Genomic DNA, 55256 nt, shown 5'->3' on the forward strand with positions numbered 1-55256 from the left:
GTCCCCTCTTCAGTCGCTTGTTTTCTTCCTCAAGCGCGACGAGGTCCTTCAGATCGTCACCAACCGGCGCAGGCGGCGAAGCTTTCTTCCATTGATAGTAGGTCTGTTCCGAGATGCCGGCCTGCTTTACGGCGCTCTTGTGGGTGTCGCCGCCACTGATAGACTTTTGGATCAGGGCGAGCATCTGGGCGCGCTCCTTTTCAGAGTAGGTCTTACGTCCGGCCCGGACGGTCGCTGCTGGTGCTTCCTTCGCCTCGGACGCCGCGCTAGGGGCATTCTTCCGAGCAGCCGGCCTGGGCTCAGCCTTCGCCTTCGGCGACCGTTTGGCCTTCTTCTTTTCAAGCGTCTCCAATTTGGCTGCCGGTTGCGTTGCAGTTGTTACTGGTTCTGCGTCCAGGGGATTTGCCATGAGATGCTCCGCTCGCGGTTTGTGCATGTGTTCAGCATCAAGCGCTACGACGCTTGAGTCAACAAGGCGACGATTTGGCAACTCCATCTCCTCGAGTTCCCTTCTTGTTTCGGCCGTTGCTGCGGTGAGATCGACATCGCCCCAGATCGAACGACTCCGTTTTTGAGAACTGCGCTTCTGTCTGATCTCCACCGTGAATGCCCGGGGCTGCCGCCTCATAGGTAGTTCCTTGTTGAACACGAAATTGCGAAGGAAGTCGCGGCAGACGACGATTGAAGGTCCGGCCGCTTCTTCTGTGGTCGAGCTATATGCATCCGACCGCCCGAGCAAGCCCTGCTGGCGGCGCACACCCCCGAACAGACCGGGTGTGAGCCCCTAAGAGCAAGTGGCTATGCCATCTCTCGGGATCGACGAGGTGGTGGATTTCCCGCAGCATGCAAAAAACCATCTCCCGCATCTTCGATGGTACATCGATGGCAGGCATACGAACTGAAAGAAGCCGCTCAAGAGCGCGACCCAATCTGCACTGGCAGTGCTGCGGGTCGCGCCCTGGGACGGGGTGTAGCTCGACGGTGGAGAAGCCGCTCGCGAGCGCGCCCTCAACAGCGCGGTAGCGAGCGAGCGGCGTAGCGGGGGTTATCGATGTTTTTCGGTAGGGTTGGGTTGCTGACAACCTGATTCGAAGGAAGCACCGATGACCAACATGATGGACCTGCGCGGGCTCGTGAAGAAGATCCCGACGCCGATCAATGCGCGAGATGATCGGCTTTGCCGCCGAGCGGCTGATGGAGATGGAAGTGGGCGCGGCGGGATGACTTACAAATGAGAGACGCGAACCCCCAGCTCGGTGCCGAACTCCTGCGCGAACAGCTTCTGTACCATCAATTTTAGCATCCTAAAGGATGGAAGCGTCCGGCTGGAAACAAGCATCTTCTCGAGGGCGGCGTTACAATAGCTTCGGCAGCGTAGAAGGCTACCCGATCGATCTCTTTGAACTGAACCACAGCGGCTGAAAGGCAGTGTTGAATCGCCCCACTTGCGAGCTTGTTGGTGAGCTTGATCCGGTTGAGGCGCTCCTCTTCAACGGTCGCTATTACGTGTCCGTCTCGGACGAGCACCACAGCACCATCGTGCAGAAATGTATTCGCAAACTCGAACGGTTTTCATAGCTTTGTCTAAGAAACGCCAAATTGGCTCGGCGCAAGCCCGCTTCGACTTAGAACGGCTACGTTATGCTTCGCCCCCTGCGATCCCAATCAGACATCGTCAAACTCGAAAGTTCGGATAGCCCGCCGGCCTCAGCATCAGATCCAACCTTCGCCTTGCGGATCCATCGAACTGCCGCGGCCGCCCAAGGCGGTCCAATGGCCAGTCCTGACAATGGTGATCCGGCAAGCACCTGCATGAGCGGGACACAGGAGCGATCTCGAATGACTTCTCCGCTCAATTGCCTACGCGAATTAGACCGGCACTCGCGTGAGTAGCCCGTGTCGGATGAGATCGATGCTGGCGGCAAATGCGCCTGCAGAGTCATTCAACGCGTGGACTTCCTCGACGAGCTCAAGAGAAAAGGGACCGGTATAGCCGCCATCAAGTAGCGCCCGGATCTGGCTGCAATTGTCGGAACCTCCCACGATGCGATCCGGATGAATCCAGAAGGTTGGATCGTTTATGCCTGAAACGTGCACCAGACCGGTCAGATCGCAGAAGAAGGACGTCTCGCCGGCGAGCGTGTGGTGGAATGTATCGTGCACAAGCCGGAAGACGGACTGGCCATCAACCGAGGCTATAGCGTTAGCCGCTTCGTTCTTCGATCGAAGCGAGGAGGTCTGGAAGCCAAGCGGTTCGATGAGCCCAATCAGACCCCGCGACTGAAGTATCGGCTTGAGCGCCTTTAAGGCGACGCGGAGATTGCCTGGGCGCTCGCCATTGGCCGACCACGAACCGTCGTTCACCGGCACCAGCATAAGCGCCTGGGCGCCACAGGCGGCCGCATAATCGGCGAGCTTGCTGGCCTCGGCCTTGCGGGCGGGAGTCCATTCGTTGAATCGCTGCAAGGCGTTGACTGAGATAATCGTGATGCCTGCTTCGGCAGCGGCAGACCGGACATCCGCCGGCGGATTGCCGCGCACAGCAGCCTTACTGCAGGGATTGTTCCGGATTTGCACGTCGGTCAGACCGAGATCGCGTGCGAGCGCGAAGAACGTCCCGACATCAAGCCCGGGCGTCGCCATGTGGTCGAGTGCAAACCGAAGTGTCGCCTGGCGCACGGAGTGGGTTTCCTTCATCAAGGCGGCCGCCATTATCGGGTGACTGGCTTCTGCCGTTTGTTGATTTACGACGCCGAACTGATCGGCATAGGAAGGCGAGCCAATCGAACTGACCCGCTCTTTATTCACACGATTGTCTCTCATTGTGAGCCGACTTTCACGCAACGGATACTACCGCGCCTCTTGAGAACATTGATCTGCCAGGCGAAATGACCGAAGATGGCTGAAGGCTATCCAGCTGCTTCCACACAGTAAGCGCCAGCCCGGAAAGATGCCGCGCCGATCCGGAGCCAAACTGATGTGGCAGGCTGCTTCTTCGTAGCGAGGCCGATGCCCAGCGCGATCATAGCGCCTCCCCGACCTTCCCTCAGGCTCTGGATCCATCCAGGACTCGCCGCCGTGCGGCCTTGAAACAAGCGCAACACGTCGGCGAGCTTGTTGAACGCAATCGGGGCGACCGCCGGCGAGACTGCGGGCGACAACATAGAGTCTCCGCGGACCGGGCGTTATGGCGAGCACGAAGGCCGCGGCAAGGTCTAGGGCGAGTTGGGTTAAATCTGGCATGGTGGTCGATACCGACGAAGTTTATGTTGCTATGGGGATGAGAGAGGCGACCTCACGGTCAGATGCCCGCTCGCTAGAAGAAAGGCCCGCAGCCACTCCGGCGCGGTCGGCCGCGCTCCGATTCTGGCTCATCTTGCGCTTGCCCTCGATCCTCGTGATCGGCATGCGCAGGCCCACAATTCCGCGGAGTTGCGCCTGCACGAAATCCGGCGGCGCGTCCGACACTGCCCAAGGCGAGACGCGCCCACCCTCGTGGTGGTCGGTCAGGCGATGCACGGCGGCCAGCAGCCTACCCGTATCCTCGAAGAACTCGACCGGGCCATAGGCGTGGACGGCGACGTAGTTCCAGGTCGGCACAACCTTCCCGGTTTCCTGTTTGGCCGCATACCACGCCGGGGTCACGTAAGCATCCGGTCCCATGAAGATGGCCAAGCCATCGCATCGCGGCGGAACACGGCACTGCGGATTGGCCTTCGCGAGGTGGCCGTAGATCACGCCGTGCTCGCCCTCGCTTTCATCTAGCAAGAGGGGCAGTGGTGAGGCGAAGAGTCCTTCGGCCGTGGCGGTGACGAAGTTCGCCAGCGGCGCTGCGCGGATGCTCGCTCGCAGGAAATCCATATCATCATCTCGGAAGGCCGGAGGGGTGTACATCGGGGGAACTCCGTGTGTGCGTTGCAGGTTAAATACTGGCAATCTGGCCCTCTGGAAACAGCCAGTTTGTTGCAATTGAAGCCGTCCAGTTGGTGAAGTGGCATCGCGGGACGCGGCGGCTGGCTGTTCCCGGGGCAGCACGCGAGACCGACGCTGCAGATCCATCGGATCGTCGCCGAGACAGCAAAAGCGCCAACACCGTCAAAGGGCCCGGCCGGCACACGCTGCGTCACAGCTTCGCCACCCCTGAAGACGGCGCCTACCTCGGCCTCACCCAGGTCCTGCTGGGGACGCAAGCTCGACACGCGGCGGTCTACGCAAGCTCGCGACCCGCAGATATGCCGCTTGCGGTCCGCTCGAGAAGTTGGCCTTTTCAAGGAGGCGGAGAGTTCGCCCGACGGGTGAGCGTTCGGCATCTCGATCGAGATCGCCGATATTTTCCGTGCTGCCGGCCTGCCTATCAGGTCGCGCATGCAGGCCAGTTCAGCCTCGGCAGTTGAAGTTGATCAAAGCACCAACCCGAAGGGGTGCGCAATGTTTGGACCGTGGCTACGCTGGGTCGATTCGGTTTATGAAGTGGCGCATCTTCCGCTGGCCTGCCGAGTACGAAATGGCGAGAGGCTTTACCTCCTGTCGACCTTCGCAGCCCCAGGAGGCCCGGACCGCAAAGGAACGCACTGGTTGCGAGCGAACCGATCATACATCCGGACGGGCACGTTCCTCAACCGACCCGCATGTCGGAACTGGCGACCGAGGCTTTAGCGGTGGTGATTTCCTGTTTGTAGACCTTACACCCTGGTGCAAGCTCTCTCAGACCGCTCACGAGCATCTTAGCCGCGCCCTCGAGCGCTTCTTCCGGCATCGCTGCCAAGCTTTCCAAAATAAACCACATGCGGCCGCCCACCGTCTCCAACCGGGTGCGCGTGCCCTGCCGCCAGTTCCAGCGGCGACATGTAGCTCCCAGATCGTCGCGCCAGATGACCTCCCCCTTGGAAGGGCTTTCAACGACCGCGTCCCCATTCAAAACAGTGTGGAAGGACTCCGTTCCTACGGCAATCGTCAGCCGCGGTTTGCCGACATATGCATCGAAATTTTCGCCGCCAACGGGTATTGAGAAACGCAGGCTCACTGCATTGTAGAGGTCAACGATAGGAATTATTGATGGGATGCGGCCATCCTTCTCCACCCGTTTTTTCAATGCCTGCGCCGAGCACGGCGTCCGGTTTGGTTTCGCGCCGAACCGGACGTATGCCTCCGCCCAATTGGCCAAGTGCGCTTCTCCCCAGGCGGGTCCCCCCGCTCGGACGAAATCGCAAGCCTCTCCCAACACGTCCCGAGCCATGACGCCTCGCGCGCTGTCCTGTGCATCAACAAGAATGCTGATTGCGCGAAAGTCAGGTGCGATCTCTGCTATTTCTTCGTCGATCAGCGGAAAATCCAACAACGCTTTCTCCTTTAAGCAGGCCGCGACGGCGCCTTGCTTCCACCGGATTTGAGAGTCTCCTCAAGAATTCCCTTGCCCAGGTCCCAGGGTCAGAGTCCTGCCCGGGACCCGGACTGGCCGACAGAGCCAGTCCTGGCAAGTCTTGCTGATCCAGTCTGCGATCAATGCCGGCGCGACTCTGGGGTCACGAGCCAGGTCCGCTCGCTGTCAGGGCGGGTATTGAGCATCTTGCCGGATCCTCGGCAAAACTCTTTACCCGTTGGACAGCGCCAGTAAGGAGCCGAACGCCATTCTCGATCTGCCGAATGGTCAGGGCGGAATAGCCCATCACCAGTCCAATCCGGTCAGCGCGGCCTTCATCTCGGATGTACAGCGATGAGATCGGGTGGATGCCAACCCCGACCTGCCGCGCCTCTTCAACCAGGACGTCCTCCAGCGACCGAGAAAGATCCTTGAACCAAACGACGACATGCAGCCCTGCATCGGCCCCCTCGATGGCGATACTGTCTGCGAACGCGCGTCGAAGGACGGCAAGCAGTGCCTCTCGCCGCTCGCCGTTAAGACGGCGGACGCGGCGCACATGGCTTTCATATGCACCGCTCTCGATGAGTGAGGCCAGGGCCTCCTGTTCCGCAACCGGAGAATGCCTGTCCAGAAGCTGCTTGGCCATCGCAAAGACGTCTTGCAACTCGGCCGGAACCACCAGGTAGCCGATGCGCAGCATCGGCGACAGTGTCTTGGAGATCGTGCCAACATAGATTACGGAACTGCGGTCTTCCAGCTTATGCAGCGGGGGCACCGGTCGAATGTCGTACCGGTACTCGCCATCGTAATCGTCCTCGATAATATAGGCGTCATTGCGCCGAGCCCATTCGAGGAGCTGATACCGCCGCGAAATCGACAAGACGCCGCCGAGCGGGAATTGGTGCGACGGGGTGACATAGGCCAGCCGCGCTGGGATCTCCTGCAGCAGCTCGGTCTTCATGCCCTCGTTGTCGACGGCGACAGCGACGGGCGTGGCTCCTGTGCTGGCAAAGACTTGGCGCGCCATTCTATAGCAGGGATCCTCGATCACGAAGCTGTCGGAAGGATCGAGCAGCAGTCGCGCGCACATGTCGAGGCACTGCTGTGATCCGCTGACGACGAGGATCTGCTCGACCTGGCAGCTAAGGGTTCGGGCACGCCACAAATATCCCTGCAGCGCCTGGCGCAAGCGATGCGAGCCGCGTGGATCGTGGTAGGCCAGCCTTCCGGGGCTTTGTGACATCGCCGCGCTCATCGCGCGCTTCCACGTCAGCGCCGGGAAATCAGATGGCGCGAGGTCGCCATAACGGAAATCGACCTTGAAGCGGTTGGGGAGGTAATCGCGCCGTGGCGGACTGGCGCGCAGTCGCTCGCCGTAAGAGGAAAGGTGGATCGGGCCAGTCCGTTTCGGGACCGCGCTGGTCGCTTTACTGCGGACTAGCGAAGATGAAACGCGAGGTCTTGCGCCTTGAAAGACCTCGATGAAACCCTCGGCGACCAGCTGGTCATATGCCACGGTGACCGTGGTTCGCGACACACCGAGTTCATTTGCAAGGCCGCGGGACGATGGCAGCTGGCTGCCCGTTTCATAGATGCCACCCAGGATCTGCTCGCGAAGAGCTTCGCAGATCTGGCGCGCGCCCAGACCTTGCGAGCGAGCTGTCGACGCGGCAGGAGAAGGCTGGACCATTTCTTTCATCGCCAACTGGACGTTCCCTCCGAGTTAGTGTGACGGCATTGTCCTCGAAATCAAGAGGGCTAAAGCCGATGACCAGCGCCGAAGATCAGCTTGAAGCCGACGCAACAACAACGCCGTCCCGGAACGACGTCGATCTCGCATTCGCCACACGGGCCATCCATCATGGCTACGATCCGGCCGGCTTGTCCAATTCCGTTCAGACGCCTGTGTTTCTTACATCGACCTATGGATTTGAAAGCGTGGCAGCAAACGAAGCCGCCGCAGCGCTTGGCGGAAGACTCTACGCACGCGAATACAACCCGACGACCGAGGTCCTGGAAAAACGGCTCGCCAATCTCGAAGGAGCCGAAGCTGGGCTGGTACTCGCCTCGGGGATGGCGGCCTTCGGCACCCTGATCCTTTCGCTGCTTTCGCATGGTGACGAACTCATCGTCCACAAGACACTCTATTCGAATACGCTCGCCATGGTCGAACAGGGGCTGCCGCGATTTGGCATCAAGGTCGTTGCCGTCGACCTGTCGAATCCGAGCAATCTCAATGGCGCCATCACTGACAGGACCCGGCTCGTGTTCTTCGAGACGCCGATCAACCCGCTGAGCCGCATCCTCGACATCGCCGCCATTGCCGAACAGGCCCATTCTCGCGACGTGAAGGTCGCGGTCGACAGCACCTTCGCCTCGCCCGCTCTCCAGCGTCCGCTGGAACTCGGAGCCGACATCGTGATCCATTCGCTGACCAAGTACATCAATGGCCATGGCGATGCTCTGGGCGGTGTGATACTCGGCGATGCGAAAACACTGCACCTGCTGCGCGAAACTGGCCTGCGCTATCTCACCGGGTCAGCGCTCTCGCCCATGTCGGCGTTCCTGATTTTGCGCGGGTTGAAGACACTCACGTTGCGTATGGAGCGTCACAGTGCCTCTGGGCTTGCGGTCGCTCAGGCGCTCGAGGCGCACCCGACTGTGGCTTGGGTTAGCTATCCATTTCTCGGCTCTCATCCCGACCATGAGATCGCGCGCAGGCAGATGTCGCATGGCTCGGGCATGTTGGCTTTCGGGCTCCAAACGGGGTTCGAGGGGGCGCGCCGTATGATGGACCGGCTCAAGCTGATCATCAGGGCGGTCAGCCTCGGCGATGCTGACAGTCTCATCTATCATCCGGCAAGCCTGACCCGCTCGCGCAAGTCAGTCCGCAAGGATGCGCATTTGCCTGACGGAGTCGGCGACGACCTCATGCGCCTGTCGGTAGGGCTCGAAGACGCCGCCGATTTGATCGCGGATCTAGAGCAGGCGCTGGACGGGGTCTGATGCCCAACGCTTCACCCAATGTAATAACGGGAGCTTCAGCATGGCTTTCCTGAGCGGCCTTTCGGCCTTCCCAATAACGCCAACCGACAGTGACGGCGTCGTCGATGTCCTGGCGCTTCGAAAGCTGATAGCGCGGCTTTGCGCAGCAAAGGTGGATTCCATCGGCCTGCTCGGTAGCACCGGCACGTATATGTATCTGTCGCGCGCGGAACGCCGCCGGGCGATTTGCGAGGCGCTGGACGAGACGCGTGGACGAGTCCCGCTCGTGGTGGGCGTGGGCGCTTTGCGCACCGATGAAGCGGTACACTATGCAAGTGATGCGAAGGCCCTCGGCGCGGCTGCGGGGTTGCTCGCGGCTGTTTCCTACACCCCGCTCACTGACGACGAAGTTTTCGAGCATTTTTCGACAATAGCGCGCGAAAGCGGCCTACCGATCGTGATCTACGACAATCCTGGAAACACGCATTTTCGCTTCACGCCAGCGCTCATCGAGCGTCTGGGACAGCTGCCTGGGATCCTCGCTATTAAAAACTCAGCCGACCGGGGCGATGCAATCAAAGGCCAACTTGCGCACCAGAAAAAAATTGTGCCGAAAGGATTCTCGATCGGCTACAGCGGCGACTGGAACGCCACCGAGGCCCTGATCGCAGGCGCCGATACATGGTACAGCGTCCTCGGTGGCATCTTGCCCGACCCCTGCCTGAGAATGGTCAGAGCCGCTCAGCACGGCGACTACACAGAAGCACATCGGATCGACGCCACCCTGGCCCCGGTGTGGGAGCTTTTTAAGACGTTCTCGAGCCTTCGCGTCGTCTACGCAATCGCCGAGCTCCTCGAAATCTGTTCCGCCGAGCCCCCACGGCCAATCAAGCCGCTTTCCGCTGCCGCGAAGTGCCAACTCGCCGGCGTCCTGGACCGTCTAGGATCAGGTGTCGGATCGTAAGCCGCGCGACTTCATATCGCCGAGGGAAAAATGTACGCACCGACCCTTTCGATGGGATTAGCCGAGATGTTCTCCATAATCTGATCGGAAACAATGCGCGCGGCGTGCTGATCGCCGATGGGTCGACAGGTCTCGACGCCAATCGCATCCTGTTCGATTGGCAGAACGTCTTATCGGCGAGGGAGGTAGGCTGCGTTCCGGGCCGCCAACGCCTACATTTCTCCGGAAGAGTATTCGGGCCAGACGACTTCCACTCGAAGCACCAAAACCTTGATGTGCTACAGCATTCAATCGCTGCGAAGGATCTTTGCTTCAAGCGCGGCTGCCACAAAAGCCCTTCGAGCAGCTGGTGGATGGGCCTCACCACGCAATACCTGCAGACAAGCGTCCATCGCTACCCTCCGTTTCTCGGTCCGATGATGAAGGTCACGGATCAGGATAGCGGCCGCTTGGTTGACATCGAATACGATACGCTCAGAACTGTGGCGGCCAACCTGAACAACGACCGCCCTCTCAAATCTGTGCAAGCCGGTCATCTCTCCGCCCCCAAGGCGATATCCGTCAATAGGACCCCGCTCGTCTTCTTTGCCGAGCCGACCCGGTACCACTGCATCTATGAGCCGAGACAATGCCCGTTTGACCAACCCCGCGCTAGCCTCACACGCGCTTAGCCGCTCTGATCCGCTGCCGATCTGCAGGCGGGATCCGTCGATGTCGGAGGTTGTGCCGCCAACATGACGGCGCGATTCAAAAAGGCGAATTGGGCGCTGCCCTCGCCATCGAAAATCTTGTCGATAGAGACCTAAAGAGTAGCTTGATCAGGGAAGGCTCTAGCGCGACACCTTCGTGCTCAGTACGCGCACGCTCGGTGCCTAGGGAGCGCGGACCTCCTGTGGCGCGGGTGATGCGTGACCGTGCACATCGTTGCCCAGCGGCTTGCGGTGGCCAGCCCTTGTTACTGTGCCGCACAGCGCTGGTGTCAGCCATCTTGTTCTAAATCACGCGGCAGACCTTATCATTCACCGCGCGGATGCCTCACATCCAAACAATCTAATTTACCGGTTCCTCATGATCCTGCATAGCGCAACATCAAAACCCACGGCTATGTTTTCCAGCCGTTTCTGCGGTTGCACCACGGTCACCTCGACAAGGATCTACTATGCGCATTTGCGGTATCAAGCTGACGCACGACGGGGGAATCGCTGTCGTGGAAGACGGCAGATTAGTCTTTTGCATCGAGCAGGAGAAGCTCGACAACAACCCACGATACCAACATATCGAGCGGCTTGAGACGGTCGTCGCCGTTTTGGCGGAAAACGGGCTTGCTCCGCGCGATATCGACCGGTTCGTCATTGACGGATGGGACGGTGAGATCCAGTCGGAATTCCAGGTTCTGAGTAAGGGCTCCCCTATCACTCTCAACGGCGCGCCATATGTGGAGCGGGACGCCGAAAATCCCCTGACAGCCTATCAAGGTTCCGGTCTCATGCTCGACAATGGGGTATTTTCCTATGAAAGCTACCCGCATGTTCTTGGGCACGTAGCTTCCGCATACTGCACCAGCTCATTCGCCAAAGCAGAGGAACCGGCATTTTGTCTGGTATGGGACGGCTGCATCTTTCCGCGGCTTTACTACGTCGAGCCAAGTGGAGTCCGATTTGTTGGGTGCCTGTTTCCGATGATAGGCCATGCCTATGCCGCCGCGGGCCAACATTTCGGTCCTTACAGGCAAGAACTGCGGACTGGCTGGAATCTCGGTATCGCCGGCAAGTTGATGGCCTATATCGCGCTCGGTGTGGTCCATGAACACATCATGAATGTGTTTCAGGAGCTTTACGACTATCATTTCGCCGGGGATACGGACCTTGCCTTTGGCTACAGGAACAACAGCCACAGTGAAGACGCGTTACTCACGGCTGTGCACGACTTCTTCGATGCAAGCGCGTCGCGGTTAATCGCCGAAACGCCCGAGGACATTCTTGCTTCCTTCCATGCCTTCGTAGAGCGTCTTCTCGTCCGGGGGATGACAAGCACGCTGCGTGGGTACTCGGTTCCCGAAACCCGAAACCTGTGCATAGCCGGCGGATGCGGGCTGAACATCAAATGGAACAGCGCCCTTCGGGCGAGCGGTTTGTTCGACGCAGTCTGGGTGCCGCCGTTTCCAAACGACAGCGGATCGGCGATCGGTGCCGCTTGCTGCGCGCTGGCCGCCGATAATGGTTTCGTACATCTCGACTGGTCAGTCTACAGCGGGCCAAATGTGAGCCATGGCAAGGTTCCGCCTGGTTGGCAATCTTCTGCTTGCAGCCTGAAAGAACTTGCCAGCGTGCTCGCCGACAACAAGCCTGTGGTGTTCCTTGCAGGCCGCGCAGAGCTTGGTCCACGTGCTCTGGGAGGCAGAAGCATCCTGGCGGCCGCAACTTCGCCGGAAATGAAGGACCATCTCAACAAAATCAAAGTTCGAGAGCACTTCCGGCCGGTAGCGCCAATATGCTTGGAGGATCGTGCACCTGACATGTTTGACCCCGGCACGCCGGATCCTTACATGCTGTTCGATCACCGAACCCGTTCGGAGTGGAAAGACAAAATCCCCGCGGTCGTCCATCTCGACGGGACAGCGCGACTTCAGACTGTTTCGAGAACTTCTGAACACCCAATTGCAGAACTTCTGATGGAATATGAGAAACTCACGGGCATTTCGCTGCTCTGCAACACGAGCGCAAATCTCAATGGACGTGGTTTTTTTCCGGATGCAGCTGCCGCCTGTGAGTGGGGATGCGTAGACCACGTTTGGTGCGATGGGTTGCTGTTGACCAAGACAGGTGCAAGTCAATTCGAGGGCTGAGCGATCTGCGCCACGTTCCCGTGGCGAACTGAGTTGCCGCGAGCCGAAGTGTGGAAAGCGTTCGCTGGCAAAGGAAGCCCGCCAGGGCGACAGAGCCAAGGGCGGCGTACGACTGCGGTCGGCAGGAGCGCGCGCTGGTGGGTTTGGCAGGGGGCTATAGGGGACCGACCACGCCTTCCATTAGAAAGGCTCCCAGCGCACTCATCAATGCCTCGGCGGTTTCCTTGTCGAGTTGCAGTTCGACCTCATCATCGTCATCCGTGATGAGCAGCAAGGTGCCTTTCAGCGGGTTGCGCGACGTGACCAGCACATCGTCATCCTGGAACTCGACTTCGCGGGCCATAACTCCGACCTCCGTTGCTCGAGTCAGAATGACGCACCAGCCGCAGTAAAGAAAGCATTGAGCGATCCTGAGGCGCGGCGAATTTCGTCGCATTACCTCGATGGTGAAGGCGATAAGCAGGCGGGCATTATTGAAGATGTGGTTGGCGTCCGCCTCTCCATCGCAACCAAACCATACTCGGTTCGTTGACCTACGCTGGTTGATCCCAGCCCACTCCAGACCCTGGCGCATCTTCATCGACATAAGGTCGAATGGTCTGCGGCGTGTTTGGGTCGAATGCCGACTTTCAGCCTTCGAGTGTCCGAAAAATGTCCACATATTTCGGACCAGCATGGCTCTGGCTAACTTGCTACCAACAATACAAGTAGCTGCCGAGCTCGACGTCGTAATCAAATGTTTGGTAGCGCAAAACGCCCTCATGGACGTAGAGCGGTTACGACACAATCACCCATTGCTATCTAAGTTCGTGAATCGCTACGCTCGGCACGACGGCCTTGGCGATCTCACATAGGTGCTGGTGATGCGTAAGATAGATCACCTGACCGGCACTTGCCATTTCGCCAAACAACCTGAAGACCTCCTCGGAACGGACATGGTCGAAGGTTTCCATGATGTCGTCTGCGATGAAGGGCACGGACGGCCGAAACTGCGCAAACTCGTAGTACCCAGCAAGCCTGAGCGCCAGATAGAGCTGAAAGCGCGCGCCCTTTGATAGCGCGTCGGCGACCTTGGATTGTCCATCGCGTTGCAACGCGATGAGCACTTCCCCACCCTTCACAGGTTGAGTTGTCAGGCCAGAATACTGGCCGCGCTGATGCGCGCTCCATCATCCCGGAGCGGTGACGCTCGCGGTAGAGACGCAGAGCATTTCCAGCCGACATTATTCCCAATTTCAACTCGATATAACGGACGGCCTTTTCCTCGATTTCCAGAAGGACGGTGCGCCGTTCGGCATCTATTCGGGCAACAGCACTGTCGCCGCCAATGGCGTCCAGCTTGTCGGTCGCGCGCGTCTGTCGAATGAGCTGCTGGCGTATCGCCTCGTCAGAAGCGTGAAGCCTTTGTTCGGCCTCAGCCTTCTCGATTGCAAGACTGTCGAGATCGACAGCATCTAATATCGAACGCGCCTGCTCGAACCCTTCCACCGCGAGCTCGGACGAAACCTGTTCCTCAAGTTCGGCCACGGTTGTGCGCAGGCGATCCCTGTCGCGCAGCAGTTCGTCGCGTTGCACGACTTCGGATAGCGTGGCCACGCCAAAGACGCTCAGGACCTCGTTTTTGCGGCGCTCATGTGCCGAAATCTCGGCATCGAGGATCTCACGCCCATCCTGCAGGCGCTGCAGGTCATTGACGAGGCTTGCCTTGGCCTCGCGCGTGCGCTCGGCGCGTTCCAGGCGCTCGGCAAGCCGAATCGCCAGCTGTTCCGGTTCGTTGTCGTCGGCCGCCTCGCCCGCTTCGGCTGCAACGGCGGTAACCTCAACCAGGAAATTGTCCCTGTCGGCTTCCATCTTGTCGATACGGAGTTGCATGGCGTCCCGGTCTTGAAGACATTTGGACAGTTCAGCCAATTGATCGAGGACGCCGCCGACGCCGGGCGCCGAGATGCCGTTCTCGAGCCAGGTGCCCTTGAGCGCTTCGGCAACGCCGGCTAGCCATTCATCCTCACGCCGCTCTGCGACTTCGATGGCTCGGCGCCTGCCGGCCAGATCCTCTTGCCTTGTGCCAACGGTCTTGAGCGCCTCGGTGCGCTCAGCGTCCACTTTGAATTGCCTCTCAAGGAACAGCTCTGCCACCGCCATGACCGTTTCCAGGCTGTCACCAGGATCTGAACCGACGCCGACGCTCGCCAGCGCGCCGCTCAGCTCCAGGGTATTCGGCCTTCCTCATCAACCGCGCGCTCGGTCTTCTTGCGGGAAAGCTCGATCTCCTCCCATGCCGCGAGCGCATCGACCCGGGCAGCAATGCGATCCTCGATCATTTCGATCAGCTGTTCGGGGGATGTTTCCTGGCGCGGTCCGAGCAGGTCTCTTGCCGCTGCGCGAATTTCCAAGAGCACAGCCTCCCGATCTGAGCCGTTGCGTGCAAGCTGGTCGCGCGCATGCGCGATGGTGGCCGCGGTTTCTGCGATGTTCCGGCTTGTGCTACGGATCTCAACGAGTTCCCGGGCGTTGGCCAGACGGCCTTCCGCGACGCGGTCGTCTTGAGCCAGTGCTGCCGCAAAATCATCCGCCGTATCGCCAGTCAGGTCATCGCGATGCCTTGCCCAGGACTCGTCCCGGGCACGCCGAATGACGTCCGCCGCATCATCGTCGGTGACATCGACCGAGGCACGAAGGGCTTCCAGCCGCGCCGAAAGCAAGTCGTGATTGCCTTGGTGCTCGGCAAGACGTTCGGAAAGGACACCCCTGCTCTTCCCGAGCTCTGCTGCCAGCGCCTTCCATGCGCCAAGCTGTCCAGCATTCGGAATGGCGATCCTGGCCAATGCCTGAGCATCGCCCGACCAGGGATGCAAGCGCGTGATCGCGGCCTCCCATCGAATTGTACCCGCATCCGCGGCCTCGCGTGCCGCCTTGGTCTCCTTCATGTACCCGCTGGCCTTCGCCGTAGACAAAGCCGAAACCAGCCTTGCCCTGGCAGGCTCGGGGACGGCCCGTTCTTCGCCGACCCGCTCGCGTGCCGCCTGAAGCGCATCAGCAGCAGCCGCGGCCTCCTCGCGCGCAACGCGCACGCGTAACGATCCCGGATCGCTGCTCGACCATGGTGCGCACAGCGCCTATGGTTGCAGCAGGCAAGAGCAGTTTGGCAGGGTGTGGCTCGGAGGACCTTCCAAGAGCGGCAAGGCAGGTCGCCACGGCATTGTGCAGGATTTGCAGCTCCGTCCTGCGACTTGGCAGGTCGAGGCCGGCCGAGACGTGGCGCACCTTGCGGTCGGCCAGGGCGCGAACCCGTTCGGAAATCGCAAGGATCACCGCGTCCACGTCGAACGAGGCGATTTTCGTCGTCACCCGTTCGAGCTCTTCCACACTCGAGGACAGCCGCGTTCTCAGACTGGCGTCGACCTCGATCATGTCGGCGACACTGCCGGTCCAGGTCCGTGACGGTGAAGCGATCTCAGGCAACTCGGCCAGTTGGGCTTGCTTGCGCCGGATATCGGCAAGCGCGCAGCAGCCTATGAAGCGGCCGGCGCCGACATGATCCTCATCCACTCGAAACAGAAGGCGCCGGACGAAGTTGAAAGCTTCGTGCGTGCCTGGAGCGGCAAGGCGCCAATCGTGATCGTGCCGACTGCGTATCCGGAGATGAACGAGGAACGTATCAAGGCGCTCGGCAGGATCGCGATCGTGATCTATGGCAACCACGCGATCCGCGCTTCGGTCACGGCGATGAAGGATGTCTTCGCGCGCATCCTCAAGGATCGCGGCATCCACAACGTCAACCGAGACATCGTTTCCGTCGAGGAGGTGTTCCGTTTGCAAAGGATGGATCAGGTCAAAGTCGACGAGGAACGCTTTCTGGAGTAACGGCCGACCGAACATTGTGTCTGACTCTGACCAGTGGATGAGCTATCGCGATGACGAAGCGAGAAATTTGCCGGCTGCGGGAAGTCGTCCAAGCCGACATTGGCGCGATGAGGCCGCACGGCTGATCGCTGTCGAGGTGGAACGCATCCTGCGAGGTGGGAACGTGCCGATGACAAGAGAGAGACATTGGATGTGGCGGAAAGGCTGGCTGGCCACGTACTTGTGGCAGTTTTGTCGCTTCCTTCGGAACACCAGTGCGCAGGCGCGTCGCTGCTTGGTCAAGATAGACGGTGTTCCAATGAACGATGGCGCTGACGACGAGATTTGAGACCGGAAGCGCGGAATGCCTTGGCTCTAGTGTCCCATTGCACTTAGTCGGTGGATGCCGTTTCAACGACTGACCTTCGCGAACCACCTCCCTTTTGCAACGCTCAGGTTGGCCCTCAGACTGACAGCTCAACCCCGGATTGGGCAGTAGTGGGGCCCTTGTTCCACTGATAGGCACTTTGCAAAATTGCGCTGATAACTAAATCTTTTAACCCGCCAATGCTTATTTGCGAGGCTGAAGGCGTGAGGTGATCGATGGGTGAATCAAATATAATCGCGTTTCCGCTGCATCGTCGGCGGAAATTGGTTGAAGGTATCGCGCGGGTCCTGGAATCCAAGAACGGGGAGGACGCGAACGCGTTCTGGCGCAGCACCGTCAAGACAATTCTCGTCCAACTGTCCGAATCAGGAATTGGACCGGGGCTCGCCGAACAGGAAATTGGAATGCTTCTCCGTTCTGTCTTACGCGACATAGCCACCCGGTCTGCGAAACTGGCACGATAGCATCGGCTCGCGAGGAAGGCTTGCCGTGTGAGAACCCCGGGGCCAGGAAAGACCCTCGACCTAATCCTGTTGCCCGGCACGGCGACGCGAGCGCAGCAAGCCGATGAGTAACTTCGAACATTCGTGGCGATCGGCTCAACGCGGACGAGTCCGTGCTGTTCGGGCAACCTTCCTGCGACCAAGAGCGAAATGGAGCGAAAACGGCCATTATCGCCAGCATCGGGTCGATGCCGCTGAAAAGTCGATTCTGTTTTCTTGATGTTTGTCAGGAGAACGGACGATCATGGCTGGTCGCCGATGCCAAATCGGGGAAGCTCGGTTTCGTTTTCTGCTGCTCGGCAACAGGAACTCTTGAATCCACAGCTTTCACCAACTCCATTTTTACTGACGCGTCGCCCCGCGCTATAGACGCCGCGACATATACAGCGCCCCTCGCAGAGTGGGGGCTGTGAGCGCGGGATTCTGTTACGAGATCCGATGACTCCGATCTAGCTTTACGAGGTGGGCTCATCGTCATCGCAACAGTCGTCGCACGGCCACACCGTCCGCGACTACATGGCATGCGAATAGCCGCCGATCACGTCGTTAAACCTAACGGGAATGACCTGGCCGGACTCAATATAGCTCCCGAAACCCGCAGAGTCGGGCATGCGAATGAACTCAAACTTTACCAAGGGATCATCGAATTCGAGTGGCTGAGGGACTACGGCGCGTAGCCGGTCGGGGTCCGTCCGGTAGGTGATGATAAGGTACTCGCGGTCCACGAAGCGATATGGCCCCGTCGGGTAGGCGGGGCTTGTAAGCGGCATCGAATAGGCTTGGGCACGCACATCTTTGGATTTCAAGGCTTCTACCTCCCCGGTGAGCGCTGCATCCCGGATAAGGACGCTTACACTCTAAGATCTGCATGAACGTCGCAAGGAGCATGCCAAGGCGTTAATACTTTGATTGATTGATATTTTTTCAGGTTTGCTACAACGGCCGCTCAGCTATTAGGTCTGATATGTCCTCTTTTGTAAGCATCCTGCCATTGCGGCATCGGCGACACAGGTATCGCCTAGGGCTTGTGTATATGCGCGAGTTTACAGAGGCTTCGAAATAAGCACCGACCGGGTCGGGCACCTCTGGGCACCATTCCTATCCCCCTGCAGATTTATCCCGTTCCACGGGGGCGCATCAATGCCAGTCGAGCGAATTACAAACGGTTCGACGCAAACAAGCATTCACCGGCGGTGCGGAGTCACCAGCTAGGGAAAGAGTCTGCCCAGCGTTCCGCTTGATCCAAGGTCTACCGACCGAGCAAATTCGTGTCCGCGCGCAGGTGCAAATGCTCCACCTGCGCCCTCTCGCCTTCACGCAGCTTCGCTTTAATTTAAGACGCTCGTCGTGTGAGGGCCGGTAACCGCGCAGATAGAGTGCGCAGCTAGTCCTGAGCATAGACGCGAAGTTCGGGATATCTCCGTTGATCTCGAGTGCCTCGTCACAGAGCTTGGAGATAAATTTCGGCGTTGACAGACCCTGGCTCTCGGCAATTTCGTCGAGAAGTCCAAAAAGCGGCCTCGAGCTGGATGCTGGTCGAATGGCCGGCAACACGGACCGAACGGTTGGTCTGGCGGTATCCTTCGGGATCCTGTCTCGCGTAAACCTTGCACATCTGTGGCCTCCCGTTCCTGTGGACCGCCGTTGTTCCTGTCCGGCGGTTTTCATTTCGGCATTTTCTCCACAGAAGAGCTGAATCGTCTTGTCTCCATTGCGAGGGAACAGTCGGTTCAACGCGGCTTCAGAACTCGGGTTGCTCGTTTTCGAGTAGACGAACAAGCGTTGCTCGGTGCGACTGCACCGAGTTACGTCATTGGACGGGTATGCCAAGGGGGAAACGGAATTGGCAACTGCTCAGGCGCTGGCGAACCTTCGAATGTTGCGCATGCGTTGGAGCGCCGGCCGATTCGAGCACGATCAACGATCGCTGTGGCAAGCTCACGTCAATGTCCCGAAGTGCCGTTCTGGCTGGCTGACGCCGACGCGTTCGCCTACCGCCAGACTACCCCGCTCAGGAGCGCGACGCCGGTAGCACTCCCATCTCCTTGAGCAACCGGCTAGCGCCGTCAATCTTGTCCATGGTCCAGAGCATGAAGCGACTGTCGACATGGATGCTGCGGCTGCGGTCTGCGTCGCGCTCCCAGTCAGAGATTACGCCCTCGAGCGTGCCGTCGAAGGCGAGACCCACGAACTCGCCGCGTCCGTTCAGCGTCGCCGAGCCGCTGTTGCCGTTGGTGATGTCGGCGGTGGACAGGAAGTTGACCGGTAACGTGCCCAGCGCTGGCGCGACATAGGGGCCATAATCCTTGGCTCGGATCGCTGCGATAGCCGCATCTGGAGCGTCGAACTCACCCTTGCCCGTTTCTTTGGCCAGAAGTCCCTCGGCCGTGGTAAAGGGCATCCAGATCTGCCCGTCGCGTGTTCGCCCCGCCACCTTGCCCCAGGTGATGCGCAGCGAGCCATTCGCGTCGGGATACATCGGCCGGCCGATTGCCTGCTGGTAGGCACGCTGGCCGTGCATATAGATGGCGCGAGCCGCCTGGCTGCGTCCAGCGCGGTCCTTCGCAGCGTGCTTCGCAGCTATGTCGCCGGGATAGAGCGCGACCGCCAGCTTGATGAAAGGATCGTCCGACGCCTCGAAGGCAGCAGCGGGCTTGTCGAGCCAGCCGAGCCGCGTTGCCGTGTCTGCGAGTTTGGTGTCTGCATAAAGTCGGTCAAGGCCAATTTGGTCCAAAGTGGTTTCGAACGCAGTATCGCGGTCCTTTGCGTCCAGCCGGCGATATTCATCGAGCGCGGCCTCAAATAGCTTGCGATCGATGACGGGCAGATAACCGCGTTCGATCTGCGTCAGTTGATCCACGGTCTCGTTACGGTCACGATCCTGAAAGCCGCTTTCGCGATCTTCATCGGGCTTCTCGTGCTCCTTCGCCCAGCGATAGAGAGTGCGTGCTGATGAGAGGATTTGCGCGCGGTCCAGCAGCGCCTGGCGCAGCCTCGCCAGCGAAGCCCGGCTATTCTCGCTCACCATCGCGTCCAGTTCGCGGATTGCTGCGTCGAAGCGCGTCTGCCGTACGGGATACTTAGCGACCCAGGCGCGAAAAGCTTTCTCCTCGTTAGCCTTGCGCGCGTCGAGGCCGATCGCGTCGGCGCCGGCAAGATCGCCCGCCAGCTTCTTCTTGTAGTTTTCAACACCTCGCAGGATGGAGGCGTAGCGGATCTGCGCTTCGCGATTGCCTGCCGTGGCTTGCTTGATCTGGGCCGCATAATCCGACAGCAAATGCTGCAACAGCGGTTCGTAGTGCGCGAAGTTGAACCGGACTTCATCCGCGGTGAGGAACCGATTGGTTGCTCCGGGAAAGCCGGCGACCATCACGAAATCGCCTTCTTGCACGCCTTTAGAGGCGATGCGCAGCCAGTTCTTCGGCCGGTAGGGCACGTTGTCGCGCGCATAAGGCCGGGAGGAACCATAAGGGGCGACATAGGCGCGATAAAAGCCAAAGTCGCCTGTGTGGCGCGGCCACATCCAATTGTCCGTTTCGCCGCCGAAGTTACCTATGCCGAGCCCGGGCGCATAGACGAGGCGCACGTCCTGAATTTCGAGCTTCTGCTGGAGATAGTAGGAGGCGCCGCCATAATAGGACCCTACGTCGCAGCGGCGATTGGGCTGTTCTTCACATGCGGCGATCAGCGCCTTGCGGTTCGTGTCGAGCCGCTCATAGCGGGCAAAGCCGTTCAGCTTGTCCGATACGCCCTTGAGCATGTCGGCGGTCACATCCGGCATATCCTCGATCACATAGATGCGGCTGCCGGGCACCGCGGGTAATTCCTCACCCAGGCTCTTCGCCAGAAAGCCGTTGGTGAGATAGTCTTGGCTCTCCTTGCTGTTGTACTGCATGGATCGGAACACGCAGTGATGATTGGTCGCGACCAATCCTTGCGGGCTGACGAAGGAGGCGGAGCATCCGCCCAGTGATACGATCGCGTTGAGCGGGGCAGCGTCCAGTCGGCTCAGCTGCGCGGGATCGATCTGGAGCCCATCCGCGCGCACGGCCGCGCCCACTTCCGCAGTCTGGGCCGGCATCCACATGCCTTCGTTCGCCGATGCAGCGGTGGCCGTCCAGAGCAAGGCGATGGCGCTTACCCGAGCAACCATTTCACATTCGCAGTTCATACTGGTGTCTCTCCCATTCTGTCTACTGTTCTCCGCCGACTGGATCGATGGGCTATCGGGCTGGCTGGCGTCCGCCAGCGCCTGCGCGGCTGCCACTGGGTGAAGACTGAGTGGACGGTCAACGCAAAAATCTGGATGACGCTCCCCTCACATTGTATCGGTTCCGTGCAACGTTTGCGGATCATCCGTTGCACTGATCGTGCCAAAGGAATAATGCTTTCAATGACCTAATGGTAAGCTGCCTTCCATGTCCGACCTCCGACATTTGGTAGTAGACCCGACACCCTCGTCCTCGCTTGCGACAAACCCCGCTGCCGAACGGCCGTCGCCTGGCCATTAATTGTGAGAGTGCGTGCTATCGTTTCTGTTAAGCATGCGGTGTTGCGCGAGGGCGAGGGTGCGAGGAATGCCCGGAGTTCCCCTGGCCGAAAATCCGCTCGGCGCTTAGCGACAATCGTGCGCATAACCCGGCAGACTATGCCGGAGCAGTGCGTTCGAACCGAGCGGCGTCCCAAGCTCCTCACGCGGCGGGCTCGCTGCTGTTTCCGTGTTTTCACTTCTTGCCTGCCGAGCGAAACCTCGACGCCCACATCTTGTGGGTCCTGCCTCTGTGTAGTTGTTGGTGACGCGCCTTGCCCCGGAAGCCCTTGCCCGAAGGTCTGCGCGGCTGGCAACAGCAACACCACCGTGGCAAGCCGCGCGATGTGATAGGGGAATATATTCATGGCCGGCCTCCTGCAGGTGCCTATAACAATGGCAAAGTCATTGTGGCGTTCCAGGAATGGAACACCAGGCGTAGCCTCTCGGCCATGCGTCGCTGGCAAGGCTACAGTTTCCATGCGGGGGACTGGGTGCTGCTCGATCTCTACGGCACAGACGTTGCCCGCCGCTTCCGGTCGCCGGACCTCTTTTCGCCAGAGCGGGAATTAGCTGGAAGACTCACGGATTCGATTTCATCCCTCAAGGCTGCGGAAATGCGGCATTCGGCATCGCTATCCTGGAGAAGCTTTGACCGTGGTGCTGATAAGGAGACGATGCGGGCTGCTGTCCCGCGACATGTCCTATGAAGTGCCTGAACAGGATTTGCAGCTGGACCTGTCGCGAATAAGCCAAAAAACGGCTTTGCTCTTACTCACGTCCGGACGACAGCGGGCGCCTCCACTTGGGCTGGCGGGCCACATAGGTAGCCAGAGACTTGGTATCCGGGAGTAAAACTGATGATCAAAGAAAAGGTACGGGAAGCGATCATCGCAGAGCTCTAGCGTTGATCCGAATCCGACCGGTCAAAGCTCCGAATCTGCGACTGCGCAGACAAGTTCGCAGTGGATGGTGATGGACCTGGATGCTTCTGGCACGTAGTTGTGGAAATGGAGCAACGCCAGCGGCACCATCTGGGCCGTCGACGAGGTATCTTGGTCCGGCTTTGCCGCACTCCATGCGCGCGCCGCAAGCACCATCTGGGCGCAGCGCAGCGTCAGCGGCGGGTGGTCATCAGGCCGAGATTTGCGAGGCCGTCCGGGTTTGTGTTCACGAACTGAATCGACACACCCGCGGTCGCGGCGATGCCGTGGGCCGAACGGTTCTCCACTGCGTGCCGTAGTACAGAAGCTTTTGCACAGGCATTCAATGGCCACGAAATGCCCTGCGCTATGGCCCTACCTCGCCTTTTCGCATCTCCTGCGCGACTAGTCCGCCGGCAGCCAAACCCAGAGCCAGCGCTACATACGCAGCTGCGATGGAGCGCTTAGAAAGCACTGTCTCCCAGCCCGGGGTCAGCCGCTTGGGCACAACGAGATAGTCCACAGCCGCAGCGATCGCGGCTACCGCGGAGGCATCACGCAGCATCAGTAGCGGCGACCGCGGAGGATTTCTGGCGAGCCAAGCCTCGAACGGAGCGGCCCAGAATATGGCCGAAGCATGATGGGTGCCGAAGCCGACCGCCGTGTGCGCGAGGTCGGCCTTCCTAACCGCACCAGCCTTGTCGCCGTGGAGCCAGTGGCTGGTGGAGTTGGTCGGCTGCAGCGCCGACTTTCCTTCGGCTTTGGCCAGAAGGACGAGGAACGCCGCCGTCACAACACTTGCGACCGTGCCGGTCACGCCTGTCGAAAGTCCAGTCCTCAGCAAGCCGTTCACCTTAACCTCCGTAACTCTCCCTCTTTTTAACCGCCGAATCGAAGCTCAGTTCCCGACACCTCCATTAACGGCAAGGAGCTGTATCCCGACTGAAGTGTCAATCCGCCGACGGCGCGTTCTTTTCGCGTCTGTCAGGTGATTGCGACCGCCCCGGTATACGGGGGTAGAAATCATTTTCTGCGCCGCCGCCCCGGAAGAGGTTTTCATTGAAATTCCGCCAAGTTTTACACTGCCATCGCACATTCATCGATGGACTGCGGCAGTTGCAGCCTTGCTGCGGGTGTTTTCGCCTCTTGCGGCTTCACCGTTTGCGGCGCCTGGAAAGCCGGCGGTGATTTAGGCGAACCTCCCGCCCCGCAGGCTCAAGAGCAGCAAGGGCCATTGATCGCCCGATATCGGCCAGCGGCGATGACGCGTCGGCTATGGCGAGCGGCAATGTCAATGCGCCCCGCGTCCAAGCCACCTGTGCCGCAAGAATTCCCTGCGCAAGGGCCGAAACTTTTTCGCTCACCGCCTTGACGGTTTCCGGCCGACCTGAAACCAGCGAACCAGTTGCCTCGGCAACCAGGATCGGCAACCGCAACCCCACAACCCAGGGCGCGAGCATCAGGTTCTGGGCAAGAGCAATCTCAGCGCGGACGCGCCTTCCTCGTTGACTGGCCAACGCTCGTTACTCCTTCTGTTTGGATTTTGCGGGCCCGGATAGGGGGCCGGCAATGACCATCAACAACATGCGCCTGTTCAGGGTTCCATAGCCCCAGTCCTTCCGTCTCGCCCCGTTCTCGTCAACGAGCTTGTCCATGCTCCGATTAACCGCATTTGAAAGCAAATGGTCGTCCCCGCTCACCTCAGGATAGCCGAACTTGGCATGAATGCTGACCCGTTTAGGCTTCACCTGTATGCCGCACTCGCCGGGAAAGAGCGGCGGCCGCCCCTCGCCGCTCGCAAGGACACTTTCGGCCGATCACCCGGCCTACAATCCCTCCGGACCGGCATTGGAATTGTCGATTCCTTTCCCGGTGGAGCCGCGCAGGTAATATTCGGCCTTCATGTATTCCGGAGGGGCAACCCGGAAAATGTCTCCGTCCTTAATGTCGTCCTGCGCATAGGCGCGGGAAACCGGGGGCAAAAGCCGATCTTTCAGCACGGGGACCAGTGCTGCGCGAATCAAAACGTGTTGGCTTCGCCAGAGTTCCCGGACGGAGGACAAAGACCCGCCGCACCTTTCGGCACGGCGGGCTTTCAGTCGTTCACCAGGCACGGGGTGTGGGCGGAGGGCATATGCCTGGATCGTAGGAAATCCTACGCTCGCCAGTTGCGTCGCGTCTACTAACCGGCGGTTGGCACCCTTTAGCCACGGCGGGCTTTCGGTTGGCGAGTGTATGGTGGCGCTTTGCTCTTAAGGAGAGTAGGATTTCCCGGTCGCCCATACCTTGGTGCAATTGAGCGCTTGAGAGCGAGCAACGTGCTTTCGCCTAATCAGGGAGAAGTACGATGCAGCATCTATATTCCAGCCTCGTCACTCACTATGAGAAGGCGGTGTCATTCCAAGACACAGTTGTCGAGCATGAGCGCCGGTGCGGACATATCCTCCCGGAAAGCGAAGCCCTGCTAGAGACTCTGGCCGAGAATTTGGCCGAAGCCCGCCGCTCCCTCGATCGCGTGACGCACAGTCATCACAAGCTCACCGGCCAAGCGGCTGTCTGGAGGCCGAAAGAAGTTCTTCCTCGTCCCTCACGCCGGCCATATAATTGGCCATGATCCGAGACGCGAGTGCTTCATGTTGCTTCTTCGATTGAGCCCCAACTTCAGCTGATCGAACACGCGGCCAAATAGCGCCAAGTCAGAGGGGAGGAACACACCCGCTCTCTCGGCTTGTCATAGATCCGCATGACACTCCCCCTTCGAAAGATCGCCGGTGGTGCCCCCAAAGATCGCCTGAGGGGGCTCCCCGGACAGAACCCCAAGCGCATTTGTTGGCACATTGCGTGGGAAGATCAACAAGTTATTTCGTGGAACGATGTCATGGCAAATCTGCGCTGTATCCTTGATTCCATCGTCCGGTTGCTTGTTTGACAGACACGCGCTTATGATGGCTGCTTGAAGCGCCGACCGGGCCTTTTGCCGAGCGGCTCGTCGTGCGGGTGGGGTACGCTATGGCCCAGCAGGAGCAGTGGCAGCTGGAAGGCAGCGCCGCGGAACTCTACGAGCGCTACCTGGTCCCGGCAATCACAACCCTGTGGGCTGCCGACCTGGTGGATCGCGCTGCGCCTCTATCTGATGAGCGGGTTCTGGACGTAGCCTGCGGCACCGGCGTGGTGGCACGCTCGGCCGCCGAGCGAATGGGAAGTGGGCAGGTCGTCGGCCTCGACATCAACACGGGCATGCTTGCCGTTGCTCGATCCCTCCCGACAGGCGCTGGATTGCGTATCGACTGGCACGAGGGAAGCGCGCTCGAAATGCCGCTCCCTGACTCCACCTTCGATCTGGTTCTTTGCCAGCTCGGGCTGCAGTTTTTTCCGGACCGATCGAGTGCGCTACGTGAGATGTTCCGGGTTCTGATGCCTGACGGCCGGTTGGCCTTAAACGTTTTCAGCGCTATTGAGCACACCCCTGCGGCAAAGGCGCTGGCGGATGCCCTGGATCGACACCTCGGTCCAGGCGCTTCGGCAACGAAACGGTCCGAGCATTCACTTGCCGATGCGGACGAGCTTTACCGATTGGTGACTGGGGCGGGATTTCGTCAGGTGACCATCCACACGACGACCCAGAACATCCGATTTCCCTCGTCAAAGGAATATGTGCGACTACAGCTGGCGGCGACTCCGCAGGCAGGGCTGGTCAGCGGAATGGATGCCGGACACCGCGACGCAGTCATCGCAGCGATTATGGGTGATGTAAGTTCTTCGCTGGCAATCTATTCAACTGGAGGGGAGCTGATGTTCCCCCAAGAGGCTCACGTCGTGCTCGCACGCAAATAGCGCAGCTGACGCACGCAACGCAGGAATGTTTGGTAGAGATTTCTGAGCGGGGGATCGGATAACTGGCTCGCAGGAGGCCCCCATGGCCTCTCTTCGATCCTAGCGCGCGTCTTGATCCGTCTTCCGTCCCACAAACATTCCCACACGATTGTCGAATGATTTCAATTTGGATGAAGGAGATATTACATCCTTTATGACCCATGAGAGCGACTAATTGGGCACACATGTTCCGCAAACGGGCACAGATGTTCGGTTGCATGTCTCACAATCGGTGGTTTTGATCCTTTTGCGTAATGGGTCTGCTATCTTGCCGGTGGTGGAAGGCGGGCACATACCATGCATTGGACATGGAGTTGGTGGCTCTTCGTTGTCGCGCTAATCGTGATGACGTTCATTTCCTTGCTGGCTGGCGCGGCCTTTGCGTTCATAATAACTGCCGTGGTCGGTTTCCTCTTCTGACCCTTGAACCGTCTTTAACTCCGCGCGAATAGAAGCGCCTGGCGGAAAGCATAGGGAGGCACACACGTGGGCAAGCCCGACCCGAGGGACGAAGGCATAGACGCATACTGCCTAAAGCCGCCCCGATCGGCCTGCCCTTATCCCCTATTGACCAAAAAGCGACGCTCTTGGCTGCAAGGTTGGGACGGATCCAAGCGATTGATGAAGAGCAGCAGGAGGCATGGTCGTTTCTGCGATCCATCCTGCGAAGCCCAAATTAGCGCCCGGCACGGCAAACGTGCCGACCAACCAAGCAACTTCGCGCATGCCCTCGTAATACCTAACCAGATCGTCAAGGACCTCGATAAGAAGGGTGTCACAGACGGATTTGATTTAAATCGCAGATGATCTGGGAGAAATCCGGACCCCGGCTTGTCTTATAGGAGAGCCCCTTGCTGACGTCGCCGGCCGGCCTCGGTTGGCAATGCAATAGGGTTTCATGGTGCGCCACCATGAAAGATCGCACGTTTTCTCAATTCGCCCGACATCGGGAGCCCGCAAGTCAATCTGATCGGATGGTCCGCACATTGAGGTAAGGCATGGCGCTAGGTGCGCCACGCTCATCGACAAATCAATCGCTGGCCGTACCGGCTATGGTCGGCGCAGCATCGCTAAATGGCTGTCTTTCGACACGCCACCCGACCGACGCAGGACGGCGTTGAACACGACGTCACCTTATATTTCGAGGCGTTTCTCAGCCAGTGCCGGAGGATGGCAATCGCCTCGGTTGGCTGATGAAATCGTCCGCTCGCGCATGGCAGGTCGAAGCAATTCCTGGCGAAGAGAAGCCAGGCTCATCATCAAACAGTAGCTGGAAATCCCATGGCTCGGATGCCATGAATGATGGGGCGGGTTCATCATCCGTGGCTACCGCTCGTGCGGCAAGGGTTCCCTCAGTCGCTCTTACAGCTTCTGCCGATCGGCGACGAGGTCGTTGAGGTGCAGCGGCTGTTGGGTTTCGGGCCGCTGCTCGTCCGCCGATCGTTGAACCAGCTCGCGCGTGCCGTCCACCACGAAGACGCCGCAATCAACACCGTTGTCCTGCTGTGTCGGACTGTAGGTCGCCCTGGCCTCGTTGCCGCTATGCGCCGGCAAGGCCGCCAACGTTATGCGCAACTGCGCGCCCCAGGCCGACGCCATCTTGTGCGGCGCGAACTGCTCGATCCGATTGTTGAGGTACTTGCTCTTGCGGATGCGGATCGGCTTCAGCGCTCGTCGCGATCAATTCCGCAGACGGTGTTCGGCGTCGCAGGAAATGATCGCCTCATGATTGGTCGGGCTGCCGTCGATGACGATGCGATCCGGTCTGCCGTGGCGCTCCAGGGCCTTCCGGAAGAAGCGCTTGGCTGCCGGCAGGTCGCGGTGTTCGCTGAAGAAGAACTCGACCGTGTCGCCGACGCCGTCGACGGCACGATAGATACATCCATTGGCCGCGTATCTTGATGTATGTCTCGTCCATGTGCCACTTGCCGGTGACGGCGCGCTTGCGCCCGTTGAAGCGCTCCCGAAGCTGGGCGAGAAGTGAACGACCCAGCGGTGCACAGTCGGGTGCTGGCAGGAAGTCCGATGCGCGGGCGTGGATGGATCAAGGCGTTGCGTCAGGACGAGGCTCGGCAGGTGCGTGCGCGCATTGCGGAACTGGAGCGCGACCTCATAGCGCCCACACCTCAAGGACGCCATCGACGTTTCGAAGCCGGACATGAACTTCGCTGCGAAGTTCCGCCTGGCGCGTCTCAAGGAATGCATCTCCGAAATACCGGAGAAACATAGGCGTTAGCGGAAGCTTCGCCGCTCTCAATGCTTGTAGCCGAACATCATCTCTCTGCTGCGATCACATCGATCCTCAGAAAATGCGGATTGGAAGGCGGTCCAGCTAGGGCGCGAATGGCTGGCCCTAGCACCAAGTTCAGTCGGCTTTGCAGTCCTGTACAAGGATTCCGAAGCCACCTGCGCTCGCGTCCCTGTGGTCACACTGCTCGTCGATAGGTCCAGAGTTGTGCGGGGGGAACATTGCGAACGACGAAATCATAGTGAGAAACGATGTACCGGTCGGGCATTTTGAGCACCGGTGACAGAAGACCGTAGGTGATTTGGATCACAGGTCGCCCGGCGGGGATTCGTGCGAGCAAATCCTCGAGCAGTGTGAGGCGCTGTTGCATCGGAAAGCTCAACATCGGCACTGCGCTTATGACACAATCGAACTTTTCCCGGCGCTCCCCCAGAATTTCTTCCAAGGCAAACGCATTGCCCAAGCGGAAATCCACTCCCGGAAAGCGTCGCACCAGGCCGTCATAGAAATCCTTGGAATATTCGACCGAAGTCAACCGATGCGGTTTGATGCCTCTTTCCAGGATGGCCCTGGTGATGACACCAGTCCCGGCACCAATCTCCAAAACCGGCAATCCAGAATGCGGGTTGACCACACTGGCCATGCGGCGCGCCGCATGGATCGACGTGGGCATGAGTGCGCCCACACCTTTCTTATCCTTCTGCCAACATTTGAAGAATTGCACTTCTTCCTCAAGTTTCTTGCCAAGTCGCTCTTTCAATCGAAAGACCATATCTGCTCCCTTCTCCCGATCCGAGTCGGAGCGACTTTTTGTCGAAGTTTCGCTATATAAACAAGCCTGACTCACAGGGATGAATGCCGCGCTGGAGGCGCGAAACGCCCGCGCCGGCTGACACGCCTTTCCATGATGACGTTTTCTCGCTCAGATGCGCGCCAGGTCTTCCTGTATGGAAATCTTGGTCATGGCCTCGAGAGCCCCTCGCGGCTCGTCGAGCAGCCGTATCTCGGGCTGCACTATCAGCGCCCGCGGGACCCACGCAGGTTCTCATCTGCTGCGCGCTTCGCCAAGCGCACAGCAGACAGCGAGGCCGCTACGGCCGCGAAAAACCCGCGACGGCGGCTCGATTCCGGGACCGGTCCGCCATTTTTGGCAGGTGATCCGTGCAAGTGCGTGGCGTGGATCACCCCAACTATCTCGTGGCCGTCCCATTGCCAACGTCCTCTTTTCAACCGGCCGAGCCTCCCAGTCGCCGGATCAATGATGACGATCCCCTCTGAATAGTTTTTTGAAGAGCCTGACGGTGCCGTCTTACTGTGGTTCCGGCTTTGCCATAGCCTTCTCTGCCGCGCAGGCGGCAAAGTGCTATGACTCTACCGTGCATTGGCCTTGGAAAATACGACGGCTGGACCACAATAATGAGGTTTAGGCTGAAGACTTTTCAGAGAAACCCCCAAAAAGGAAACAGCAGCTCTTCCGGTCCTTACGAGCCCGGCCGTTCCTATCGGCCGGTAATCATCGCAGGCCATAGTGCCTGTCCTTCCACGACCGGAGCCGAAGCGATTTTTCTGCTAGCAGCTTCACGCTGGGTCCTGTTCCAAGCCGAACTCGCTGGCAAGGCGCATAGGGCATCAGGAACCGCTTTTGGCGACGACGTGAGTTGGCGCCGGTCAGAACGCGACCTGCTCTGCAGCGCCCTAAGCCGCCTGTTGTTGGGCGGCGCGTGCTCCGAATGAGCATTCGAGGCGAACAGCGTTTCCTTTGGGTGGCAAAGAACAGCACCTGATACTTTTATAGTCTACCAAATCGCTGGACATACTAGCAGCGAAATTCGGAGCCTTCCCAAAACTGGAGCAAGACGATGGTGTTAGCTGTGGAGAGATTTTCAAGAAGGAGGTTTGGTGGGTTCGTGACCGCGTTCGCGGTAGGCTTGGTCGCTTCCTTCTCCCCCCTCATTGCCCAGGCGGGTAGCCCGGACGCTGGCAAACTGCCGACCAAAATCCCGGCGGGCACTGTGCTTCGTATCGGCGATCCCGAGACGCAAAGGGCCCTGGAATTATCGGGGCTGATCGATCAACTGCCGTTTGAGGTCGAATGGGCCAATATCAGCGGCGGTCCACAGACAATCGAAGCTTTTCGCGCCAACGCATTGGACGTCGGATCCGTTGCCGACATTCCACCCATCCACGCGACCTGGACGGGGCTCAAGGTCAAGATCATTGCCGCGAAGTTCCGCAAGGAACCGGTTGCGCACCCGATTTATCAACTCGGCATTGCACCGGGAGTCGAGGTCAAGACGCTCGCGGATTTGCGCGGCAAACGGATTGCTTTCAGCCCCGGTCAGGCACAAGGCGCGCTGGTGTTGAGGATCCTGCAGGCCGCCAGCCTGGAAAAGGAGGATGTAGATCTCATCGAACTGCCCAGCGGTGGCACTTGCCGGCAAGCAAGTCGACGTCGCGCCGATCTCGGGCGTCCTCATCAAGCGCTATCTCCGCCAGTATGGCGCCGACGGCGCTGCCACCATCCCGCACGGCTTGCGCGATGATCCAGCCCATCTCTATGCCCCACAAGCCGTGCTTGACGACCCGGCCAAAGCAGCCGCTCTCGGCGAATATGTGCGCTACTGGGCGCTAGCCGCCCGTTGGGTGGAAGAGCATCCCAAGGAGTGGATCGAGGGATACTACGTCGCCACCCAGGGCCTCAACACAGAAGATGGCCAGTATCTGGTCGACGCTGATGGTCGGTTCGACATCCCCTCCGACTGGAACGACGTGATCGTGCGCCAGCAGGCGACGATCGATCTCCTGGCCAAGGAGTTGAACAAGCCCGCGATCAAGGCCGAGGACCTGTTCGACAGGCGCTTCGAGGCGATCGCCACAAACTCGCTGAACGCTTCCTGACGCCTCCTTTCCGAGACCGGAGACGACACCGATGAACGCATTCTCCAACACCGCCGCAGTTGCCCCCGCCTTTCCTGCCGCATCGGATGAAAGGTTGTTGATCCCGCCAGCCGTGGAGCCCCGCAAGACCGGGACGAGGCGACTCGCACTTGGGCGAACGATCCCGTTTGGCGCGCTGATCGGGCCCGCACTTCTTCTCGTGATCTGGTCCATCGGCAGTATCGCCGGCCTGATCGATCCAAGAACGCTGCCGGCGCCTTGGTCGGTTATCGGCACCGCCATCGATCTCATCGCCGAAGGGAAGCTTCAGCATCATTTGATGACGTCTGCCTGGCGGGCAGCACAGGGGCTGGTGTTCGGAATCCTGATCGGGACCATCCTTGCTCTCATTTCAGGTTTGTCGCGGCTTGGTGAGGCCATCATCGACGGCGCTGTTCAGATCAAGCGGGCGATACCGACGCTCGCTCTGATCCCGCTGCTGATGCTGTGGTTCGGCATCGGCGAGGGCATGAAAGTAACGACCATCGCGCTGGCTGTCCTGATCCCGATCTATATCCAGACCCACAGCAGCTTGCGCAGCATAGACAGCCGTTATGTCGAACTGGCCCAGACCTTGCGAATGGGCTACGGCGAATTCATCCGCCAGGTCATCCTGCCCGGCGCCCTTCCAGGGTTCTTCCTTGGCCTGCGTTTTGCGGTGACCTATGCCTGGCTGTCTCTGGTGGTGGTGGAACAGGTCAATGCCACCAGCGGCATCGGCTACATGATCGATCTCGCACGCAACTACGGCCAGACCGACATCATCATCGTCGGCCTCGTCGTCTACGCATTGCTCGGTCTAGCCTCCGACGGCATCGTCCGCTTCTTCCAGGAAAGGTCCCTGTCATGGCGTCGCACCTTGGCGGATTGAGCGGCGCGCCGGTGGTGCGGGTCGAGAGCCTTGTGAGAAGTTTCGGGCCGCGAACCATCCTCGACGGCCTCAGCCTCGACATCGAGAAGGGGGAGTTCGTCGCCCTTCTCGGCCGTAGCGGGTCGGGCAAGAGTACATTGTTGCGCGCGCTCGCCGATCTCGACGACAAAGTCTCCGGCTCCGGCCGACTCGAAACACCCGACAAGAAATCGGTGGTGTTCCAGGATGCCCGGCTGTTGCCATGGAAACGAGTGCTGGAGAATGTGGTTCTTGGCCTCGACCTGCCGGAAGCCGCCGAACGCGGACGGGTAGCTCTCGAAGAGGTTGGCCTGAGCGGCCGCGAGAACGCGTGGCCGGTCGAACTCTCTGGTGGCGAGCAGCAGCGGGTGGCATTGGCGCGCTCGCTGGTTCGTGATCCTGAGCTGCTGCTAGCGGACGAGCCGTTTGGCGCGCTTGACGCGCTGACCCGCCTGCGCATGCACGATCTGCTGCGCCAGCTCTGCGCCCGTCACCAGCCGGCCGTGCTGCTGGTTACCCATGATGTGGACGAAGCCGTAACGCTGGCGGACCGGGTTTTGGTGCTCGACAACGGCGCGATCGCCGCCGACATCGCGATCGATATCCCCACGCCACGCGATCACGGCGATCGCCGGTTCGGCGAGATCCGCTCCCATCTTCTGCGTCATCTCGGCGTCGAGACAAAGCCTGTGTTGCCCGTCTGAACGGCCCCCCAAGACCTGTCGCTCAGCATCACCACCCAGGAGGACGAACTATGCCCGCCGAAAAACGACAATTGAATCTCAACCTTTTCATCTATCCTGGCGGCCATCATGAAGCCGGCTGGCGCTACAAGGATTCCGCCCCTGAGAGAGTGCTGGATATCTCCTATTATCAGGAACTGGCGAAAAAGGCCGAGGCGAGCAAATTCGACGCGCTGTTCTTTGCCGATGGGCCCGCGCTTGCCGACAACATTCGCTACGCAAGCCGCTTCAGACTGGAGCCGCTGACATGGATTTCGGCTCTCGCTGCTGTGACGGAACGCATCGGCTTCATCGCCACGGCTTCGACCACCTACAACGAACCCTACAACCTGGCCCGGCTGTTTGCTTCTTTCGATCATTTGAGCGGCGGGCGCGCCGGCTGGAACATCGTCACGACGGGCGATGCGTCCGCAGCTTTGAATTTCGGCTTTGACCGACATCCAACCCACGCCGATCGTTACGAGCGCGCCGGCGAGTTCGTTGATGTGGTGACGAAGCTCTGGGACAGTTGGGAGGACGACGCGCTCGTCTCGGACAGGGAGTCCGGAATCTTTGCCGACACCGACAAGATCCACCCAATCAACCACATCGGCAAATACCATCGGGTGAAGGGACCGCTCACGCTTCCGCGCTCGCCGCAGGGGCGTCCGGTCTACGTCCAGGCAGGTTCGTCGCAAGACGGACGGTCATTCGCAAGCCGCTATGCCGAGGCGATATTCACAGCCCATCAGACACTCGGCAACGCGCAGGAATTTTACGCTGACATCAAAGCGCGCGTGAAGTCGGTTGGCCGCAACCCTGACCACGTCAAGGTCTTGCCCGGCATCAGCCCCTTCATCGGTTCCACCGAGGCGGAAGCCCGCGCGCTGCATGACGAGTTCAATGAGCTGACGCAGCCGGAATATTCTCTTCACCAGCTACGCCGCATCGTAGACGCCGACCTTTCCAGCTACGATCTGGACGGGCCATTTCCGCGTGAGCTTATCCACGTAGAGGGCGAGCGCGGTGCGAGCAGCCGCTTCCACGTCGTCCTCGACATCATCGAGCGCGAAAATCCAACTATCCGCCAGTTGCTCCACCGCCTCGCCGGGGCGCGCGGCCATTGGGTCCAGGCCGGGACGCCCGAACAGATTGCCGACAAGATCCAGGAATGGTTCGACAATGGTGCCGCGGACGGCTTCAATATCATGCCACCCTATCTGCAAGGCGGGTTCGCTATATTCGCCGAAGAGGTGGTACCGATCTTGCGCAAGCGCGGACTTTTCCGGCACGACTATGACGGGGCAACGCTGAGAGACCATTTCGGTTTGCCGCGCCCGGAAAATACGTTCAGCCGGCCGCAAAAGGCGACCGCCTGAGCTACCTTCGCATCGGGCATTCAACCTAAAAGCGTTACGCCAACACCATTATGGCTTCCTGCCGGGCCATCGTCCCAATCTGTCGCGATGCGTGGGTAAGGCGGTGTTCATCGCCTTTCGCCAGGGGGCCGTTGGAAGTCCGCTGACGCGACATCCCCGTGGCAGAAATCGAACTTAAGCGGCGGCCTCCCGGCGGTGCTGTTCGACGGCAGAGCCATCGCACGAGCTGCATAGGCTGAGAGTTGGCGCGTGGCCATCGCCGAACCGTCGGCCGGGGTGACCTGGCTCGGCCGCCCTGCGGCCGCAACCGACGCTTTCCGTCCCTGCTGCCCAGACATAGCCCTCCGAAATGAGTTGGTCGAATGCGGCGGTCACAGTCTCCTCGAAACACCCAGTTCTTCCGCAAGCGAGCGACTTGAAGGTAGAGCGTCACCGACACCGTCCTCACGCCTCGATCTGCTTGACCAAGGATTGATAAATTCGACGCGTCGCTCCCGTCCTGCGAGAACCCTCCTTATACTGGACCAATGAAAATCTCCAAAAGTGGCAGTTTAATTTGGGCCAGCCAACTGCAATGTTAGCTTGTAGTCAAGGAAGCGATCGTCACTGGTCGCGCGGCTCTTGGATTGCTTGCGCTTGAATTGATGGAGTTGCCTGGATGTTTGAGGGTCCCATCATCGATGGTCGAATTCAGAATATTGCATCGGGATTTAGAGCCGTGAGCGTCCACTTCGATGCCACTTCAGCTGCAGAAGGACATTTCGATCCTCGATTGCTTGCTGAAGCCTGCGATTGCGTGTTGGCGGGTGGCCCGGCTTGGGCAGAAGCTCATCTGGTGAGTTGGTCCGACGCCTACGTCCTCTTTGGCGCGAAGCCTAACCGCACGCCGTGCTCAGCCCAGGCCCTCAGAAAGCGGGTTCTGAAAGACGGCACCCTTCCCACGATCAACCCAGTCGTCGATCTCTACAACGCTGTCAGCCTGAAATACGCAATCCCGGTGGGCGGAGAGAACCACGACGCCTATGTCGGGCGACCCTTCCTGACGATCGCGGACGGGACCGAGACGTTCGACACTCTGATGAACGGGGAGGCAGTCGACGATCCTCCTCTATTGGGAGAGGTCATCTGGCGCGACGACATTGGCGTCATCTGCAGACGCTGGAACTGGCGACAAGGAACTCGAACCCGCCTGGAGGCCGCAACAGCCCGGATATGGTTCATATTGGAGGCGTTGGAAACCATGCCCGACGAAGCGCTGGCGGAGGCGACGGATGCCCTGGTCGGAGGGCTGAACGCGTTGATGCCGGGCTGCAGGATCGTCAGCCAAGCTATCGCCATCACCTAATGACGTTCCGGTCGAGCGGTCGCATTTATTGATTTGAATGAGAATTTCAAGGGCTCCGAGAATGAATGTCGATCTCCATCAGTTGCTCATTGTCTTTGCTGCATATGTCATTGCCGCGGGAAGCCCGGGCCCCAGCAACATGCGCATCATGGGCGTGGCGATGGCTCGCGGCAGAGGTGCTGCGCTCATGCTCGCCTCGGGCGTCGTCAGCGGCTCGATCTTCTGGGGTCTGATGGCCTCGACCGGCATCTCCGCCCTGTTGGCCAGGTACGCCCAGGCACTGCTCGTTCTGCAGATTTTCGGCGGCCTCTACCTGCTATTCCTCGCCTTCAGGGCGGGACGGTCGGCGCTTACGTCGAACGAGAAGCTGGCGGCACGCGCGTCGGCCGACGAAGTCGCTCTTTCACGGGGTGAGCTCTATAGAAGGGGCTTCTTGATGCATTTGGCGAACCCAAAATCCGTGCTGGCATGGATCGCGCTCGTCACGCTGGGGATCGGCCCGAATTCGTCGTGGCAGAGCATCGCGGCGATATTGGGCGGCTGTGCCGTCCTAAGTGTCACGATCTTCTGCGGCTACGCCATTGTCTTCTCCACACCGCCGATGGTGGCTCTGTATCGCCGCTGTCGCCGCTGGATCGAAAGTCTGCTGGCGATCTTCTTCGCGTTCGCCGGGCTGCGCATGCTGCTTTCCCGTATGTAGTTTCGGAAAGATAGATGATGACTTTGTTTCGTGGCCTGTCGGCGTTCCCCCTCACGCCAACCGATACGGAAGGGCATGTCGACACCGAGGCACTGGCTCGTTTTCTCGAGCGCATTCACCACGCGGGAGCAGACTCCATCGGGCTGCTCGGAAGCACGGGCGGCTATGCTTACCTCACGAGGGAGCAAAGGAAGCGTGCCGTCCAGGCTGCCGTGGAATGCATCGGCGGCAAAACGCCTCTTGTCGTGGGTGTGGGTGCATTTCGTACCGACGAAGCTCAGCGCACAGAATTCCTGACAGTCCCCAGCGAACACCATGCTTGATTCCCGGACTGCGGATACCAAAGCCAAAGGCGCTTTTGTCATTGCCCAAGTGACAATCCAATACGCCAACAGAGAAATCATGCCCCCCGAGCACTCCGACCTTCCAGCATTTCTGCAGCGAGACCCGAACCTGCCCCCTTCGCAGATACAACGCCACCAAGGTTATCGGAATACCGTTGAAGAGGTGAGCCCAGAAAGTGTAGCTTTCTGCGCTTTCGGCAAGACGGGCGCCTAAACCATCTACGACCGTATATCCGGCGATAAATACGCCCGTGCCCACCGCATACAGCATTGCTTTTGGTTCCCGGAAGCCTCCCGCGCCACGCGTCACGGTTAGGCTCATGATACCCAGAGCGATAACAACAACCGAAAAGCCAGCCTGCATGGTCAGTGTTTCACCCACGATCGCGACGGAGATGAACGCTACGACCAGCGGTGAGCAACCCCGAGAAATGGGGTAAACGTGGCTCAGACCTCCATAACGATATGCATTGATCAGAAATACGCAGTAGGCAGTATTAAGCACACATGAAGCCCAAATATATGGCCAGCTTGACTGCTATCATGACTAGCCTGTCGGCATTCACCTTGACCAAGGCGTTCCATGCCGCATGCAAAACAGCCGCGCCAAACACCATCGCAAACACTCCCGTCGTCATATCAAACTCCGTGTTTGGTAGTGTCCACCCTAGTGTCCATCTCGGCTCGTCTCGGTTTTAGCAACTAACTCCTGCAACGTAGCGGGTTGTAGGAGGTTTGCGACAAAGCCTTATTCGACCTGGATTGCCGGCCATGACGACGCGGATCGCCACTGCAACGTCGGCGCCAACTCGTCCGCTCGGCCGAGGCGCGCGGCGGCCACTGGGGCGACGTCGTCGATGAGTTGCGGCCACACAAACAATCGATCTGGCAGAGTTGGTCGATTGCCCAAAGGTTCTTCCGTCACCTGAAGGCCTGATGGGATACCCACGGGCATCGTATGGCGCCTCAGGTAAGCGAGCGCCTGTCGGAGGCAAACGCCAAGGGCCACGTCGGAAATGCTCGCTACGCCGGTCGACTAATGCCCAGTCGCCTCATTTCCCGATAGACAGTCGATCGGCCGAGACCCAATGCCTGCGCTATACAGGCGGCGTGGCCGTTGCACGGGCGAAACGGAAACGCTTTGCGAACTCTCGATCTGGGGAACTTCAAGGGCAAATCGTGACCCTGAGTTGCCCTTCATATTTCGCTGCCTTATAGCTGCCATTCACGGCAAGCAGTACGATTGACTCAAACGAAATTGACTGAACGAAGATCCTTCACGCCTTGATTGAAGATTGGCAGTTTTGCGTGCAAAGACGACGTCGGAGTCGTCCAAGAACCCAGCTGTGGCTATCGCCAAAATTTAGCCTGCTACCGACAATACGGGCTAAGGTTTTAGCGAGATGGATGGCCGGTTGAAGAATAAGAAGCTGGAGAAGCGAGCGCGCCGTGGTACGCCCATCGCACAGGTTGCCGCATTGCCTTATCGCCGCACTGCAGACGGAGACGATGAAATCTTGCTGCTAACGTCTCGGCAAACGGGCCGCTTCATCTTGCCCAAGGGGTGGCCGATGAAGGGTCGACAAGACTGCGAGGCTGCAGCTCAGGAGGCGGGTGAGGAAGCCGGCGTAGTGGGTACTTTGCATGAGCAATCCGTTGGCAGCTTCCATTATTGGAAGCGATTGAAGGACACGTTTGTCCCGGTAACTGTTGAAGTATACCCGCTTTATGTGCAGCAGGAGCTGGATGAATGGAAGGAGTGGAAGTATCGAAAACGGGGCTGGCTTAAGCCCCATCAAGCAGCACTCCTGGTCGACGAACCTGAGTTGGCTGCCCTACTGGAATCTATAGCGCCTGAACTGGCTTGTTTCTGAACGCTAGGATAAAACATGCTCAATTGCCTGGCTCACCCGCATCGCTCTCAACGAGGCGCTCCGGCGAGCGCGAAAGCGTCGGCCTTCCGCTGAACTGGCGGAACTGAATGATGGAGGCTCGGTGGTTCTGTCGCAAACGGAATGGCAGCCATATCTGGCACGAAGCCCTCTCTTTTTCGGGGAGCGCGCTTGTTATGTTCAAAGGCTGTCATTTCGACCGATCAGTGATCTTGCTGTGCGTGCGCTGGTATCTGGCCTACAATCTCGGCCTGCGCGTCCGGAGGAGATGATGGCCGAACGCGGCCTGAACGTCGACCATTCGACTGTGCACCGCTGGGTCGTCCACTTCTCGCCCCAGCTTCTGGAGCGCTTCAACGGGCGCAAGCGCGCCGTCACCGGCAAGTGGCACATGGACGAGACATAATCAAGATACGCGGCCAATGGATGTATCTATCGTGCCGTCGACGGCGTCGGCGACACGGTCGAGTTCTTCTTCAGCGAACACCGCGACCTGCCGGCAGCCAAGCGCTTCTTCCGGAAGGCCCTGGAGCGCCACGGCAGACCGGATCGCATCGTCATCGACGGCAGCCCGACCAATCATGAGGCGATCATTTCCTGCGACGCCGAACACCGTCTGCGGAATCGATCGCGACGAGCGCTGAAGCCGATCCGCATCCGCAAGAGCAAGTACCTCAACAATCGGATCGAGCAGGACCATCGGCGCATCAAGCGCCGCACGTCTAGGCAGCGGTCTTGATCTCGGCCATGACGCCGACGATGTCGTTCACCACCGTCTCGACCAGCTTCTGGTCGTCGCCCTCGGCCATAACCCGAATCAGGGGCTCGGTGCCGGAAGGCCGGATCACTAGGCGGCCGGACTTGCCGAGCCGGTTGCGGGCATCCTCGATCGCGGCCTTGACGGGTGCTGTCTCCAGGGGCTCGCCACCGGAAAAGCGCACATTCTTCATGAGCTGCGGCACCGGCTCGAACTTTTTGCAGATCTCGCTGACCGGCTTGTTCTGGCGCTTGATGCAGGCCAGCACCTGCAGCGCCGAGACCAGCCCGTCGCCGGTGGTGGAGAAATCAGACAGCACGATATGGCCGGACTGCTCGCCGCCGACATTCAGCCCATGCGCGCGCATGTGCTCGACCACGTAACGGTCGCCGACCTGGGTTCGGTGAAGTTGCAGGCCGGCTTCACCGAGGAAGCGTTCGAGGCCGAGATTAGACATGACGGTGGCGACGACGCCGCCGCCTGCCAGGCGGCCGCTCTGATGCCAGGATTCGGCGATCAGCGCCATGATCTGGTCGCCGTCGACGACAGCGCCGTTCTCGTCGACGATGACCATGCGGTCGGCGTCGCCATCGAGCGCTATGCCGATGTCGGCGCGCACTTCATGAACCTTCTTGGAGAGGCCCACCGGGTGCGTCGAACCGCATTCCTCGTTGATGTTGAAGCCGTTCGGCTCGTTGTTGATGGTGATGACCTCGGCGCCGAGTTCCCAAAGCGCTGCCGGCGCCACCTTGTAGGCGGCGCCGTTGGCGCAATCGACCACGATGCGCAGGCCCGCCAGCGACATGGACCGCGGCAGAGTGCGCTTGGCGAATTCGATATAGCGGTCGTGCACGCCGTCCACGCGCTTGGCGCGCCCGAGCCCATCCGCGTCGGCCAGCGAAATGTCGACATCCTGGTCGAGCAGCGCCTCGATGCGCATCTCGATCTCGTCCGACAGCTTGTAGCCGTCGGGGCCGAACAGCTTGATGCCGTTATCGTAATAGGGGTTGTGCGAGGCCGAGATCATCACGCCGATATCGGCGCGCAGCGACCGCGCCAGCATGGCGACCGCCGGCGTCGGAATCGGCCCCAGCAGGAACACATCCATGCCGGCGGCACAGAAGCCCGCGACCAGCGCGTTCTCGATCATATAGCCCGACAGCCGCGTATCCTTGCCGAGCACGACGCGATGGCGATGGTGGCCGCGCTGGAACGACAGGCCGGCAGCCATGCCGACCTTCATCGCAACTTCGGCGGTCATCGGAAATTTGTTGGCCCCTCCCCGGATCCCGTCCGTTCCGAAATATCGTCTCGTCATCTTACTCGACGTGCCCATATATGATTCACCCAAGTTTCGCCTCGTGGACATTCCCACAGGCAGCCAGTGTCCGAGTGACTGGCCGCTTGCCACTCCGCATCTTCTTTGCAGGATACCATGATTGTCAGGACGAAAGGTGTCCTTAGCTCACAATCTGGGGTGAGGACAAGAGCTGTACAAAATCTTGCGCTAAGCCCGAACGGATCGTGAAACTCATGCGGCTCGCCGGGTTGGGGTCGGTAGCCTAAGGGTTCGAAAGCCTTCGGGCATCTGATGCTCGGTGTCCCAGGTGTAGATGCCTGTCAGGTTGATATGTTCCCAACTCAGCGGCGAGATATGCTTCAACAGCGTCTCTGGAATGTTTCGCCCTGGCCTGCCGGCCATCCCCCCCCGCAAGGAGGGAGATTGGCAGCTTCGCCGCTGCGCCCATCTCTGCAACATTGATGATTGGCGAAAGCATTAGTGACATATAAATGCCGGTGCTGCCGAGCAGGCCGATGGAATCGACCTCAGCCGCGATCAGCCGGCTGACCAGTTTCCGTAGCGCGTCAACGTCGACCCGGCCGGAACGATCGGCGGGGGTGATCGGAAAAGCAGACAGGCCGTTTGCGAAAAATCATGGTTCAATTCCTCGATCGGTGGGGACGAAACCCGGCCAGTAGTGGCCGTCAGGCGTCGGCCGCTTGCCGAAGATGGCCTGACCGACGCGCACGACAGTGGCGCCTTCCTCGATGGCTTCCTCGAAGTCTCCGGTCATACCCATGGAGAGCCCGGTGAGCGCGGCGTTGTGCTTCACGGCTTTGTCCCGCAGCCGGCGCAGTAGAATGAAGCAAGGCCGCACCTTGGCCATGTCGGAGGAAAACAGCGCAAGTGTCATCAACCCGCATGGCCGGAGACGGGGAACCTGATCAAGGGTCTCCACGAAGGGCAGCAGTGCGTTCGGATGGAGGCCGAACTTGCTGTCCTCGCCAGACGTGTTGACCTGCACATAGACGTCGAGGAAGCGATCTTCGCGCTCCAGCCTCGTGTTCAGAAGGTCGGCGAGTCGCAGGCTGTCGAGCGCATGAAACTCACGCGCGAAGCGGGTCAGATATTTGGCCTTGTTGGTCTGCAGATGTCCGACGATGCTCCAGTCGATGGCGAGATCGTGAAGCGCCTCGCACTTTGTCATTGCCTCCTGGATCTTGTTCTCGCCGAAGGTGCTGATGCCGACGTCGAAGGCATATCGCAGGATATGGGCCGGCACCGTCTTGGTGATCGGCAGCAACCGCACGGAGGCACGGTCGCGCCCGGCCCGTGCGCAAGCAAGCGTGATGCGCTCTTCAACCGACGCCAGATTGGTGCGGAAGCTGGTAAGGGGATCAGGCCCGAAGCGTTCGACGTCCTCGGGCGAAAGCGGCGGATTGTTCGTGCCCATTGTGATCTGCCCGTGTCGTAGACAAGCTCGTTGGCCTTGAGCCACGTGTAGCCGACGCCACTAAGAAACACGAGGCTCCTGTCGGGCGCTGCATAGATGGTCCGATCCGCCGCCGTAGTGACGGCGGACAATGTGCAGACGGTGGCGAAAGCAAGAATTGCAACTGATGATGTGCAGCGATTCATGGGGCGGCCTCCTTGGCCCCCCAGGGATCGGGATAGCCCGTTTGTGATTTTCCGTTAAACGTCGGCGGCTCTCAGCGCCTGTACGCGGGGAGTTGTTTGTCGCGTCGACCATTCCTGGGCATTGGTCCAAAGACGTTGAACTCCGATGCGATGTCGAGGACGGCTTTGGTCATTGCCCTTTGTCTGGTGCGCACCGCGCTCGTTGCCCGTTCTACATGGGTAGCGGTGGGCTGCCTTGAGCTGGATCAGTTTTAGGGCGAACGGCCTGGTTGAATTCCGGCTCGCGACCCCGTTGCGGGGCCAATTGCAGTGGCGTCGGCAAACGAGCCACCCCCCGGCCCTGCCGGTTATGCGTTCGCTGTTCCCAATTCCCGAAGCTCGTCGAGCATGGCGACGTCGAGCCGGTTGGGGCAATCTGCCATGCGCCCCTCCTCCTCGGCGTGTTGCCTGCGCCGTTGCGGACCAGAGGCCGCGATAGCACCGGCGCAATTAACCAGCGGTGTTGCGCCACCCAACTCTTGTACCACGCCTTGTGACCCGGTCCGGATAGCACCAGACGGAGTTTCCAATGCGTTTTTCGACTCGGCTCACCCCTCCTATCGTAAGCTTCTGTGTCCTTGCACGTTCGGGCACCGCCTCAGCAGCGCGCTTTGTGTCCCGCGTCCAATCGTCGACGACAGTGAGGATGTGGAACGGTCGGAGACGAAGTCGAGCGATCACCACTGCTTAAGACTCGGCGGTACCAGCATCGGCACGGCCGCGGGCGGTCAGCTTCTCGCGATAGAACCGAAGAGCTCTTGTGGCAAAGGCGGCGAAAGCCGAGATTTGTCTAACGCGAACATGCCCGCTCTCTACGACAACAGCCAAGCATTGCGAGCAGCGCGGAGCCGTGACGAACGACCTTCCAGTCGGCTTATCTCTCCTCGGAACTGTCGGCAATGTGGCCGCCGGTCTGCCGCCGCCACAGGCGGGCATACAGGCCGTCGCGTTTGAGTAGCTCCGAGGGGGAGCCCTCCTCAACGATGCGCCCTTTGTCGAGCACGACGATCCTGTCCATGCTGGCAATCGTCGACAGGCGGTGGGCAATGGCGATCACCGTCTTGCCCTCCATTATAAGCTCGAGTTTTTCTTGGACCGCCGCCTCGGCTTCACTGTCCAGGGCAGAAGTCGCCTCGTCTAGAAGGAGGATTGGCGCGTCCTTAAGCAGCACCCGAGCGATGGCGACCCGCTGACGCTGGCCGCCAGAAAGCTTCACCCCGCGGTCACCGACGAAAGCATCGTAGCCGGTGCGGTTTTCGCTGTCCTTGAGATCGGCCACGAAACCGTCCGCATCGGCCAGCATTGCGGCGCGTTCGACCTCCTCCGGCGAGGCATCCGGCCGGCCGTAACGGATATTGTCCCCGACAGAGCGATGGAGCAACGAGACATCCTGGGTCACGACCCCGATATTCTGACGCAGGCTTGCCTGCGTCACCGAACGGATATCCTGGCCGTCGACGACGATTGCGCCATCGTTTACGTCGAAGAACCGCAGAAGCAGGCTGACAAGCGTTGACTTGCCGGACCCCGACATGCCGACGAGCCCGACCTTCTCGCCGGCGCGGACCCTGAGCGATAGATTCTCGATTACCCCTTTTCCTTGCCGGTATTCGAACCGGATATCCCTGAACTCGACCGTGCCGGCGACAACGGCCAGCGGCCTGGCTCCGGAGACATCGGTTACCGTTGAAGGCGTGGTGATGACCGGCATCGCGTCGCGTATCGTGCCCACAGCCTGGAATATCTGCTGTCCTAGCTGGAGAAAGGCCAGGGAGTTGGCGTTGAGCCGCTGAACGAGTGCGATTGAAGCAACAAATTGGCCGGTGGTGACAAAACCGGCCACGAGTCCCCAGAGCCCGACGGCGATGTTGGTCAGCGAAAGAAGGACGTTCAGCAGGACGACGCTGGTGTCGGTTGTTAAGTGGATGCGCCGTTCAAGCTGTTGCGTCTCGATGGCATCTCCCATGATGGTGCGCATTGCGTCCGCCTCGCTGTCTTCGGCCGCAAACAGCTTGACCACGTGGATGTTGCTGTAGAGGTCGGTCATGGCGCCGACGACGAGGCTGCGCGCGCGGGCAGAGTGGCGGGACCGCACGGCAAAACATGGCACTGCCACAACCGCGACTGCGACGTTCGCCATGATCCAAAAAAAGACCGGAAGCGCCAGCGGCCAGGACAGCGTGGCAAGCAGCAAAAGCGAACCGAGAAACTGCACGAGAAAATACGGTATGCTGGAAGACGCTACGACGATCTGCTGCTGCACGGCGGCGGCGAGTTGCGAAATGCGCGACGCCACCTGGCCGGCGAAGAGATCGTGGAAGAATGCAAGGTCCTGACGTTCGACCGCCTTGTAGCCATGCCATTGCATAGCCGCGGGCATGCATACGGACACTGCCTGGGAACCCAATGTCTTGGCGATGAACATCAGCAGCGGTTGCACGGGGAACATCAGCAGGCCGAGGAACGTGAGCATAGGCCAAGCTTCCTCAAGGAAAACCGCCGCACCGTTCGTGCTCACCCCGTCCACAATGATATACATGCCCCAGATCACCGCGAGGTTGATTCCCTCGACCGCCATCATGAGGACGGCGATGGCCGCCAGCACGCCACGGAACATGCGTGCGAAATGCAGAAGCAGCGCAAACGGACCTGTTGCCGGCAAAGGCGCGTAGGGGATATCCAGCGGGCGGATAAGCGTCTCAAAGGGACGATAGATGAAATGCAAAGGCGACATGGCGGGTCAAACCGGCTGATCAGAAGAATGGGTGCGGCGCATCGGAGGAGTGCGAGAGCGCTCGCCCCCTGAACTGCCAAGCGCACGTTCCTCGTCCACACACAATGCGTTCCTGGCGCGCTTCGAGCGGACCACGCAAGGCTGAGGGGCGCACTTGAATGTACATGCGCGCTGTGGCCACGTTCGAGAGCTGCATAGGGTGGCCCTCGTAGTGCTGGTGGACGGCTTGGCTGAAGGAGGCGCGATCTACGAGGAGGCGCCGCGGCTGGCTATAGCGGTCCAGCTCCCCAGGTGTGGCTGGGTTCATCGTCCTGTTCTGGCCGTCTCATTGCGGGCATCGAGCACGCTCCTGGTTGATTTCTCGGTCCTCCACGACGCCCTGCCGACGTCTCACTTACGAGATCAAAGCAATTTGCGTGCCGGATTTGCGCTCCGTTTCGTTCCACCGCTTGCTCGCCAGCCGGTGCCTGGCTGTAACGGCCAGCGGGTGGGGCTCCGACATTCTTGTTCAGTTTCGGACACGCTCGGGAAGACCGAATGGAACCTCGAGCATGTAATCGTCGCACCCGAGCCGAATTTCATCCTCACCGGCTCCCGACCAGGGCGCTTGCTGAAAAGAGCGCTTGCTGCGCCGGCCATGGGTTCGCGGTAACCGCCGCAACCTTTTTACTTCTGATATCGACCTGCTGGTTCACGGAAGAAGCCGATCCCGTGCGTCGCGCGATCGAGCGACTGCCGATCATCTGCGGGGAAGGGACATTCCCTCACGACCTGATCTTTGCATCGGACATTTCGGTCGAACGAGTGCAGGAGCTACTCCATGACGGCGTTTAGAAGCCGGGTCGCTAGGCTGTCGCTGAAGATCGACCACGTTGCGAAAGAGCGGCAGTTTCGCCAGATCGAACTCGTCGAAGGTCGGGCCGTCGTGCTTGCTCACCGCGCGACGCACCGGTCCGGTATTCTCCTCCAGCACGAAGATGCCGGTCGCCTCGCCAGGGAGTTCAGCACCACTGCAAGCGGAATTCCGGTTTATAGAATTAAAAGGATTCATGACCTTCACACTGATGCGATTGCAGATAAAATGCAGAATCCGGGCTACGCCATTCTCGCAATAAACTGCCAAACCTGACCGAACGACTGCGTTCTCACCATTAACTGCCAAGCGACACTTCGTGGATTTCGCGCCGGAAGGCTTCCGAGCCGAGATAGCGGTGAGAAAAATGGTCTTGATTGCCTTGCCGAGTTGGGCCAGCGCCTTGTAGCTCGGGCGCTGCACGCTCGCCCGCGCAAAGCGGCGCAGGATCGATTCCGCATCGGCCGTGCGGTGCTGCAGGGCCGCCGCATATTTGATCAACTCGTCATACTGCTGCTCGATGAGGCTCCAGTCGATCGCCCGTGTCAGGATCGGCAGAAGGTTCGGGAGCTCGCGCGCCATTTCGGTGTCGGGCACCCCGCACTTCATCGGCAAGAGAACGGGCGACGGTTCCGGCCACGGTCGCCAACCATCTGGTGGCGCACCGCGACGGTCCGGCTCTTATGCTACGGCGAACTGGGGAGCACATGCGCCCCCTGCCATGACGCATCCAGAAGGAAGAGGTGAGAGGTTACGCGAACGGGTGTGATGGAGTGGGAGGCGCATCGCGTCCGACCATCCGTGGAATCGGCAGCCTTGATTAACGTCTGCGAGGTCTGACCAAGGCCATCCATGGCGGAGTGCTCTCGCTGAGGTTAAAGGCAGCCTCTTCGGCCTCGTACCGGGTCAGCCCGGTGAGCGGCCGACCGTATCTCTCGGCGGGAAGCCCTGTCAGGCTATCGATCACATACCACAGCCCTGATTCCGACGGCAGAATCTTGTAGCGCCTCATCGAGCCCTCGCTTGCTGGAAGCACAGAGAACTCCCGCTTTACCGCAAAGTTCCGCAGTGCAGCATCAAAATGTTACGACGCACTATGAAGGATGCAGTTCATATGACGGGCGGGGTCCTTTTGGCGCGCTGCCCGGCTGCCGGGTGCTGGTCTCCGGCCCGGCCGGCCTTGATAGGGCAGCTCTGGGGCTTCGACGACTCACGCAGCTCGGCGTTCCTGGACGAGTGGCGCCGCCAACTCGTGTATGCGCATTTGGACAAACCCTCCTGGCGATATCGCAAGGATGCTGGTGATGTGTCAGGTAGATTACCTGCCCCACTTTCGCCATGTCGGCGAATAGCCGGAAGGCTTCCACGGCACGGAAGTCGTCGAACGTCTCCATGATGTCGTCGGTGATGAAGGGAACAGGAGTTCGAGATTGGGCGAACTCGTGGTAGCCGGCAGCCCTGAGCGCGAGATAGAGTTGGAAGCGCGTCCCCTTTGACATTTCCTGAGCCAGGCTCGAACTCCCATCAGCCCCGATGCCAATAAGGACTTCGGTGTCCTTGTCGGGCTGGGTCGCCAGACCACGATAGGCGCCCCGGCTGATCACCTGAAAAGTCGCCGAGGCGCGAAGCATCATCGAACTGCGATGCCTGTCGCGATAGAGGCGCAAGGCCTGCTCGGCTGCGACGATGCCGGCCCTGAGGCGGAAGTACCTGAACGCCTTATCCTCGATTTTCCAGGAGAACCGTGCGCCTTTGCTCATCAAGAGCAGCTACGGCACTATCGCCGTCGACGGCTTCCACCTCGTCGGACGCTTTGCTGTATGCCGTAACAGCTCTCGTACGCGCCGATCCTGATCCTCAAACCGGGCTCTAGGTTCTACCTGCTCGGCCTCAAGCGCCGGCCGATCCGCGGCGTCAAGCATCGCTTCGACATCGCCCATGTCCTGGATTGATCGTGCCTCTCGGATTTCGCGTTCGATGGCATTGCAACGCCGGAGCAAGTCTTTCCTTTGCTCGATCATGCGCAGCTTTTTCTCTACGTCCTGCAAGGATGATACTCCGAATAGTCGCGTCATTTCAGATTTGCGGCGCTCGCAATCGCGATTTCCGCCTCCAGGTCCCGGATTTTGACACTCTGATCCTCGAGAGCAAGCTGCTTGGATTCCCCTTCTGCCTTTTTCGTCCGGGCCTCTTCCACTCTGGCGGACATCAGCGCCCAAAGTCTCAGGGCACTGTCTGCTGGTCGCTCCAGTCCGAGTTCTGCAGCCATGACGGCAAGCTCGCGCGAGAAGGCCGCCTTCTTCCATCTTGGCGATGCGATCTGCCAGACCGGCTTGACGTTGAGCAGCCGGGCCGAGTTCGGCAAGTCTGTCCATGACCTCCTTGACGGTCGCGAGGCTGGGGATAGTCCCTCCAGCGCCGAGCCAGCAGCTCCTGCAAACCTCAGCCCATGACGCGCCCCATTGCGCCTCATACGGCGGTCCGCCTCTTTTGCCGCCAAGATTCCCGCGTATGCCAGGCTGCCGGTCGCCTTGTTGGGAAGGCACAACGACTAAAGACGGCGGCAGGATAACACCAGCCTGCGCCGGATGCGGCTGACCTCCGAGGAGAATGACAAGCGTGCAACCACGGAAACGGCTAGGCTGCGCAGGGCGAAGGTCGCGGCCATGTGGGCAGATAGGAGGATCAACTTGTAAGGGAGCGAGCGCGGCGCTGTCTCAAGCTTGGCCATTCGGATCAACATCGAGATACCGCGCTAATCGAATTTTTTCAATTTTTCCGCCAACGCAGCCATCTGTTGCGGTTCCAGGCCCGATATAGATCGAGATTACCACCAACACCCGAGCGCCCATCCTACTAACGCCAAAGGAGCGTATGGCCGATGCCGCCAAATGGCGGCGAGGGAGCTCCCACGGGCCAAAGCCAGGTGCATAGAGCGAACGGGCTTCCGGGCTCCAGTCGGAGGCGAGATCCTCACGGCACGGGGCTGACAGAAGCTACGCAGCAGCCGCTTTACTCCTACGATTGCCGAGGGAGTCCGTTATTTCAGCTAGCGATTTTGGTGGGCTGAATAGATATCCCTGAACCTCGTCGCAACCTGTAGCGCGAATAATTTCCAGCTGGTCCTCAGTCTCTATTCCTTCAGCCGTGGTCTTCATGCCCAAAGCATGGGCCAAACTGACAATCGCGTGCACGATCGCCATGTGATCCTGATTTGTGGAGATTTGCTCCACGAAGGAACGGTCTATTTTGATCTTGTCCACGGTATATTTTCTGAGATAGCCGAGCGAGGAATAACCGGTGCCAAAATCGTCGAGTGATATGCGGACACCCAGCGCACGCAAGTCCGGTAGCGCACAGGATGACCTTTGGCTGTCCTCAAGCAACAACGTTTCTGTCACTTCCAGTTCAAGGCGATTAGCAGGAAATCCCGTAGCGGCGAGTACTCTGGAGACCATCTCAACGACATCGCCTCGCATGAACTGCGTTGGTGATAGATTAACTGCGAAATTGAGCTCGCCCGGCAATTTTACAGCTGCTCGACAGGCTTTTTCCAACACCCACTCGCCCAGGTTGACGATCAAGCCCGTGTCTTCGGCGATGGCGATGATTTCCTCCGTTTCGACCGGTCCGTGTCTGCAGCCCGGCCACCGCAACAGTGCTTCAAGTGTGGTGACTTGCAGCGTGTGAATGTTCACGATCGGCTGGAATACTACATCGAACTCCTGGTCAAAATCGGCGGCACGCAAATCGAGTTCAATCGTCCGACGGCGCTGAAGACGCGCATCCATCTCGGGCTCGAAAAAGCGATATGTGGCACGCCCGTGTTCTTTGGCCCGGTAGAGCGCCAAGTCGGCATTTTTCAGAAGCGTGTCAGGGTCGTCGACAATCCCTGACGTCACGGCTACGCCGACGCTCACCCCGATAAGGATCTGATGCCCATCGAGCTGGTATGGTTCGCTAAGAACCTCGAGTATACGTTGGGCAAGTTGGTCAACATCCGCTGGCTGTGTGACATCCACCTGCAGGATCACGAATTCATCGCCTCCCAGCCTAGCCACAGTGTCCTCTCGGCGAACGAGGGTTGAGATGCGGGCAGCAACCTGGCGGAGTAGCCGATCGCCTATGGAATGTCCGAGCGTGTCATTGACGTTCTTAAAATGATCGAGATCCAAGCAGAAAACCGCGGCAGAGCGCTGATGCCTTTGGCACCGAGCCAGCTCACTCACCATCCGGTCACGAAGCAGAATTCGATTAGGTAAGTCAGTGAGAGCGTCATGGCGCGCCATGTGCACCATTTGGGCCTCAGCGTGATGGCGTTCGGTGATATCGTCGTAAGTAGCCAGCCAGCCTTCATTGTTCATCGGTTGATGCAAAATTGAAATCACGCGACCATCGCTCAGCTCCTGCAGTAACGTACCCCCCTTCTTTCGAGCAATCAGGCTAAGTTGTTCCGAATGGATATTCTCGGCGTTGTCCCGGGAGCAGATACCCGCCTGGACCGTGAGCCGTATGATATCCTCAAGGGTACTCCCCGGCCGCAGCGATTCCGGAGACAGACCATACATGGCGGCCAACCTGCGATTGCTAACGATAAGCCGGCGGTCTTCGCCGAACATGCAAAGCCCCTGCGACATGTTGTGTAGTGCACTATCGAACAGACGGTTTTGCGTGATCAACTCATCATTTGCAGCGTGCGCTGCAGAATTGGCCTTCTCGAGGTCCCCGCTCGTTTGCACCAATGTCGCATTGAGCGCGTGGAGTTTTTGCTGAGCCTGGATAAGAAGTCGGTGCCGTCTTTCCAAAAGTACAATAAGCACAAACGTGCAGAGCACGAGGCCCCAAGCCAGGGCAGAGAACGTCCAATGCAGTTGCAGAAGTTCTTGTTGGTCGCGCGCGACCTGTTGACCGCCGTAATTATTGGCCTCCGCGGCAAGACCGATGAGGTCTCCTTCCAGAGGGACCATTTCTGATAGGATGGCTCTCGCAGTTGCGGGAATCTCAACCTGCTCGATCAGCATCTCGGCGCGATGGAGGAAGTTGGATAGTGATTCAACCGTCCTTTGCCGGTCGTCCGCTTCCAGCACAAACGGCTGAAACTCGCCGCTGCGAAACAGCTCAAGCCGATTCTTGACAATTTCAAACCGAAGCTGCGCCTCTTGCTTCGAGCCTTCACCGGCCGCCAATTCGCTGACGCGCTGACGCAGCCGCAAAAACTCGTTCACGCCCTGACCTGCGCTCCAGGCCACATTGTAGCGCGAGACCATGGCGAGCATCTCCTGACGCTCGAAGATGAGCGTCGAAAGATAAACTGCGCCAACGCTGAGAGCAATGATCGCGGTGCTGAGACCTATCTTTAAGGGGTGAAAAGCGCCCACTGGAGGACCCCGCAACAACGCATAAATTATCTCTTGTTCATCGCACAATCAGGCGTGAAAGTTGCCAAATCGAACGTGCATAGTATTTTTGGGCCTGCAATTCTGGAGCGCTGTCGTAAGGATACACTACGAAGAGGGGCCCCTTATCGCTAACCGGCATGTATTGCTTATCGCGCTTCAGCGCCAATATCACATCGAAGTCGTCAAAATCCTCAAGAGGAATTGTCGTACGGTAGTCGTTCAGAGCTATGGCGACTACTTCCGTGCCGTGCGCTCCGACAAGCGCCATAATCCGTTTGAGTGAGACGCCCTCAAACTCGACCGGTCCGGAAAACCAAGGCGTAGTGGTGGTCAACGTGGTCATACCGAGCTTCTCGAGCATCCCACGATCGAACTGCGCCATACCATCGGCGTTAGTCACTCGGATATTGCCCTCGATCGACAGGATTGGCGTCTCCTTTGGCGGCAACAGCTGTTGATCCTGAACGTGCCCCGGAGATATGGTCAGCAGCATAAGCGCAACAGCTAAGGCAAGTGCGCCGCGAATCCCTGACATCATTTTATCCTTTGCCTCACTACACTACGCGCTTTCAATGCGTCGCGATCCTTGAACGCCGCGTTAACTGCGCCCGTAAAATCGCGGGCTAATGCCTCTTTCCATTGAGCCAGGGGCCGGCTCAGCCCGTTTGACACTGATTAATCACAATGTCAGAAGCTTTGCCCTCGGCATTTTAAGGAGTGAATTTTGGAACGTTCTGCCAGCGTCGCCATGGTCGAGACATACAAAGAGTTCACATTCGAGGCCGCCCACCAGCTACAGCCATTTTCCGGGTTACACGGCCACACCTTCAGGGTTCGAGTCCACTTTAAGGGCTCACCTGATGCAGTGTTCGGCTGGCCGGCCAATCTTTACGAGGTAGAGCCGAGAATTAGTTCGGTGCAAAAAATCCTGGACCATACATACCTGAACGACATTGACGGTTTGGCGGTGCCATCCTTGGAGAACATCGGCAAATGGATCTGGGATAATCTTGCGCCTCATTGCCCGCAAATTGATCGCATTACGGTGTCGCGCGGCCCAGATGGGCAAGCCGAAGGCTGCACATATCGAGGAGGCCCTGATTGCCGGGGGCCAATCGGCCCTTAAATTGCGGGTAGCGGTCAAGCCATTTCTTCGTTCTTCCCTGGACGAAATCTGTGGCGGAGGTGTTTGCGATGTTCCGTTTGAGTGCCTCAGCTATGCAATGAGGGCCCGGACAAGCCAACCTCAGCCGAATTCGACGAGGTCAACGCACCAGGCCCGGGCAGAAGCATTGTGTCAGCCTTCAGTCCTGTTTGTCGTCGCCGGGGTCAACCGAACCGCGGCAACAGGCGCTGAGCGCCGCGCGGACACAATCTGATGGCGCGACCATCTCACCAAGCCGATCCCGCCGTCCGTCGACAGTTTGAAGCGTTGGCCGGCTATGGCATTCCCGAACTCGGCATCGCCAGGTTGATCGGCGTCAACCCGAAGACGCTGCGCAAGGCTACCGCTCCGAGCCGGATCTCGGTCACCTCAAGGCAAACTCGGCCCGTCGCTGGCGGAGACGGAACGCGTCATCTGTCCTGCCAGCCGCCTTTCCTTCTGGGCTCCGACCTCGCTCACCGCGGCTGTTGCCTCTCGCTGGATCGGCAACGGTACCGCCGACGAGATCTGCAGAACCATCCAGCAGGAGAGTGCGGAACGTGAGAAGCTAGCGTCATCGATCCTGGCCGATGCGGATCTGGTTTCCAAGCCGGGCGCGATGCACGTCTGGCTGCGTCTCAGCGCCGCCCACGACCGCCACGCCTTCGCGGCCAGCCTCAAGAACCGGCAGGTTCTGGTCCGCCCCGCCACTTTCGCGGTCGACGACACGCCACCGCCCAATGCCGTGCGGCTGTCGCTGAGCTCGCCGCTCGAACGCGGCGATCGAGTGCGGCCTGCGCATCATCGCCGCCAATCTCGGGCGGCCCAAGGACTTCTGACCGCCGGCAATCGCGCCGGCGCATAAGCAACAGGCCGCTGCATGCGGCCATCACCCACGGAGAGACGACCGATGTTTTCGAAACTGTTCGGGGCCATGCTCATCGCGTGCACAGCCCTTGTCCTACCGGCTCAGGCCGCGGACATCACCCTCAGGGTCGACAAGACGCCCTCGATCTTTGCGGACATGTTCAAGGACCTTGTCACCGCATTCGAGGCGAAGAACCCGACCATCCATTTTCAGATCGACACGTCCCAGCGCCACCAGATCGACACGATCCAGCGCACGGATGCGCCAAGCCGTGATAAACGATCTGCCGGACGTCTCGTTTCAGGGCTTCAACTACCTGAAGCTGCTCGCGGATGGCGGCCATATCCAGCCTCTGGACGGCCTGATGGCGGCCGACGGCGGATGGAGTGAGACCCAATATTCTCCTTCTGTGGTCGCAACTGGCAAGATCAACGACAAGGTCTATGCCCTCGGCGTCGCCTTTGCCTTTCCGATCCTCTATTACAACGCTGATCTCATTGCCGAAGTGCAGGGCGGCAACAAGGAGCTGCCCGCCGATTGGGACGGCATACTGGCCGTCGCACGGAAGATCCAGGAAGCCCATCCCGAGGTCCTCGGGGCCTATACGCGCTACAATTCCTTCCTCTCGCAGGGCCACATCATGAGCCGCGGCGGCTCGGTCGGTAATGCCGAGGGAACGAAGGTTGCCTTTATCGACGAAAAGGGCATGGCCGCGTTCGACCTCTTCCGGCGTTTCGGCGAGGCCGGGAGGCGAAGGTCGATATGACTGACTCGCAGGTCCGCCAGTCCTATGTCAGCATCCTCGCCAATTCCAGTAGCAGCCTCGCGAGCTTCTCCAGCAAGTTCGAGATCGGCACGGAGCATTTCCCGTTCCGCCTCCGTCATCTCGGCCTCCAAAGTCTCCTGCACGACAGTCTGCAAAACCTTGCGAAAGCCGTCCTCATCCGACAACAGCAACGCTTTCAACTCGCCTCCGCTCAGTCTAACTTCTCGCTTGGTCATGGCACTCCCCTTCCACGGGAATCGGTGATCGTAACGTCACCAGCGTGCCATGGCCGCCCCTCGCCTCAGAGCAAGGGCTGTTCTCTCTCCAAAGCTTTTTGCAGAACCTTCAGGACACTATCGTCTCAGGCGCCAATGTCGACCCAAGGAGGATGTTCAACCGTGGCCGTACAGACCCGAATGCAGACGGTATCCAAAGCCGCAATGAAACCAGCCTCTTTGTCGGAAAAGGCAGAGGCTGGAACGGCTGCAAGGGAACCAACAGCGGCGCCGGTTTCAGAAGCGGATGCGACAAGAGAACGGCCGCAGCGCAGTCTGCCGAACCCGAGCAGTGAAGAACGCAAGAGCAAGGCGATCGAACGTGCTCTGGCTCAGGAGGAGGGACGCTATCGCTTGCGCGACCTCAAACGCGCGCACGCGCGAGAAGCCAAGCATTACGTCAATTGCCCGCTGGACTACGACACGAAGCTGCGACTGCAAAAGGCCGCCTTCGACAACGACATCAAGATGACGGTGATCATAAAGGCAGCCATCGACCAGTTTCTCCGAGACAACGGCTATTGATCCGTGAGCGGTCGAAGCCTCCTGCTCGGGATGATGATCGGTATCCTTATTGGCATCTACGCCGCACCGTTGATCAGTCGCCGAGGCTGTTATGGGCGGAGGCTGCCATCCGGTTTGTCCCAAAGGGCACAGAGCTGGACGATCTCGTAGCCGTGCATGGCGCGCTGAAAGAATTGAAGGCGTGGCCCGCGCTCGATGCCGGAATCTGCCCCGCCAACAACGGCGAATACACAATCAGAGCATTCTGCTCTGAGATCAGCAAAAGGGCGCTGATTCCGTCAACGACATTCTTGATCTTAACTCGGG

At 59.6% G+C, this 55256-nt stretch carries 43 protein-coding genes and 10 pseudogenes; 22 read left to right on the forward strand and 31 right to left on the reverse strand.

The annotated features are described in order from the left end of the window. The coding region (locus MESS2_RS00330) for a transposase (RefSeq protein ID WP_244439820.1) at positions 1–628 on the reverse strand (628 nt) is incomplete at its 3' end. Between the two features lie 475 nt (positions 629–1103). On the opposite strand from MESS2_RS00330, the gene MESS2_RS33785 reads away from it, so the two are divergent. Further along, on the forward strand, positions 1104–1235 hold the full coding sequence (locus MESS2_RS33785; RefSeq protein ID WP_280113299.1) for a hypothetical protein: 132 nt from the start codon (positions 1104–1106) through the stop codon (positions 1233–1235). A 61-nt stretch (positions 1236–1296) separates the two neighbouring features. Here the strand turns inward: MESS2_RS33785 and MESS2_RS32070 are convergent, their stop codons facing one another. From MESS2_RS32070 to pdxR, 5 genes are all read right to left on the reverse strand, one after another. Further along, positions 1297–1530, reverse strand: a complete 234-nt coding sequence (locus MESS2_RS32070; RefSeq protein ID WP_008871985.1) for a hypothetical protein — start codon at positions 1528–1530, stop codon at positions 1297–1299. A gap of 339 nt (positions 1531–1869) precedes the next feature. Beyond that, positions 1870–2712 carry a TIM barrel protein gene (locus MESS2_RS00335; RefSeq protein WP_051068991.1) on the reverse strand — a complete coding sequence of 281 codons (843 nt, stop codon included), beginning with the start codon at positions 2710–2712 and terminating at the stop codon, positions 1870–1872. 552 nt (positions 2713–3264) lie between these two features. Continuing rightward, the gene (locus MESS2_RS00345; protein WP_008871987.1) at positions 3265–3894 is read right to left on the reverse strand and encodes an FMN-binding negative transcriptional regulator; all 630 of its coding nucleotides are present in this window, start codon (positions 3892–3894) and stop codon (positions 3265–3267) included. A 721-nt stretch (positions 3895–4615) separates the two neighbouring features. Next, positions 4616–5338, reverse strand: a complete 723-nt coding sequence (locus tag MESS2_RS00350) for a B3/B4 domain-containing protein (RefSeq protein ID WP_008871990.1) — start codon at positions 5336–5338, stop codon at positions 4616–4618. 184 nt (positions 5339–5522) lie between these two features. Continuing rightward, the gene (gene pdxR / locus MESS2_RS00355) at positions 5523–7061 is read right to left on the reverse strand and encodes a MocR-like pyridoxine biosynthesis transcription factor PdxR (protein ID WP_040591670.1); all 1539 of its coding nucleotides are present in this window, start codon (positions 7059–7061) and stop codon (positions 5523–5525) included. A 68-nt stretch (positions 7062–7129) separates the two neighbouring features. Between pdxR and MESS2_RS00360 the strand changes: the two genes are divergently transcribed. Together MESS2_RS00360 and MESS2_RS00365 are read left to right on the forward strand one after the other, a co-directional pair. Further along, entirely contained in the window at positions 7130–8368 is a 1239-nt protein-coding gene (locus tag MESS2_RS00360; protein WP_008871992.1) for a trans-sulfuration enzyme family protein, read from the forward strand. Between the two features lie 40 nt (positions 8369–8408). Further along, entirely contained in the window at positions 8409–9311 is a 903-nt protein-coding gene (locus MESS2_RS00365; protein ID WP_008871993.1) for a dihydrodipicolinate synthase family protein, read from the forward strand. A gap of 287 nt (positions 9312–9598) precedes the next feature. Here MESS2_RS00365 and MESS2_RS30445 read toward each other — a convergent pair whose 3' ends face one another. Next, positions 9599–9847, reverse strand: coding sequence for a DUF982 domain-containing protein (locus MESS2_RS30445; protein WP_077379103.1), 249 nt, complete (start codon positions 9845–9847; stop codon positions 9599–9601). 623 nt (positions 9848–10470) lie between these two features. On the opposite strand from MESS2_RS30445, the gene nodU reads away from it, so the two are divergent. Then, positions 10471–12156: a nodulation protein NodU gene (gene nodU, locus MESS2_RS00375; protein WP_008871996.1), complete on the forward strand. Its 1686-nt coding sequence runs from the start codon at positions 10471–10473 to the stop codon at positions 12154–12156. Positions 12157–12310: 154 nt separating this feature from the next. Here the strand turns inward: nodU and MESS2_RS33150 are convergent, their stop codons facing one another. From MESS2_RS33150 to MESS2_RS32915, 4 genes are all read right to left on the reverse strand, one after another. After that, positions 12311–12736, reverse strand: coding sequence for a hypothetical protein (locus MESS2_RS33150; RefSeq protein WP_244439822.1), 426 nt, complete (start codon positions 12734–12736; stop codon positions 12311–12313). A gap of 266 nt (positions 12737–13002) precedes the next feature. After that, positions 13003–14298 carry an ATP-binding protein gene (locus MESS2_RS32905; protein ID WP_008872000.1) on the reverse strand — a complete coding sequence of 432 codons (1296 nt, stop codon included), beginning with the start codon at positions 14296–14298 and terminating at the stop codon, positions 13003–13005. Between the two features lie 59 nt (positions 14299–14357). After that, the gene (locus MESS2_RS32910) at positions 14358–14981 is read right to left on the reverse strand and encodes a hypothetical protein (RefSeq protein ID WP_209436066.1); all 624 of its coding nucleotides are present in this window, start codon (positions 14979–14981) and stop codon (positions 14358–14360) included. A gap of 208 nt (positions 14982–15189) precedes the next feature. Beyond that, positions 15190–15705 (reverse strand): hypothetical protein, encoded by a 516-nt coding sequence (locus MESS2_RS32915; protein WP_209436067.1) that lies wholly within the window; start codon positions 15703–15705, stop codon positions 15190–15192. Between MESS2_RS32915 and MESS2_RS00390 the strand changes: the two genes are divergently transcribed. Together MESS2_RS00390 and MESS2_RS33155 are read left to right on the forward strand one after the other, a co-directional pair. Beyond that, positions 15691–16020, forward strand: a complete 330-nt coding sequence (locus tag MESS2_RS00390) for an isocitrate lyase/phosphoenolpyruvate mutase family protein (protein ID WP_083918308.1) — start codon at positions 15691–15693, stop codon at positions 16018–16020. The genes MESS2_RS32915 and MESS2_RS00390 overlap by 15 nt on opposite strands. A gap of 582 nt (positions 16021–16602) precedes the next feature. Next, positions 16603–16851, forward strand: a complete 249-nt coding sequence (locus tag MESS2_RS33155; protein WP_008872004.1) for a DUF6074 family protein — start codon at positions 16603–16605, stop codon at positions 16849–16851. A 554-nt stretch (positions 16852–17405) separates the two neighbouring features. Here MESS2_RS33155 and MESS2_RS00405 read toward each other — a convergent pair. From MESS2_RS00405 to MESS2_RS00410, 3 genes and pseudogenes are all read right to left on the reverse strand, one after another. Next, positions 17406–17696, reverse strand: a pseudogene (locus tag MESS2_RS00405) (acetoacetate decarboxylase); the annotation flags it as partial. Between the two features lie 526 nt (positions 17697–18222). Further along, positions 18223–18505: pseudogene (locus tag MESS2_RS31880) on the reverse strand (ribbon-helix-helix domain-containing protein); the annotation flags it as partial. A gap of 396 nt (positions 18506–18901) precedes the next feature. Further along, entirely contained in the window at positions 18902–21061 is a 2160-nt protein-coding gene (locus MESS2_RS00410) for a S46 family peptidase (RefSeq protein ID WP_008872009.1), read from the reverse strand. Positions 21062–21708: 647 nt separating this feature from the next. Between MESS2_RS00410 and MESS2_RS32075 the strand changes: the two genes are divergently transcribed. Then, positions 21709–22128, forward strand: coding sequence for a hypothetical protein (locus MESS2_RS32075; RefSeq protein ID WP_157357548.1), 420 nt, complete (start codon positions 21709–21711; stop codon positions 22126–22128). 580 nt (positions 22129–22708) lie between these two features. Here MESS2_RS32075 and MESS2_RS00415 read toward each other — a convergent pair. The 3 genes from MESS2_RS00415 to MESS2_RS32080 form a co-directional block, all read right to left on the reverse strand. Continuing rightward, positions 22709–23194 carry a hypothetical protein gene (locus MESS2_RS00415; protein ID WP_008872013.1) on the reverse strand — a complete coding sequence of 162 codons (486 nt, stop codon included), beginning with the start codon at positions 23192–23194 and terminating at the stop codon, positions 22709–22711. A 301-nt stretch (positions 23195–23495) separates the two neighbouring features. Then, positions 23496–23771 (reverse strand): hypothetical protein, encoded by a 276-nt coding sequence (locus MESS2_RS00420; RefSeq protein WP_157357550.1) that lies wholly within the window; start codon positions 23769–23771, stop codon positions 23496–23498. Between the two features lie 396 nt (positions 23772–24167). Beyond that, positions 24168–24323 carry a hypothetical protein gene (locus MESS2_RS32080; protein WP_157357552.1) on the reverse strand — a complete coding sequence of 52 codons (156 nt, stop codon included), beginning with the start codon at positions 24321–24323 and terminating at the stop codon, positions 24168–24170. Between the two features lie 1027 nt (positions 24324–25350). Between MESS2_RS32080 and MESS2_RS00430 the strand changes: the two genes are divergently transcribed. Continuing rightward, entirely contained in the window at positions 25351–26175 is an 825-nt protein-coding gene (locus MESS2_RS00430; protein ID WP_008872020.1) for a methyltransferase domain-containing protein, read from the forward strand. Between the two features lie 1653 nt (positions 26176–27828). Here MESS2_RS00430 and MESS2_RS00435 read toward each other — a convergent pair. The 3 genes and pseudogenes from MESS2_RS00435 to MESS2_RS33160 form a co-directional block, all read right to left on the reverse strand. Continuing rightward, positions 27829–28233, reverse strand: a pseudogene (locus MESS2_RS00435) (IS6 family transposase); the annotation flags it as partial. 407 nt (positions 28234–28640) lie between these two features. Further along, positions 28641–29234 carry a phospholipid N-methyltransferase PmtA gene (gene pmtA, locus MESS2_RS00440; RefSeq protein ID WP_008872025.1) on the reverse strand — a complete coding sequence of 198 codons (594 nt, stop codon included), beginning with the start codon at positions 29232–29234 and terminating at the stop codon, positions 28641–28643. Positions 29235–29387: 153 nt separating this feature from the next. Beyond that, positions 29388–29495 (reverse strand): annotated as a pseudogene (locus MESS2_RS33160) (ABC transporter ATP-binding protein); the annotation flags it as partial. Positions 29496–30324: 829 nt separating this feature from the next. Between MESS2_RS33160 and MESS2_RS00445 the strand changes: the two are divergent. From MESS2_RS00445 to MESS2_RS30465, 9 genes and pseudogenes are all read left to right on the forward strand, one after another. Continuing rightward, positions 30325–31360, forward strand: a pseudogene (locus tag MESS2_RS00445) (ABC transporter substrate-binding protein). Positions 31361–31391: 31 nt separating this feature from the next. After that, positions 31392–32270, forward strand: coding sequence for an ABC transporter permease (locus MESS2_RS00450; RefSeq protein WP_008872030.1), 879 nt, complete (start codon positions 31392–31394; stop codon positions 32268–32270). Then, positions 32246–32992 carry an ABC transporter ATP-binding protein gene (locus MESS2_RS00455; RefSeq protein WP_040591678.1) on the forward strand — a complete coding sequence of 249 codons (747 nt, stop codon included), beginning with the start codon at positions 32246–32248 and terminating at the stop codon, positions 32990–32992. The genes MESS2_RS00450 and MESS2_RS00455 overlap by 25 nt, the downstream gene beginning before the upstream one ends. A 50-nt stretch (positions 32993–33042) precedes the next feature. Further along, the gene (locus MESS2_RS00460) at positions 33043–34389 is read left to right on the forward strand and encodes an LLM class flavin-dependent oxidoreductase (protein WP_008872032.1); all 1347 of its coding nucleotides are present in this window, start codon (positions 33043–33045) and stop codon (positions 34387–34389) included. 658 nt (positions 34390–35047) lie between these two features. Then, on the forward strand, positions 35048–35734 hold the full coding sequence (locus MESS2_RS00465; RefSeq protein WP_040591679.1) for a B3/B4 domain-containing protein: 687 nt from the start codon (positions 35048–35050) through the stop codon (positions 35732–35734). A gap of 61 nt (positions 35735–35795) precedes the next feature. Then, positions 35796–36434 (forward strand): LysE family translocator, encoded by a 639-nt coding sequence (locus MESS2_RS00470; RefSeq protein ID WP_008872035.1) that lies wholly within the window; start codon positions 35796–35798, stop codon positions 36432–36434. A gap of 17 nt (positions 36435–36451) precedes the next feature. Then, positions 36452–36715 (forward strand): annotated as a pseudogene (locus MESS2_RS00475) (dihydrodipicolinate synthase family protein); the annotation flags it as partial. A gap of 1478 nt (positions 36716–38193) precedes the next feature. Next, entirely contained in the window at positions 38194–38652 is a 459-nt protein-coding gene (locus MESS2_RS00485; protein ID WP_244439824.1) for an NUDIX hydrolase, read from the forward strand. A gap of 194 nt (positions 38653–38846) precedes the next feature. After that, positions 38847–39388: pseudogene (locus MESS2_RS30465) on the forward strand (IS6 family transposase); the annotation flags it as partial. Between the two features lie 4 nt (positions 39389–39392). Here MESS2_RS30465 and glmM read toward each other — a convergent pair. From glmM to MESS2_RS00555, 10 genes and pseudogenes are all read right to left on the reverse strand, one after another. Beyond that, a complete protein-coding gene (gene glmM / locus MESS2_RS00500) occupies positions 39393–40745 on the reverse strand; it encodes a phosphoglucosamine mutase (protein WP_040591682.1) in 1353 nt (450 codons plus the stop codon). A 465-nt stretch (positions 40746–41210) separates the two neighbouring features. Then, positions 41211–41346 (reverse strand): annotated as a pseudogene (locus tag MESS2_RS34050) (dihydrodipicolinate synthase family protein); the annotation flags it as partial. Between the two features lie 15 nt (positions 41347–41361). Continuing rightward, positions 41362–42162, reverse strand: a complete 801-nt coding sequence (locus MESS2_RS00505) for a YggS family pyridoxal phosphate-dependent enzyme (RefSeq protein WP_008872045.1) — start codon at positions 42160–42162, stop codon at positions 41362–41364. 1098 nt (positions 42163–43260) lie between these two features. Continuing rightward, positions 43261–45120: an ABC transporter ATP-binding protein gene (locus tag MESS2_RS00510; protein ID WP_008872048.1), complete on the reverse strand. Its 1860-nt coding sequence runs from the start codon at positions 45118–45120 to the stop codon at positions 43261–43263. An 883-nt stretch (positions 45121–46003) separates the two neighbouring features. Beyond that, positions 46004–46141: pseudogene (locus MESS2_RS32100) on the reverse strand (phenazine biosynthesis protein PhzF); the annotation flags it as partial. Positions 46142–46292: 151 nt separating this feature from the next. Then, positions 46293–46579 (reverse strand): annotated as a pseudogene (locus tag MESS2_RS30485) (Tn3 family transposase); the annotation flags it as partial. A 488-nt stretch (positions 46580–47067) separates the two neighbouring features. Continuing rightward, positions 47068–47733: an ATP-binding protein gene (locus MESS2_RS00525; RefSeq protein WP_008872051.1), complete on the reverse strand. Its 666-nt coding sequence runs from the start codon at positions 47731–47733 to the stop codon at positions 47068–47070. 311 nt (positions 47734–48044) lie between these two features. Continuing rightward, entirely contained in the window at positions 48045–48338 is a 294-nt protein-coding gene (locus MESS2_RS00535; protein ID WP_008872053.1) for a hypothetical protein, read from the reverse strand. Between the two features lie 631 nt (positions 48339–48969). Further along, positions 48970–51351, reverse strand: a complete 2382-nt coding sequence (locus tag MESS2_RS00550) for a putative bifunctional diguanylate cyclase/phosphodiesterase (protein ID WP_008872055.1) — start codon at positions 51349–51351, stop codon at positions 48970–48972. Positions 51352–51388: 37 nt separating this feature from the next. Then, positions 51389–51907, reverse strand: a complete 519-nt coding sequence (locus MESS2_RS00555) for a putative pterin-binding protein (protein ID WP_008872057.1) — start codon at positions 51905–51907, stop codon at positions 51389–51391. Positions 51908–52096: 189 nt separating this feature from the next. On the opposite strand from MESS2_RS00555, the gene MESS2_RS00560 reads away from it, so the two are divergent. The 5 genes from MESS2_RS00560 to MESS2_RS33165 all read left to right on the forward strand — a co-directional run bounded on the left by MESS2_RS00560 (position 52097) and on the right by MESS2_RS33165 (position 54950). Beyond that, entirely contained in the window at positions 52097–52498 is a 402-nt protein-coding gene (locus MESS2_RS00560) for a 6-carboxytetrahydropterin synthase (RefSeq protein WP_008872058.1), read from the forward strand. Between the two features lie 637 nt (positions 52499–53135). Continuing rightward, a complete protein-coding gene (locus tag MESS2_RS00565) occupies positions 53136–53381 on the forward strand; it encodes a hypothetical protein (protein WP_008872061.1) in 246 nt (81 codons plus the stop codon). Positions 53382–53426: 45 nt separating this feature from the next. Further along, a complete protein-coding gene (locus MESS2_RS32640; RefSeq protein WP_008872062.1) occupies positions 53427–53774 on the forward strand; it encodes a hypothetical protein in 348 nt (115 codons plus the stop codon). Continuing rightward, positions 53656–54150 (forward strand): ABC transporter substrate-binding protein, encoded by a 495-nt coding sequence (locus tag MESS2_RS00570; protein WP_157357556.1) that lies wholly within the window; start codon positions 53656–53658, stop codon positions 54148–54150. Before MESS2_RS32640 ends, MESS2_RS00570 begins: the two co-directional genes overlap by 119 nt. Next, positions 54147–54950 (forward strand): hypothetical protein, encoded by an 804-nt coding sequence (locus MESS2_RS33165; RefSeq protein WP_244439826.1) that lies wholly within the window; start codon positions 54147–54149, stop codon positions 54948–54950. Before MESS2_RS00570 ends, MESS2_RS33165 begins: the two co-directional genes overlap by 4 nt. Positions 54951–55023: 73 nt before the next feature. Here MESS2_RS33165 and MESS2_RS32920 read toward each other — a convergent pair. Beyond that, positions 55024–55256: hypothetical protein (locus tag MESS2_RS32920; RefSeq protein WP_209436068.1), on the reverse strand; the 233-nt coding region annotated here is incomplete at its 5' end.

It is taken from the genome of Mesorhizobium metallidurans STM 2683 (genome assembly GCF_000350085.1).
In the GTDB taxonomy this organism is placed as follows: domain Bacteria; phylum Pseudomonadota; class Alphaproteobacteria; order Rhizobiales; family Rhizobiaceae; genus Mesorhizobium; species Mesorhizobium metallidurans.

Coding starts and splice junctions, on each gene's coding strand:
- pmtA (WP_008872025.1), bottom strand. CDS start 29,234: ATGGTCTTTCGATTGAAAGAGCGACTTGGCAAGAAACTTGAGGAAGAA.
- MESS2_RS00470 (WP_008872035.1), top strand. CDS start 35,796: ATGAATGTCGATCTCCATCAGTTGCTCATTGTCTTTGCTGCATATGTC.
- MESS2_RS00455 (WP_040591678.1), top strand. CDS start 32,246: ATGGCGTCGCACCTTGGCGGATTGAGCGGCGCGCCGGTGGTGCGGGTC.
- MESS2_RS00335 (WP_051068991.1), bottom strand. CDS start 2,712: ATGGCGGCCGCCTTGATGAAGGAAACCCACTCCGTGCGCCAGGCGACA.
- MESS2_RS00365 (WP_008871993.1), top strand. CDS start 8,409: ATGGCTTTCCTGAGCGGCCTTTCGGCCTTCCCAATAACGCCAACCGAC.
- MESS2_RS00390 (WP_083918308.1), top strand. CDS start 15,691: ATGATCCTCATCCACTCGAAACAGAAGGCGCCGGACGAAGTTGAAAGC.
- MESS2_RS00505 (WP_008872045.1), bottom strand. CDS start 42,162: ATGGGCACGAACAATCCGCCGCTTTCGCCCGAGGACGTCGAACGCTTC.
- MESS2_RS32640 (WP_008872062.1), top strand. CDS start 53,427: ATGTTTTCGAAACTGTTCGGGGCCATGCTCATCGCGTGCACAGCCCTT.
- MESS2_RS00430 (WP_008872020.1), top strand. CDS start 25,351: ATGGCCCAGCAGGAGCAGTGGCAGCTGGAAGGCAGCGCCGCGGAACTC.
- MESS2_RS33150 (WP_244439822.1), bottom strand. CDS start 12,736: ATGAAGATGCGCCAGGGTCTGGAGTGGGCTGGGATCAACCAGCGTAGG.
- MESS2_RS00450 (WP_008872030.1), top strand. CDS start 31,392: ATGAACGCATTCTCCAACACCGCCGCAGTTGCCCCCGCCTTTCCTGCC.
- MESS2_RS00565 (WP_008872061.1), top strand. CDS start 53,136: ATGCACGTCTGGCTGCGTCTCAGCGCCGCCCACGACCGCCACGCCTTC.
- MESS2_RS00510 (WP_008872048.1), bottom strand. CDS start 45,120: ATGTCGCCTTTGCATTTCATCTATCGTCCCTTTGAGACGCTTATCCGC.
- MESS2_RS30445 (WP_077379103.1), bottom strand. CDS start 9,847: ATGACCGGCTTGCACAGATTTGAGAGGGCGGTCGTTGTTCAGGTTGGC.
- nodU (WP_008871996.1), top strand. CDS start 10,471: ATGCGCATTTGCGGTATCAAGCTGACGCACGACGGGGGAATCGCTGTC.
- MESS2_RS33785 (WP_280113299.1), top strand. CDS start 1,104: ATGACCAACATGATGGACCTGCGCGGGCTCGTGAAGAAGATCCCGACG.
- MESS2_RS00525 (WP_008872051.1), bottom strand. CDS start 47,733: ATGAGCAAAGGCGCACGGTTCTCCTGGAAAATCGAGGATAAGGCGTTC.
- MESS2_RS00410 (WP_008872009.1), bottom strand. CDS start 21,061: ATGAACTGCGAATGTGAAATGGTTGCTCGGGTAAGCGCCATCGCCTTG.
- MESS2_RS33165 (WP_244439826.1), top strand. CDS start 54,147: ATGACTGACTCGCAGGTCCGCCAGTCCTATGTCAGCATCCTCGCCAAT.
- MESS2_RS00555 (WP_008872057.1), bottom strand. CDS start 51,907: ATGTCAGGGATTCGCGGCGCACTTGCCTTAGCTGTTGCGCTTATGCTG.
- MESS2_RS00345 (WP_008871987.1), bottom strand. CDS start 3,894: ATGTACACCCCTCCGGCCTTCCGAGATGATGATATGGATTTCCTGCGA.
- glmM (WP_040591682.1), bottom strand. CDS start 40,745: ATGACGAGACGATATTTCGGAACGGACGGGATCCGGGGAGGGGCCAAC.
- MESS2_RS00465 (WP_040591679.1), top strand. CDS start 35,048: ATGTTTGAGGGTCCCATCATCGATGGTCGAATTCAGAATATTGCATCG.
- MESS2_RS00460 (WP_008872032.1), top strand. CDS start 33,043: ATGCCCGCCGAAAAACGACAATTGAATCTCAACCTTTTCATCTATCCT.
- pdxR (WP_040591670.1), bottom strand. CDS start 7,061: ATGAAAGAAATGGTCCAGCCTTCTCCTGCCGCGTCGACAGCTCGCTCG.
- MESS2_RS32905 (WP_008872000.1), bottom strand. CDS start 14,298: ATGGCGGTGGCAGAGCTGTTCCTTGAGAGGCAATTCAAAGTGGACGCT.
- MESS2_RS00360 (WP_008871992.1), top strand. CDS start 7,130: ATGACCAGCGCCGAAGATCAGCTTGAAGCCGACGCAACAACAACGCCG.
- MESS2_RS33155 (WP_008872004.1), top strand. CDS start 16,603: ATGGGTGAATCAAATATAATCGCGTTTCCGCTGCATCGTCGGCGGAAA.